Origin of the sequence: Laceyella tengchongensis, from assembly GCF_900182735.1 — a bacterium.
In the GTDB taxonomy this organism is placed as follows: Bacteria; Bacillota; Bacilli; order Thermoactinomycetales; family Thermoactinomycetaceae; genus Laceyella; species Laceyella tengchongensis.
The window spans coordinates 1-57,671 of record NZ_FXTU01000009.1; the positions used below are offsets into that span (position 1 = coordinate 1).

59 protein-coding genes, 1 rRNA gene, 1 other RNA gene and 1 pseudogene (1 of these 62 running past the window's edge) are annotated in these 57,671 nt (G+C 45.2%); 11 read left to right on the plus strand and 51 right to left on the minus strand.

The window, feature by feature from the left end; translation table 11 throughout:
- From QQZ12_RS14665 to QQZ12_RS14710, 10 genes are all read right to left on the minus strand, one after another.
- Positions 1-171, minus strand: a 16S ribosomal RNA gene (locus QQZ12_RS14665); the annotation flags it as partial.
- A 179-nt stretch (positions 172-350) separates the two neighbouring features.
- Positions 351-623 carry a pro-sigmaK processing inhibitor BofA family protein gene (locus tag QQZ12_RS14670; protein WP_102991228.1) on the minus strand — a complete coding sequence of 91 codons (273 nt, stop codon included), beginning with the start codon at positions 621-623 and terminating at the stop codon, positions 351-353.
- 54 nt (positions 624-677) lie between these two features.
- Positions 678-1,658, minus strand: a complete 981-nt coding sequence (locus tag QQZ12_RS14675; protein ID WP_284724617.1) for a CPBP family intramembrane glutamic endopeptidase — start codon at positions 1,656-1,658, stop codon at positions 678-680.
- Positions 1,659-1,756: 98 nt separating this feature from the next.
- Positions 1,757-2,353 (minus strand): recombination mediator RecR, encoded by a 597-nt coding sequence (recR, locus tag QQZ12_RS14680; RefSeq protein ID WP_022735706.1) that lies wholly within the window; start codon positions 2,351-2,353, stop codon positions 1,757-1,759.
- Between the two features lie 22 nt (positions 2,354-2,375).
- Entirely contained in the window at positions 2,376-2,690 is a 315-nt protein-coding gene (locus QQZ12_RS14685; protein WP_102993726.1) for a YbaB/EbfC family nucleoid-associated protein, read from the minus strand.
- A 22-nt stretch (positions 2,691-2,712) separates the two neighbouring features.
- A complete protein-coding gene (gene dnaX / locus QQZ12_RS14690) occupies positions 2,713-4,407 on the minus strand; it encodes a DNA polymerase III subunit gamma/tau (protein ID WP_284724592.1) in 1,695 nt (564 codons plus the stop codon).
- A 207-nt stretch (positions 4,408-4,614) separates the two neighbouring features.
- Positions 4,615-5,748 (minus strand): two-component system sensor histidine kinase NtrB, encoded by a 1,134-nt coding sequence (locus QQZ12_RS14695; protein WP_284724593.1) that lies wholly within the window; start codon positions 5,746-5,748, stop codon positions 4,615-4,617.
- 395 nt (positions 5,749-6,143) lie between these two features.
- An RNA gene (gene ffs, locus QQZ12_RS14700) (signal recognition particle sRNA large type) lies at positions 6,144-6,410 on the minus strand.
- A 182-nt stretch (positions 6,411-6,592) separates the two neighbouring features.
- A complete protein-coding gene (locus tag QQZ12_RS14705) occupies positions 6,593-6,880 on the minus strand; it encodes a hypothetical protein (protein WP_154986875.1) in 288 nt (95 codons plus the stop codon).
- 129 nt (positions 6,881-7,009) lie between these two features.
- Positions 7,010-8,317, minus strand: coding sequence for an ArsB/NhaD family transporter (locus QQZ12_RS14710; RefSeq protein WP_102991223.1), 1,308 nt, complete (start codon positions 8,315-8,317; stop codon positions 7,010-7,012).
- Between the two features lie 269 nt (positions 8,318-8,586).
- Here QQZ12_RS14710 and QQZ12_RS14715 point away from each other — a divergent pair, with 269 nt between their 5' ends.
- Positions 8,587-8,721 carry a hypothetical protein gene (locus QQZ12_RS14715; protein ID WP_262983045.1) on the plus strand — a complete coding sequence of 45 codons (135 nt, stop codon included), beginning with the start codon at positions 8,587-8,589 and terminating at the stop codon, positions 8,719-8,721.
- 21 nt (positions 8,722-8,742) lie between these two features.
- Here the strand turns inward: QQZ12_RS14715 and QQZ12_RS14720 are convergent, their stop codons facing one another.
- Both QQZ12_RS14720 and QQZ12_RS14725 read right to left on the minus strand, forming a co-directional pair.
- Positions 8,743-9,432 (minus strand): hypothetical protein, encoded by a 690-nt coding sequence (locus QQZ12_RS14720; protein ID WP_102991222.1) that lies wholly within the window; start codon positions 9,430-9,432, stop codon positions 8,743-8,745.
- Positions 9,433-9,443: 11 nt separating this feature from the next.
- Entirely contained in the window at positions 9,444-10,118 is a 675-nt protein-coding gene (locus tag QQZ12_RS14725; protein ID WP_102991221.1) for an HD domain-containing protein, read from the minus strand.
- Between the two features lie 498 nt (positions 10,119-10,616).
- On the opposite strand from QQZ12_RS14725, the gene thrC reads away from it, so the two are divergent.
- Together thrC and thrB are read left to right on the plus strand one after the other, a co-directional pair.
- On the plus strand, positions 10,617-11,684 hold the full coding sequence (thrC, locus tag QQZ12_RS14730; protein WP_102991220.1) for a threonine synthase: 1,068 nt from the start codon (positions 10,617-10,619) through the stop codon (positions 11,682-11,684).
- Positions 11,681-12,601, plus strand: a complete 921-nt coding sequence (gene thrB / locus QQZ12_RS14735) for a homoserine kinase (RefSeq protein WP_284724594.1) — start codon at positions 11,681-11,683, stop codon at positions 12,599-12,601. The genes thrC and thrB overlap by 4 nt, the downstream gene beginning before the upstream one ends.
- An 814-nt stretch (positions 12,602-13,415) precedes the next feature.
- Here thrB and QQZ12_RS14740 read toward each other — a convergent pair.
- A complete protein-coding gene (locus QQZ12_RS14740) occupies positions 13,416-15,278 on the minus strand; it encodes a clostripain-related cysteine peptidase (RefSeq protein ID WP_102991218.1) in 1,863 nt (620 codons plus the stop codon).
- 265 nt (positions 15,279-15,543) lie between these two features.
- On the opposite strand from QQZ12_RS14740, the gene QQZ12_RS14745 reads away from it, so the two are divergent.
- Together QQZ12_RS14745 and QQZ12_RS14750 are read left to right on the plus strand one after the other, a co-directional pair.
- Entirely contained in the window at positions 15,544-16,248 is a 705-nt protein-coding gene (locus tag QQZ12_RS14745) for a response regulator transcription factor (protein ID WP_102991217.1), read from the plus strand.
- A gap of 47 nt (positions 16,249-16,295) precedes the next feature.
- A complete protein-coding gene (locus QQZ12_RS14750) occupies positions 16,296-18,287 on the plus strand; it encodes a sensor histidine kinase (protein WP_189318940.1) in 1,992 nt (663 codons plus the stop codon).
- A gap of 204 nt (positions 18,288-18,491) precedes the next feature.
- Here the strand turns inward: QQZ12_RS14750 and QQZ12_RS14755 are convergent, their stop codons facing one another.
- From QQZ12_RS14755 to QQZ12_RS14775, 5 genes are all read right to left on the minus strand, one after another.
- On the minus strand, positions 18,492-20,027 hold the full coding sequence (locus QQZ12_RS14755) for a DHA2 family efflux MFS transporter permease subunit (protein ID WP_102991215.1): 1,536 nt from the start codon (positions 20,025-20,027) through the stop codon (positions 18,492-18,494).
- A 32-nt stretch (positions 20,028-20,059) separates the two neighbouring features.
- Positions 20,060-20,671 (minus strand): biotin/lipoyl-containing protein, encoded by a 612-nt coding sequence (locus tag QQZ12_RS14760; protein WP_284724595.1) that lies wholly within the window; start codon positions 20,669-20,671, stop codon positions 20,060-20,062.
- A gap of 49 nt (positions 20,672-20,720) precedes the next feature.
- Positions 20,721-21,350 carry an efflux RND transporter periplasmic adaptor subunit gene (locus QQZ12_RS14765; protein ID WP_102991213.1) on the minus strand — a complete coding sequence of 210 codons (630 nt, stop codon included), beginning with the start codon at positions 21,348-21,350 and terminating at the stop codon, positions 20,721-20,723.
- Positions 21,347-21,814, minus strand: a complete 468-nt coding sequence (locus tag QQZ12_RS14770) for a MarR family winged helix-turn-helix transcriptional regulator (RefSeq protein WP_189318939.1) — start codon at positions 21,812-21,814, stop codon at positions 21,347-21,349. The genes QQZ12_RS14765 and QQZ12_RS14770 overlap by 4 nt, the downstream gene beginning before the upstream one ends.
- Positions 21,815-22,057: 243 nt before the next feature.
- The gene (locus QQZ12_RS14775; RefSeq protein WP_102991211.1) at positions 22,058-22,963 is read right to left on the minus strand and encodes a glycerophosphodiester phosphodiesterase; all 906 of its coding nucleotides are present in this window, start codon (positions 22,961-22,963) and stop codon (positions 22,058-22,060) included.
- Between the two features lie 302 nt (positions 22,964-23,265).
- Here QQZ12_RS14775 and QQZ12_RS14780 point away from each other — a divergent pair, with 302 nt between their 5' ends.
- Positions 23,266-23,475: a cold-shock protein gene (locus QQZ12_RS14780; RefSeq protein WP_102991210.1), complete on the plus strand. Its 210-nt coding sequence runs from the start codon at positions 23,266-23,268 to the stop codon at positions 23,473-23,475.
- A 71-nt stretch (positions 23,476-23,546) separates the two neighbouring features.
- Here the strand turns inward: QQZ12_RS14780 and QQZ12_RS14785 are convergent, their stop codons facing one another.
- Complete coding sequence (locus QQZ12_RS14785; RefSeq protein ID WP_284724596.1) at positions 23,547-24,026, minus strand: CarD family transcriptional regulator; 480 nt, start codon at positions 24,024-24,026, stop codon at positions 23,547-23,549.
- A 268-nt stretch (positions 24,027-24,294) separates the two neighbouring features.
- Here QQZ12_RS14785 and QQZ12_RS14790 point away from each other — a divergent pair, with 268 nt between their 5' ends.
- Positions 24,295-24,885 carry a hypothetical protein gene (locus QQZ12_RS14790; protein ID WP_284724597.1) on the plus strand — a complete coding sequence of 197 codons (591 nt, stop codon included), beginning with the start codon at positions 24,295-24,297 and terminating at the stop codon, positions 24,883-24,885.
- Positions 24,886-24,986: 101 nt separating this feature from the next.
- Here the strand turns inward: QQZ12_RS14790 and QQZ12_RS14795 are convergent, their stop codons facing one another.
- Complete coding sequence (locus tag QQZ12_RS14795; RefSeq protein WP_284724598.1) at positions 24,987-26,222, minus strand: amidase domain-containing protein; 1,236 nt, start codon at positions 26,220-26,222, stop codon at positions 24,987-24,989.
- A gap of 297 nt (positions 26,223-26,519) precedes the next feature.
- The gene (locus QQZ12_RS14800) at positions 26,520-26,738 is read right to left on the minus strand and encodes a hypothetical protein (protein WP_102991206.1); all 219 of its coding nucleotides are present in this window, start codon (positions 26,736-26,738) and stop codon (positions 26,520-26,522) included.
- A gap of 108 nt (positions 26,739-26,846) precedes the next feature.
- On the opposite strand from QQZ12_RS14800, the gene QQZ12_RS14805 reads away from it, so the two are divergent.
- Both QQZ12_RS14805 and QQZ12_RS14810 read left to right on the plus strand, forming a co-directional pair.
- The gene (locus tag QQZ12_RS14805; protein WP_102991205.1) at positions 26,847-30,365 is read left to right on the plus strand and encodes an efflux RND transporter permease subunit; all 3,519 of its coding nucleotides are present in this window, start codon (positions 26,847-26,849) and stop codon (positions 30,363-30,365) included.
- A 242-nt stretch (positions 30,366-30,607) separates the two neighbouring features.
- Entirely contained in the window at positions 30,608-31,126 is a 519-nt protein-coding gene (locus QQZ12_RS14810; protein WP_284724599.1) for a DUF1036 domain-containing protein, read from the plus strand.
- Between the two features lie 275 nt (positions 31,127-31,401).
- Here the strand turns inward: QQZ12_RS14810 and QQZ12_RS14815 are convergent, their stop codons facing one another.
- From QQZ12_RS14815 to QQZ12_RS14845, 7 genes are all read right to left on the minus strand, one after another.
- Positions 31,402-31,800, minus strand: coding sequence for a DUF1259 domain-containing protein (locus QQZ12_RS14815; RefSeq protein ID WP_102991203.1), 399 nt, complete (start codon positions 31,798-31,800; stop codon positions 31,402-31,404).
- Between the two features lie 164 nt (positions 31,801-31,964).
- Positions 31,965-32,528 carry an imm11 family protein gene (locus QQZ12_RS14820; RefSeq protein WP_284724600.1) on the minus strand — a complete coding sequence of 188 codons (564 nt, stop codon included), beginning with the start codon at positions 32,526-32,528 and terminating at the stop codon, positions 31,965-31,967.
- 39 nt (positions 32,529-32,567) lie between these two features.
- Entirely contained in the window at positions 32,568-33,116 is a 549-nt protein-coding gene (locus QQZ12_RS14825) for an imm11 family protein (protein WP_102991201.1), read from the minus strand.
- Positions 33,117-33,363: 247 nt separating this feature from the next.
- A complete protein-coding gene (locus QQZ12_RS14830; protein WP_102991200.1) occupies positions 33,364-33,774 on the minus strand; it encodes a lasso peptide biosynthesis B2 protein in 411 nt (136 codons plus the stop codon).
- 150 nt (positions 33,775-33,924) lie between these two features.
- Positions 33,925-34,944 (minus strand): protein-L-isoaspartate O-methyltransferase family protein, encoded by a 1,020-nt coding sequence (locus tag QQZ12_RS14835; protein WP_321195625.1) that lies wholly within the window; start codon positions 34,942-34,944, stop codon positions 33,925-33,927.
- A gap of 51 nt (positions 34,945-34,995) precedes the next feature.
- Positions 34,996-35,280 carry a VVA0879 family protein gene (locus tag QQZ12_RS14840; protein WP_123827394.1) on the minus strand — a complete coding sequence of 95 codons (285 nt, stop codon included), beginning with the start codon at positions 35,278-35,280 and terminating at the stop codon, positions 34,996-34,998.
- A 307-nt stretch (positions 35,281-35,587) separates the two neighbouring features.
- The gene (locus QQZ12_RS14845) at positions 35,588-35,914 is read right to left on the minus strand and encodes a hypothetical protein (protein ID WP_102991198.1); all 327 of its coding nucleotides are present in this window, start codon (positions 35,912-35,914) and stop codon (positions 35,588-35,590) included.
- A gap of 262 nt (positions 35,915-36,176) precedes the next feature.
- Here QQZ12_RS14845 and QQZ12_RS14850 point away from each other — a divergent pair, with 262 nt between their 5' ends.
- Positions 36,177-37,574 (plus strand): helix-turn-helix domain-containing protein, encoded by a 1,398-nt coding sequence (locus QQZ12_RS14850; RefSeq protein WP_102991197.1) that lies wholly within the window; start codon positions 36,177-36,179, stop codon positions 37,572-37,574.
- 74 nt (positions 37,575-37,648) lie between these two features.
- Here the strand turns inward: QQZ12_RS14850 and QQZ12_RS14855 are convergent, their stop codons facing one another.
- The 17 genes and pseudogenes from QQZ12_RS14855 to QQZ12_RS14935 form a co-directional block, all read right to left on the minus strand.
- Entirely contained in the window at positions 37,649-37,804 is a 156-nt protein-coding gene (locus tag QQZ12_RS14855; RefSeq protein ID WP_189318937.1) for a hypothetical protein, read from the minus strand.
- Positions 37,786-38,118, minus strand: coding sequence for a phage holin family protein (locus QQZ12_RS14860; protein ID WP_189318936.1), 333 nt, complete (start codon positions 38,116-38,118; stop codon positions 37,786-37,788). Before QQZ12_RS14860 ends, QQZ12_RS14855 begins: the two co-directional genes overlap by 19 nt.
- A gap of 111 nt (positions 38,119-38,229) precedes the next feature.
- The gene (locus QQZ12_RS14865) at positions 38,230-38,460 is read right to left on the minus strand and encodes a hypothetical protein (RefSeq protein ID WP_284724601.1); all 231 of its coding nucleotides are present in this window, start codon (positions 38,458-38,460) and stop codon (positions 38,230-38,232) included.
- Between the two features lie 298 nt (positions 38,461-38,758).
- The gene (locus QQZ12_RS14870) at positions 38,759-39,319 is read right to left on the minus strand and encodes an imm11 family protein (protein ID WP_284724602.1); all 561 of its coding nucleotides are present in this window, start codon (positions 39,317-39,319) and stop codon (positions 38,759-38,761) included.
- Positions 39,320-39,371: 52 nt separating this feature from the next.
- Entirely contained in the window at positions 39,372-40,841 is a 1,470-nt protein-coding gene (locus QQZ12_RS14875) for an AHH domain-containing protein (RefSeq protein WP_284724603.1), read from the minus strand.
- Positions 40,842-41,179: 338 nt separating this feature from the next.
- On the minus strand, positions 41,180-42,601 hold the full coding sequence (locus QQZ12_RS14880) for a S8/S53 family peptidase (protein WP_284724604.1): 1,422 nt from the start codon (positions 42,599-42,601) through the stop codon (positions 41,180-41,182).
- A gap of 295 nt (positions 42,602-42,896) precedes the next feature.
- A complete protein-coding gene (locus QQZ12_RS14885) occupies positions 42,897-43,073 on the minus strand; it encodes an N-acetylmuramoyl-L-alanine amidase (RefSeq protein ID WP_284724605.1) in 177 nt (58 codons plus the stop codon).
- 2 nt (positions 43,074-43,075) lie between these two features.
- Positions 43,076-43,414: a phage holin family protein gene (locus QQZ12_RS14890; protein WP_284724606.1), complete on the minus strand. Its 339-nt coding sequence runs from the start codon at positions 43,412-43,414 to the stop codon at positions 43,076-43,078.
- Between the two features lie 627 nt (positions 43,415-44,041).
- Positions 44,042-44,224: pseudogene (locus tag QQZ12_RS14895) on the minus strand (hypothetical protein); the annotation flags it as partial.
- A gap of 498 nt (positions 44,225-44,722) precedes the next feature.
- The gene (locus QQZ12_RS14900; protein WP_284724607.1) at positions 44,723-45,547 is read right to left on the minus strand and encodes a hypothetical protein; all 825 of its coding nucleotides are present in this window, start codon (positions 45,545-45,547) and stop codon (positions 44,723-44,725) included.
- Between the two features lie 2 nt (positions 45,548-45,549).
- Entirely contained in the window at positions 45,550-46,287 is a 738-nt protein-coding gene (locus QQZ12_RS14905) for an AAA family ATPase (RefSeq protein ID WP_102991195.1), read from the minus strand.
- Positions 46,288-46,291: 4 nt separating this feature from the next.
- A complete protein-coding gene (locus QQZ12_RS14910) occupies positions 46,292-47,251 on the minus strand; it encodes a radical SAM/SPASM domain-containing protein (protein WP_102991194.1) in 960 nt (319 codons plus the stop codon).
- Between the two features lie 12 nt (positions 47,252-47,263).
- Positions 47,264-47,977: an arylamine N-acetyltransferase family protein gene (locus QQZ12_RS14915; RefSeq protein WP_102991193.1), complete on the minus strand. Its 714-nt coding sequence runs from the start codon at positions 47,975-47,977 to the stop codon at positions 47,264-47,266.
- Between the two features lie 81 nt (positions 47,978-48,058).
- Positions 48,059-48,340, minus strand: coding sequence for a hypothetical protein (locus QQZ12_RS14920; protein ID WP_102991192.1), 282 nt, complete (start codon positions 48,338-48,340; stop codon positions 48,059-48,061).
- Positions 48,341-48,381: 41 nt separating this feature from the next.
- Positions 48,382-48,876: a hypothetical protein gene (locus tag QQZ12_RS14925; protein ID WP_102991191.1), complete on the minus strand. Its 495-nt coding sequence runs from the start codon at positions 48,874-48,876 to the stop codon at positions 48,382-48,384.
- Between the two features lie 36 nt (positions 48,877-48,912).
- Positions 48,913-49,071, minus strand: a complete 159-nt coding sequence (locus QQZ12_RS14930) for a hypothetical protein (RefSeq protein WP_181352827.1) — start codon at positions 49,069-49,071, stop codon at positions 48,913-48,915.
- A gap of 328 nt (positions 49,072-49,399) precedes the next feature.
- Positions 49,400-49,684 carry a hypothetical protein gene (locus QQZ12_RS14935; protein ID WP_102991189.1) on the minus strand — a complete coding sequence of 95 codons (285 nt, stop codon included), beginning with the start codon at positions 49,682-49,684 and terminating at the stop codon, positions 49,400-49,402.
- 298 nt (positions 49,685-49,982) lie between these two features.
- On the opposite strand from QQZ12_RS14935, the gene QQZ12_RS14940 reads away from it, so the two are divergent.
- On the plus strand, positions 49,983-51,392 hold the full coding sequence (locus tag QQZ12_RS14940; protein ID WP_284724608.1) for a helix-turn-helix transcriptional regulator: 1,410 nt from the start codon (positions 49,983-49,985) through the stop codon (positions 51,390-51,392).
- A 74-nt stretch (positions 51,393-51,466) separates the two neighbouring features.
- Here QQZ12_RS14940 and QQZ12_RS14945 read toward each other — a convergent pair whose 3' ends face one another.
- From QQZ12_RS14945 to QQZ12_RS14970, 6 genes are all read right to left on the minus strand, one after another.
- Positions 51,467-51,910 carry an N-acetylmuramoyl-L-alanine amidase family protein gene (locus tag QQZ12_RS14945; protein WP_284724609.1) on the minus strand — a complete coding sequence of 148 codons (444 nt, stop codon included), beginning with the start codon at positions 51,908-51,910 and terminating at the stop codon, positions 51,467-51,469.
- A 127-nt stretch (positions 51,911-52,037) separates the two neighbouring features.
- A complete protein-coding gene (locus QQZ12_RS14950) occupies positions 52,038-53,636 on the minus strand; it encodes a phage portal protein (RefSeq protein WP_102991186.1) in 1,599 nt (532 codons plus the stop codon).
- Between the two features lie 18 nt (positions 53,637-53,654).
- A complete protein-coding gene (terL, locus tag QQZ12_RS14955) occupies positions 53,655-55,253 on the minus strand; it encodes a phage terminase large subunit (protein WP_284724610.1) in 1,599 nt (532 codons plus the stop codon).
- A complete protein-coding gene (locus tag QQZ12_RS14960; protein WP_102991185.1) occupies positions 55,240-55,518 on the minus strand; it encodes a hypothetical protein in 279 nt (92 codons plus the stop codon). Before QQZ12_RS14960 ends, terL begins: the two co-directional genes overlap by 14 nt.
- A gap of 201 nt (positions 55,519-55,719) precedes the next feature.
- Positions 55,720-56,619: an HNH endonuclease signature motif containing protein gene (locus QQZ12_RS14965; RefSeq protein WP_189318935.1), complete on the minus strand. Its 900-nt coding sequence runs from the start codon at positions 56,617-56,619 to the stop codon at positions 55,720-55,722.
- 87 nt (positions 56,620-56,706) lie between these two features.
- Positions 56,707-57,671, minus strand: partial view of a tyrosine-type recombinase/integrase gene (locus QQZ12_RS14970; protein WP_102991184.1) — the 3' portion only. The gene runs 85 nt beyond the window's last position; only the last 965 of its 1,050 coding nucleotides appear in the window; its start codon lies beyond the right edge, outside the window; it ends in the stop codon at positions 56,707-56,709.

Sequence of the window (57,671 nt, forward strand, 5' to 3'; positions counted from 1 at the left end):
GAGATTATCTGGTATTAGCACCGGTTTCCCGGAGTTATCCCAGTCTTACAGGCAGGTTGCCCACGTGTTACTCACCCGTTCGCCGCTAGGGTCCGAAGACCCCCGCACGACTTGCATGTATTAGGCATGCCGCCAGCGTTCATCCTGAGCCAGGATCAAACTCTCCGTTAAAGGTTTCACACCGAAGTGCGAAACTGAGGTTTGAGTCTATGCTCAATGAATTGACAGGTCACGTTGTCACTCTTTAGTTTTCAAGGAACGCTACTTTCATTGTTGTGCCGCCGTTCGTGGCGACAAATACGATACTAACATCATTTCAAATATGAGTCAACACTTTTTTTCATTTTTATTTAAGCTACAAAAATCAATTTAACCGCCACCAAATACAAAACCCCTGGCGCTCCTAACATTCCCGCCACAATGGCCGTCACCGGATTAATAGGAATGTGGAAATGAACGTACTGCCCAGCCAAATTGATTAAAAACAACACCAATCCCCCAATGGCAGAATATAAAAAGCCCTGCCATATCCAATACAAAGGCTGAGTGACCGACCGGTTAATCACCATGAACACCACCACGGCCCCAACCAACGCAAATACCCACCACTTGATTTCCATCATTCTCTTCCCTCCTTTTAAATGGACAAGCTACAATTCCAATCTATGCCCCAATCTTCAAAAATATCCCCAGCTTATGCTACCTGATATATCAACCCAGGTTGCAACAGCATTGTTGAGGCAGTGAAACATGATCGGCGCCCACAAGGTTTTTGTCCACACTCTGAGCCAACCCATGACCACACCCAACAAAAACAACGCCGGAAATAGTGGTACATCAATGTGGAACAGTGCAAACAACATCGCCGACGCCCCCACTCCCGCAACTGCACCGACATGTTTGGTCAGCCATCCCTGCAAATACCCGCGAAACAGGATTTCCTCCGCGATCGGCCCGATAAACCCGATCGTTATCCACTGCAAAAGCAGTAAGACGGGATGAGATTGACCCGCCTGTTCTATGCCACGGCTGATGCTCTCTTCACGCCACGAGGACAGTTCCAATGAGCAGAGATCAGCAAACCATTCTGTCAAATGGCGGTCAACCACCAACACAAAAAACAGATACAATCCGACAATGACCAACGGAACCTTTACCCAAAAGGCGGCATCCACGGAGACACAATCGATCTGTCGCCATTTACCCTGTAATAAAAATATTGATACCAAACATATCCACATGAATGGAAAATATGGCGCCAACAATGACAAAGCTTCCGTCTCTCCCTGTTCGGGCAACAAAGTAAGCAACAGGGGCAAGGCGAGCTGAAAGGTTTGAACCCACGCCGTGAAATAAACAATATCCCTCACTTCAAGCTCCGATCCCAACAACATCCGCTCCTGGGAAAAACGGAGCAAACAGCCGCATAACACAAACACAATGCTCCCAGCCATCAAAATGATCCCCCACACCGCAAGCACTGCCATCTGCCCAGCGGAAAGCTTCTCCACCGGTGCGATCAGCCATGTACCGTGCGGAGTCTGCTGCCAATCCAGCAGTGAAAATTCAAGAGGAACCATGAGAAAAAACGCAGCGCATAACAGCCAGGCCGCTCCTTGACGAAGTAGGTTTAATCGCCTCCAACCCGGTCTTATCATCTCACTCAATCACTATTCACCCGCTTTTTAACAAAATAAGAGCGACCCCCTTTTTTTGAAAAAGAGTGTCGCTCTACTATATGCACCGGCTTGTCAGATTAAACCTCACGCCGTCCTTCCAAAGCTTTAGTCAGAGTCACTTCATCTGCATACTCCAAATCGCCGCCAACCGGCAACCCATGCGCGATTCGCGTCACTTTCAAACCAAACGGCTTAATCAGTCGCGATAAGTACATAGCCGTGGCTTCCCCCTCGATATTGGGGTTGGTCGCCAAGATCAATTCCTGCACGTTGTCATCTTCCAAGCGCTTCAACAACTCAGGAATTTTCAATTCTTCGGGCCCGATTCCCTCAATTGGGGAAATCGCTCCATGCAACACATGGTACATCCCGTTGAACTCACGCGTGCGTTCCATCGCCATCAAATCTTTGGTGTCCTGAACCACGCAAATGACCGACCGATCCCGCTGTTTATCCGAACATATATAGCATGGGTCATGATCAGTAATATTTCCGCATACCGAACAAGTATGCAGATCGCGTTTGGCCCGAACCAAGGCTTTGGCCAAATCCAGCACATCGTCCTCTTCCATCGTCAATACGTAAAACGCCAATCTTTGCGCCGTTTTGGGACCAATCCCCGGCAACCGCATGAATCCTTCGATCAGTTTTGATATCGGTTCAGGCACATACAACGTTCGCCACCCCTAGCTTTTACTAAAACAGTCCGGGAATGTTCATTCCACCAGTAAACTTACCCAGGTCTTTCGCCAACAACTCGTCGGCTTGCTTCATCGCATCATTAAAAGCGGCCGTAATGAGATCTTGCAACATTTCCACGTCATCGGGATCAACCACTTCCGGCGCGATTTCAATCCCCCGCAACTGTTTGTGCCCGTTCATGGTCACTTTGACCACACCGCCGCCTGCAGTGCCGGTAACTTCTTTATGCTCCAGTTCCTGTTGCGCTTTGGCCATTTCCTGTTGCATTTTTTTTACTTGTTTCATCATTTGATTCATGTTGTTTCGCATCATAAGGACTGTTCCTCCCACACTAGTTTTGGTCAATCACCTTTACCAATCGCTCACCAAACAAGTCGATGGCCTTCTTAATAATATCATCATCTCCGCCAGATTCCGCGGGTTCATTCGGTTGCGTTTCCCGTTGTTTGCCATGGCGCGCCACAAATTCCTGCCATTCCGGCATCATGATGGTTTTTAACCGCATCGGCGCTCCCAACACTTGCGCCATTACCTGCTGAATCAAATCTTTGTGCTTGTTTTCCACCGTCTCGCAATGGATCTTGCTACGGAAAGCCAACACAACCGTGTCTTTTGTCGCCCCCACTACTTCGCCGTCAACCAGCCAGGCGTGCACCATGATCTTCTCTTCTTTGACCCGGTACAAAACTTCCGGCCAAGCGCGCTTGATTTCTTTCAGTTTCTCAGCGGACAGCAAAGTGAGCCACTGTTCGGTCAGAGAGGTCAACCGCGGTTGGCTTTTGACCGCGGCAGCCGGTTTCGGATGTGCTGCCGGAGCTGGCGTTGCCCGTTCAACGGGTGCGGGGGGAGCCGTCTGCAACGTGCGCAAGGCTTGCTCCAACTCACGAATCCGCTCTTCCAATTGGGCTAGTGGAGCCGAAGCAGCCGGTTTCTGCTCCTGCCCGCCTGTATCGCTGAGGCGAAGCATCGCCATTTCCAGCACAACCCGGGGATGGGCGACCCATTTCATCTGCTGCTGGTAATGGAGCAACAAATCCAACATCTGCGTCAAACGGTCTATGGACAACTGTTGGCCCAAGCGAGGAAGCAAATCACTGTATCCCAGGCTTGATTTGACAACATCCAACTGTGGTGCCGTTTTAAACAGCATGACATCCCGAACGGCCTGAATGAAATCCTGAATCAGCTTCTCCGGCTCCATCCCGCCCGTGACGGCTTCATCCAACGCCTTCAGCGCTTCAGAAACGGAGCCGTCTACAACTGCTTGAAGCATGCGCAACATGATTTCTTTGGATACCGCTCCGGTCACAGCCAAGACAGCTTGTTCGTCCAGCCGGTCTTCGGCAAAAGCCAGGGCCTGATCCAATAAGCTCAAGGCATCGCGCATGCCGCCGTCCGCCGCACGCGCCACTGCGTACAGGGCTGTGTCGTCATAGGATACTCCCATCGACTCGCAGATTACTTTCATATGGGCGACAATCAGCTCAAAAGAAATGCGGCGGAAAGAGAAACGCTGGCAACGGGATATGATCGTCGGAGGGAGTTTGTGCGGTTCCGTCGTGGCTAAAATGAAAATGACGTGCGCTGGAGGTTCTTCCAATGTCTTCAACAGGGCGTTGAACGCCTCTGTCGTCAACATATGAACCTCGTCGATGATGTACACCTTGTAACGAACTTCCGTTGGGGCATATTTCACTTTATCCCGCAATTCGCGGATTTCTTCTACTCCACGGTTGGAAGCGGCGTCAATCTCCACCACGTCCATCATCGCGCCCTCGGTGATCCGCTTGCACGCCTCGCACTCATTGCACGGTTCAGGTGCCGGGCCGTGCACACAGTTAACCGCTTTAGCCAAGATCCTAGCGGCACTGGTCTTCCCCGTCCCCCGTGGGCCATTGAAGAGGTAAGCATGCGAAAGATGCTGCTCCTTCAAAGCGTTTTTCAGCGTTTTTGTCACATGTTCTTGCCCAACCAAGTCTTCAAAACGTTGCGATCTCCATACCCGATATAATGCCCGATAGGACACACCCAACACTCCAGCCTTCCCCATGTGGGGCAAAATCTGATGATCCTTTTTATCATACTACACCGATTCTCTTTTTTCCAAAAGACAACGGGTCTTCGGAAAAACAAAAACCCACCGTCAAGTGGGTTCAGTTGATCAACGAAGCAGTGGAAAAGGAAGGGGTCACCAGCTCACCAACATTAGTTGCGCTTCTGACAGAGCCATAGGTCAAGCCAGAGGCAAATAAACGCGCATCGTCGTGCCTGTCTCGCTTGAATCTGGCTCGATCGTCCCACCCAACTCCATCAGGATTTGCCTACAAATGGGTAGCCCCAATCCCGTGCCATTCTCTTTCGTGGTAAAAAAAGGCTCAAATATCTTCTCTTGCACCTCTTCGGGAATCCCCGATCCCGAATCGATGATCTCCACCTGCAACTGCCGTTCCTCCGCCATCGTGGCCAAACGGATGCTTAGCTTTCCACCCCGTTTCATCGCTTCGATGGCGTTTTTGCTCAAATTAAGGAAAACCTGCTTTAGCATCTCTCCGTCAGCAATGACGACAGGAAGGGCGGAGACGCTTTTTTCAAAAGAAACATCTATATTATGCAATAAGGCCTCATTTTTAATGATGGGCAATATCTCCCTCAAAACTTTGATCACATTCACAGCCCGCAAATCAGTTTGGCGGGGTTTGCTCAAGAGCAGGATCTCACCGACGAGATTGCTGATCCGCCCGATCTCTTTCAACATTATATCAATATAGCCGCATTCTTTGCCTTGGCCGCTATCTTTTAACTTATGCCGGATCACTTGCAGGAATCCTTTAATGGCGGTCAAAGGATTGCGGATCTCGTGGGCCGTACCGGCCGCGATTTGGCCAATGGTGGCCAAACGGCTGTTGCGCCGAACTTGCAATTCCAACAAACGGAGTGCGGTAATATCTTCGATCACCAGCATATAGCCCGCCAACCGTTGCTCATAATTTTTGAGCGCTTGCATGCGCAACGTGAAGTACCGCTCCTCCCCTTCATCATGCCACACCCAGTCCATCTCCTGTCCGTCCCAGGCTGAGTACACGAATGAAGTCAATTGCTCCTTTTCTTGCGCCTGCAAGCCCAACTGGGCAACCAATTCCTCAAATGATCGATAAACCACCCGCGCCCGATCCAATCTCAACAGCTTGGCGGCCGCAGGATTGAGTTCCAACACTTGGCTGCATTCATCTAGCACAATCACCCCAAGATGAATGTTCGCCATCATCTGGGCGGCCATGCGCTCAACCGTTATCATCGGATAAAAAGTAAGGTACTGGCAAGATGGATCAGCATGGTCTGTTAAGGATTTCATGTTCATATTAATCATAATCGCACCGCCACATCGTCGCTTCCCTTCTTCTCTTGAACTTCTTCCTACGTGAACACGGTTCTCTCGAAAGATTTCGCCTCGGACCAACTACTCAGCATGGTCGCCGCCTATCCCAACGGATGCGCAACGTTCCGACAAGGGAAGGTTCCCCGCTCTCCATGAAAATCAGAAAAACAGGACGAGCCCCGATCGGCACGAGTCACCTCCATTTGGCTGACACTTTTTATGTTGGAACTTTTTTGTCTAAATTGTGATATTTTTTAATTCGCCATTTTCCACTTTCTTCCTTCAAAAAAATCAGTCTTTTTTGCTTTTTGCCGAGGAAAGGGTTGGAAAGCGCAAAAAAGCCCAAGCTCCAAAATGGAACTTGGACTTGTCGTCATCTTATGTAGCCGCGCACCTATCCTTGACGCACCTAGCCCGAGCGGGCACTGGATCATCAGCTCAAACCAGGCACCCCTACGGCACACGAGGATTCTCCCTTAGTGCTGCTTCCGTCAGGACCTGACACGGTTCGGAAGGCCTCGTTGCGTAGGACCCAATTATCAACACTGATCATCCAGACCAGACCTCGCACAAGATGCGCCTCAGATAGGAATTCAACCCCGTTAAGGCGGATTACGGGTTACAGGGCACCGCCAGCTCCCCATCTAGCGCGGTGTTTCTATCATAACACAAGGAGCCCTGCCATCGCAACGGGTGGATATATTTTACTGAAATACGATGAATATATAATCTAAGTATATAGAATCAAGCTGATTTGTCCTGTTTTTCTTTGCAATTAATATTAGAACGTTCTGATGTATCAAGTTGGTGGGTAGAAGCGGCGAAAAAACCTTTTTTAACCCCGGATGCTAATCCACTTGGTGGCCAACCGGATCGCCTCAAACTGGATCGCTTGATCGCTGTTGGAAAGGGTGAGACCCTCTCGGTCGACGCACGGCTGGCATGCCCAACGTTCTTTTTCTGACGCGGCCACAATCCGGATCTCCCACGGCTTTACATTTTTATCGCAAAACTCGCAGCGAGCTTGCGTATTTCCCGCATACTCTTCCATATCGAGTCGCCCTTTAAATTGAGCATGGTACTGCTTGGCCTGTTCCCGAACGCGCGCTTTGCGCTCTTCCATTGTTCATATCCTCCCTTGGGCCACCGGAGGACTGTGCCGGCGCCGAATTTTCCTGTATTCGTGCATTTTACCACAACTTGCCCAAGTACGGGATATTCTGCTTGCGCACGAATTGGAACCGGTTTTTGCTTACTGGAAATGGATTAGGTAACGCAAATAGATATACAGATGCGAAATGGCCAAGGAAAGCAACATGATAGGCATACCCATTTTCAAAAACTGCCAGAAGCTGAAGCCCTGTTTTTCCCTAGCGGCAAGACCAGCCACCACCACGTTGGCGGAAGCGCCGATAATCGTTCCGTTCCCACCAAGGCAGGCACCTAGGGACAAGGACCACCACAAGGCGTCAGCTTGCGGCCCGTCGATAGCAAATCCAAGACCAGCAATCATATCTTGAATGAGCGGAATCATCGTCGCCACAAAAGGAATGTTGTCGATAAAGGCAGAAGCGATTCCCGACACCCATAAGATTAACACCGAGGCTACCGACACATCTCCGCCAGTCACTCGCAAGAGTTCGGAAGCCAATAACTTGATCACGCCCACTTCTTGCAAGCTTCCCACCAGCACAAATAATCCAGCGAAGAAGAAGATAGTGGGCCATTCCACGTATTCAAACACCTTTTCCACATCTTCATCTTTCACACTGATCAGCAACAATAGCGTGGCGCCAGTCATGGCCACCACGGCCGCCTCGATGTGAATTACCGAGTGAAGCACAAACCCCAGAATGGTCAAGCCCAGCACGATTAGGGATTTGGTCAACAACTTCTGATCCGTAATGTAGGCCTTCTCATCCAATTTCATCAGCTCATTCACCATCGCTTGATCCACCTTCATCCGGCGACGATAAATCAGGTACACCAGAAACAGCACGACTGCCATGATCACAATCACGACCGGCGCCAAATTCAACAGAAAGTCATTGAAGGTCAGATGCTTGTTGGCAGAGCCGATAATGATGTTGGGCGGGTCGCCGATCAACGTGGCGGTGCCCCCGATATTGGACGCAACCGCTTCCATGATCAAAAAGGGAATCGCATCCACTTTCAGCATGCGGGTGATGGAGAACGTCACCGGAACAATCAACAGCACGGTGGTTACATTATCCAAAAAGGCTGACAATAGCGCCGTAAGTGCCGACAACATGACCAGGATGCGAACCGGATTGCCTCCAGACAGCTTAGCGGTTTTCACGGCGAGATATTGGAATATCCCCGTTTTATTGATAATCCCCACTAGGATCATCATCCCGATCAAAAGAATAATCGTCTCCCAATCGATGTACTCGTGAAACGCTTTTTCCGTGTCCAAAATTCCCAACACAATGACGGCAGAAGCACCAAGCAAGGCCACAACAGCCCGATTCAATTTTTCAGTGATAATGAAGGCATAAACAATTAAAAAGACCGTAACCGCTATCACCGTTGGGCTCATATCGTTTCTCTCCCCCTCTTGTTCATACTAATAGGGAGCCCAGGCCGAAGGGCTCCCTATTAGTATGGTTTCATTTCTTTTCCTATTATACTAAGATAGCCTAACGCCGTAAATTACAACCGTTCACTGGTAGCGTAATGCCAGTTAAAGATGAATTTATAGGCCGCCCGCTTCTTTTCGCTTATTTTTAAATATTCTCCTCTTCTCTCATCCTACTGATCGCCTATAATAGAAGTGTATCAAATTCCAAGGATGAAGGAGCCGACAAGATGAGCTTATTTGAACCGTTCGATGTTGATATTGAAGTGGATGAGAACGAGTTGGAAATTGAAATCGGCGGTATCGAAGTTGAGTTGGAACTGAATGAAGACGGCCTCGAACTCGAAGTAGAATTTGATGATTAAGGGCAAAAAGCGGCTTGGTTTTTATGAACCAGGCTGTTTTTTTGTCATCTGTTCAATCTCCTCGACCACTTCTGCAAAGGATCGGCCCGTTATCTCATCCTTGATCTGCACCTCTTCTTTTAACGTCACACGGGTGCCGTCTGAAAGCTCCACAGCGGACTGGTTGTTTTTGCCGATCATGAGCTTTGCCGCTCCCTGCCCATCCCGTGCAATCAAGAATGGTTGAAAAGCCGGTAGGTAAGTTCCGTCAGTATCGCGCTGGGACAAAAACAATACCATCGATTCGCCAGTCTTGGGTGCGATGTACTTCGGCCTTTTCAGCGCCACCTCCACTTTTTCCCCATCCACGCTCAATGTTTCGACATGGCGATAAGGCACGCGCACATGAATGTTATCCGGCGCATCTCCCTTCAATGTATCCCGTACCGCAAAAGAAAATACTTTGGTCTCCATAGAAGAACCAGTCGATGGCTGCTCCACCTCGCCTTGATGCACCGCCACCACGATCAGGGCAGCATCCTGAGTCATCTGTTTCAGAGTTTGCGCCACAATCGGTTCCGCCATGATGGTGATTCCTCTCTTCGAGGGGCGCGATGCTTCATTCCCCCACCACAGCAACAGCCCGACAGCGCAAATGCCTACACTCCAAAACAAAACCGCTTTTTTCACGGTGATCCCCTCCCGCTCGGCCGAACGTGCGGCCCGTTTCATCAAACCAAGCCCTATCCTTCGCTCTTCGGTTGAATAAAAGACACCCCGCATTCCCGTTGCAATTCTTCCAAAAACCGTTCCATAAACGCATGGCGCTCCTCAGCCAACTTCCTTCCCGCTTCTGTATTCATCCGGTCTTTCAACAGCAGGAGTTTCTCATAAAAATGATTGACCGACGTGCTTTGAGCCTGTTTGTATTCCGCAAACGAGGCATGGAGTGTCGGCTGGATCACCGGATCATATAGGGGTTGTCCCTTGTACCCCCCATAAGCGAAGGCGCGGGCGATCCCAATAGCCCCGATCGCATCTAGCCGATCCGCGTCTTGGACAACCATGCCCTCTTTCGTTTTCATCGCCGTTTGAACATGAGCACCTTTAAACGAGAGATCGGCAATGATCTGCGAAACGTGCCTTACCACTTCCTCATTCACACCCAATCCAGCCAGCCATTCTTCAGCCATACGGGGCCCCACTGTTTCATCTCCGCCGTGAAACTTATGGTCAGCAATATCATGCAACAGTGCCGCCAACTGAACCACCAACATGTCCGCCTGTTCCGCCCTTCCCAACTGGATAGCGTTTTTCCACACCCGTTCAATGTGAAACCAATCATGGCTTCCCTCTTGTTGCAGCAGTGTTTCCTTCACATAGTCAACCGTTTTTTCAATGATTGCTTCCGACTCCATGTCCCCTGCCTCCCAGCCGAAGGTTTTGATCCTGAAAGAATTAATTCATACACAAACAACATAACTTTATCCCCAGCTCAATCAACATATCCACATACTTATCCACATTATCCACAATATATTGTGCCCAGTTTACACCCTAATGTGGAATCACTCACTAAACCATCCCTATTTTCCCAGTAAAAAGCCTAATTCTGCCTTTTCGTTCACTACGTCTTATTCCATTTCTATTTCGCATACTTCCAATCACCAACAGATGTTTATCCCTTTCCTCATATGACTCCTTTTAACTGACCTAGGTTGCACCTCTTCCTCGCTTATTTGCGTCATGTCCCCAAACGCAACAACAACACAACAAATCTTTATCAAAAAACATCTTGAAGAAGTATTCCAGCAAAGGTAAAATGTTCGCAATGAATGAACATATGTATTTTTGAGGAGAACATTGTCACATCGCCCATGTCAACCAGACCACAATCTAAAAAGGGGATCGATGCAATGAGACAAGGAATCTTGGAAAAATACCGTCCGTTTTTGCCAATCACAGAGCAGACGCCCGCTTTGACTTTATATGAAGGGGAAACCCCGCTTTATCACGCGGCCCGACTCTCCCAGGAGCTCGGTGTTCAACTGTACCTCAAATTTGAAGGGGCCAACCCCACCGGTTCGTTTAAAGACCGCGGCATGGTTCTAGCCATCGCCAAGGCCAAGGAAGCGGGGAGCCAGGCAGTCATGTGCGCCTCTACCGGCAACACATCCGCTTCGGCCGCCGCCTACGCCGCCAAATTGGGGCTTGACTGTTACGTTGTGGTTCCCCATCGACATATCGCCCTGGGAAAACTCTCCCAGGCAGTTATGTACGGAGCCAAAGTGTTGGCGATGGAGGGGAATTTTGATCAGGCGTTGGCGCTGGTACGCGAAATTACTGATGAATATCCCATCACCTTGGTGAATTCCATCAACCCTTATCGAATCGAAGGGCAAAAAACAGCCGCGTTTGAAGTGTGCGACCAACTGGGACAAGCCCCGGACATCTTGGCCATCCCGGTTGGCAACGCCGGCAACATTACCGCATACTGGAAAGGCTTTAGCGAATACGCCCAAGCGCATCGCATCCAACATCTGCCTTGTATGTGGGGCTTCGAAGCCGAAGGTTCAGCTGCGATCGTGCGCGGAGAGCCGATTGAAGAGCCAGAAACCATCGCTACCGCCATCCGCATCGGCAATCCCGCCAGCTGGCAAACAGCCGTGGCCGCCGCGACAGAGTCCAAAGGCTTGATCGACAGTGTGACAGATGAGGAGATCTTGTCCGCCTACCGCATGATCGCCCGCATGGAAGGAGTTTTTTGCGAACCGGCTTCCGCCGCCTCCGTTGCCGGGGTGATCAAACAGCACCGTCAAGGTCGCTTGCCCGCCGGTTCTACCGTTGTGTGCGTCTTGACCGGAAATGGCTTAAAAGATCCTACCACCGCCTTGGAATCACTCGATGTCAAACCGGAAGTCATCCCCTGTAGCAAAGAAGCGATTCTTCAGCATGTCGTCACGGAGAGGGGTCTTACGCGATGATGTCGTTTGCCCCTTTTGAAGTATCTGTTCCTTGTAGCACCGCTAATCTAGGCCCCGGGTTCGACTCAGTCGGGTTGGCGTTTAATCGTTATCTGCGTTTGCGTTTTTCGCCTGCCACCCACTTACACATTCGTGTCGTCTCCGGAGCAGGAAAGGATATTCCCCTGGATGAGAACAACCTGATCATCAACGTGATGAAACAGGCATTTGCGGAAGCCCAGGCAACACTTCCCCCCTTCACATTGGAGATCGAAAATGAAATCCCTTTGGCACGGGGGCTCGGCAGTAGCGCGGCAGCCATCGTCGGCGCATACCTGGCCGCCAACCGGATGTTAGGTGAAAAGTGGTCCAAACAGGAGTTGTTACAACGCGCCACCCGATGGGAAGGGCATCCCGACAATGTGGGAGCCTCCCTTTACGGTGGAATGGTGGTCGGCACCTGGGACGAAGAACAGGCTCACATCCTCCCTTGCCCTCCCCCTGAGTTGCCGTTTTTAGCCGTCATCCCGCAACAAATGCTCTTCACCGAACAGGCTCGCCGTGTGTTGCCTAAGTCCTATTCCAAAGAAGATGCCATCCTGTCAAGTAGCCGGGCCAATCTACTGGTGGCCGCCTTGTTGCAAAAACGGTGGGAATTCCTTTCCGTAGCCATGGATGATCTGTTTCATCAGCCTTATCGGCTTCCGCTCGTGCCTGGATTGCAAGAAGCGATTGCAGAAGCACGGCATCACGGGGCGTATGGCGTGGCCTTGAGCGGTGCCGGGCCAACACTCTTGGCCGCCTGCGAAAACGTCCAACAAGCAGCATCCTACTTCCGGCGCTTATATGAAAAACTGGGCATTGCAATCGACCTCGTCGAACTGTCCCCGTGCCTTGCCGGTGCCCAGGCTCGGCAACTTGATCAGGCACCTTTTTAACCACATAGCGGCGTTGCCGACCAAAAAGGCCTCACTACAACATATCTGCATCATGATGCCACGGATATTTAAAATCCGTGGCTTTTTCAGCATCTAGCTTTAATAAGGAAAAATACACCCTTTAAGAAATGAACTTCCATCACTTCAACAAAACACCTGGATAAAATATACTATTATATAATGAAATTTATTTTTAATCACACATCAATCTTCTGCTGAATACCCACCCCGTGATGAACTCACCACCTGAAAGCAACCCATCTGAACCCTTCCTCTAAAAACCATATAGATTAAGAATGATTCCCACTTTAGATCACTCACGATGGGTTCGTCTTCAACTTCATCTCCCCATTATGATAACAAAACTGCCTACTTAAAATATTAAGGTTATATTATTTGATAAAACAACAAAATAATATGTATATTTGTATGATTGTCATTTGATGTTGTATTGCACTTATTAACCCTGAAAAACGAGCAAATGAGGATGAAAGAGACCGAAAATAACACATTACTACCTTAATTAGGTAAATTAAATAGGGAATATCCATCCATATTTTGGTCGGTAGAAATTGAGACAACACCCGGTTTCATCCCCTAAGTGGCAAGGGATAGATAGGGCAACGCGCCATGCGTGAGGGACAAATGGACCTTTCAGATGTAGCAGAAACATGATCTCCACGACCGATTGCTCAACGGTAAGCCGATTGGGCCACTTACCCAGTTGAGCAAAAAACATTAAACGCGATTGATCGCTTGTTAGCCATAAAATAAAGCTCCCTGGGTCATCAGGGAGCTTATCTCAATCGCTCATTTATTTGATTGGCGTCAGATCAGACAAAACCGATTGTTGCGTGTAATCAGTAAGATAAAACCCGTAGGCGTATTTCCCTTTGGCCAACGGCTTGGTCTCCACCTGCAAACCTTGCGGTACAACAAATGTTTTGCCTGCCACCATTTTGGTTTGGGATGTCTGCTTATCATATTCTGGATACATGAGAGTCAACTTGTCTCCTGGTTGGATGGGGGTCAAATTGCGGTCGGCCACGCCTGTTTCCGCATCAATGCCGTGCCATCCGCCCAACACTTCATATGATTGGCCCGATTGGTTAAACAGAACGATCAGCTCCATATCCTTATCGTTCAATTTGGCGGGAATCGCATAAGTGACATAGTTTCCTTGTTTATTCAACTCTTTCATGGGCACATACTCCCCGCCCAGCGTGGGCCAAGCATTTGCCCAGCGGCCACGGATGGTTCCTGATTTCGCATCCAACCCAACATGGTCTCCCTGTATCCCCAAAAGGCGCACTTTGTCTTTTGCACCTGACACCGCTTGGCTCAGCACACCCCGCACATCAACAATTGAAGTGGCTTGCTCTTGGTTCACTTTTACTTCCACTGTGGACCCATACCCGGCCGGAGCAACCTCTTTCTTAGCCCGCGGGGTGGCGTTGTTGAATTTAATGCCACTTTTCTTTTTCAACAAGTGGTTGATGTAAGAGCCTAAGAACGTCTCATAAGTGGGATTGATATCGTATCTGTCATAAATATTCAGATTGCGTTTAAAATTTTTCTTGTCTTTGGCCGGAAAATAGATGGAAATGCCTTGGGCTTTGGCATTGCCTGGACTATTGAGGTTATGCTTCACCGCATTCTTGATGGCCTTGGCCACTGCAGCCGATTGTTTCGGATACCGTGCCGACAAATTGGCCGCCAGATCGGCTAGGTCGGCCATATCAGAACTGCCCTCTCCTCCCATATCCCCATAGTCCTCTGTAATGTAACGTTGCTTTGCGATCCATTTCACTTGCTCCACTTTCCCTACATCTGCGCTCATCGCTTTTACCAAGTCTCTGAACACAGTGACCACCGGGTTTAGCTTGGCCAAATCCACCACTGACAAAGTGATATCTTCCGCCGTCTCTTCTGCTTGCGACTGCTTTTTAAAGCCATCCAAGATCACTTTCCCCAATCGGTCCCCAGTGATGGCGCCATTTTTCGCAATGGCATTTACAATGGGAGTATAGTTCCAACCGTGGCCCGGTTCCAACTCTTCAGAAGCAACCAAATATTTTCCATACGGTTGCAGCAATTGGCCGATTTCCAAACTGGCCATCAGGCAGGCATCAAATCCGATCAGGTCGAATTGGACGTTTGTTTTTTTGCGGGCGGTCTCAAATGCCTGTCGCAATTCGTTCAGCCTCAGCGCGTTGTAATTGTGCAATTCATCCGCGCCATATCCCTGCACCGCTCCTGAACCGTGGTTCCAGAAAACGATGGCGTACTTTTTGGATGGATAATTATTTACGGTCCATGTGATAAAATCGCTCAATGTGCTCGATTTCCCCATGTCCCGATTCTCCAATTTCTTTAAAAGCTTAAGTTTCCCTTTATTGACTAGCCAGCGTTGATTGTATTTATTGCTGATCCCCTTTTCGCTCCATTGGTTGGAACCTCCGGTTTCTACGATCACGTTGGTTTTTTGCGTCGATCCAACTTTCATCATTTCCCGCAGATCTTTGCTCGCAAAACCGCTGCCACTTTCCAAGTCAGACCCCACCATGTACACCATCAGAGTGTAGTCATCCTTTCCCGCCGCATCCACTTGTTGCGGCACGGGCGATAACGCGGTTGAAATCAAGATCAAGCTCAACGCCCAGCCTATAAACCGCACTAGGCTTCCCTCCCATATCTATCTAAATGCGGGCTGTTTGCCCTCCTTGCGTTACCAACCCATTGTATTCATTACTTATTACAAAACTTTTTCTAATGATTATAGAAACTGTTTCATAAAAAGGGAAACATACCATTAATGATTGAATATCCGATTCTGCTCCGGTACCATGAGGAAAGAAACAACCTTCAATGACTCGGCAATCCCCTTTGTCCAATTTTCTGAAATTAATTGACCAATCACGGTTTACAGGAGGTGGAAACAAATGGCGACCATATTGATTGTGGAAGACGAAAGCGATTTGTCCCATCTGATCGCCCGGCATTTGCATCTGGATATGCATGACACCCTCATTGCCTCCGATGGTCAAGCGGGAATGGAATTGTGGCAGAAGAAACAACCTGATTTAGTGATTTTGGATTGGAACCTTCCTGATATGGAAGGAGTGGAGCTCTGCCGGAAAATGCGTGAGTCTTCGGTCGTTCCCGTGATCATGCTCACAGCGCGAGGGCATGAGATGGAGCGAATTTGGGGGCTTGATGTCGGAGCGGATGATTATATGACAAAACCATTTAGCATGGGGGAATTGCGGGCGAGGGTGCGGTCTTTGTTGCGGCGGATGGCCATGATGCACCAACCGGGAACCTCTCCCATCCACACACTACAGAAATTGGACTATGGGTTCATCCAACTTGATCCGGAAAAAAGAGAAGTGTCCATCGATCAACGTCTGCTTGACCTCACTCCTAAAGAATACGAGCTCCTCTACCTTTTCCTCAAGCATCCGGGACGTGTGTTCAGCCGCAAGTACTTGTTGGAGAAAGTGTGGGACATTACATATGAGGGATTTGACCGCACCGTCGACACGCACATTTCTCGTTTGCGGAGCAAATTGAAACCTCACTCCGCTTCATTACAGACTGTATGGGGAACCGGGTATAAATTCGTCGCCGAAAAAACCGATTCTTGATCTAAGTGATGACCAGAGACGCAAACAGCCCGAAGGGAGGGAACCCTTTGCAGCCGAGAGGATTTAAAACAGCCACGGTCAGGCGCGCGCTGTCCGAAGCTTTTTGTCCTTTTATTTTGCTATATCTCATTTTAATCATATGGAATATCGATACGCTAAACGAGTTGGCAATTGTCTATGTACTGACGTTCATACCTGAATTATGGATGAGCTTGTGGCCTGCTTACCGCCTGCAGAGCGGGGGCGGAGGGATGAACGGCGCGCGGAGATGGTTGAACTTCCTCTTGCCCTACTTGGGGATGGTCATCGTCACCGAATGGATCATGGAACATCTGTTGGCCCGCTCCTCCATCTACCGGCAATATTCCGAGTTACTGTACCAACAACAGGAGCCGCTTGAAGATATCCTATTTGTGTTGTTTTTAGCATTTTCCATGTTTCTCACATTTCGTCTCTTATTCCTATTGCTCAATCGGCTGTGGCAATGGGCTTCCAACCGCTTAGTCAGACAGATGACATTGTCTCACATCTCGTTATTCTTGTTTCTGGTCATCCTGTTGATCTGCGTGGTTCTGTTCTACATCCTTTCTTTTTTCATTCCACAAGTGGTCCGCGGCGAGCAAGAAACGGAAAAAATGGCGGTCATGGCAGCACCCATGATGAGTTCAACCCGCTTAGTCGCCCAGCTTCCCGAGTGGATCGAACACGTTCCAGAAACCGCTTGGGATCAGGTGATCTTCAAGTACACCACGTACAAACTGGAACGGCACTGGCGAATTTACGACAGGCAAGGCCGATTATTGGCCTCAAACTGCCACCACAAGCCATCCAAAGAGCCGGCCATTCCGCCTGTTTCCGATGAAGAAAAGAAATTTGTGAAGCAAATTGTGCGCAAAGGGAAGATGGACAGCATTCCCATCAAAAGCGGAAGCATACATATGACCGGAGCACCCGTGCGCGGCGATAAAGGAACCGTCGTCGGCGTGGTGTGCCAAATCATTAAGTTTGATGATTTCTTTTATGTGGACACGGTAGTATTGGTCATGTCCCTCTTTTTATTGCTCTCCATTCCATTGATCCTGCTGACGATCGGCGTCGCTTTTCTGCTTGCGCTGCCCTTCGCCTATCTACGTGCCAAACCGCTTACACTCCGCATCGGCGAGGTTGCGTTGGCGGCACACGCTTGGTCTACTGGCAAGTTATCGGCCCGGATCAAAGACCAGCAACAAGATGAGTTAGGCGTGTTAAGCCAGCAACTTAATCAAGTGGCCGCCAGTCTGGAAGAAACAACGAACCATTTGGCAAAAGAAAAACGGCAAGTGGAAAGTCTATTGATGGGGAAACGGGAATTTGTAGCCGATGTTTCCCATGAATTGCGGAATCCCATTGCAATCCTGCTCGGTTACTTGGAGCTGCTTGATCAGCAACCAGAAGGGAATGAACCGGTGGACATCGCCCTGTTAAAACGGGAAACCATCCGCCTAAAACAATTAATCGATGAACTATTTTCTGCTGCGATTCAAGATGACAAACAATCACTGGAATCGACGTTGGAGATCCAAACATGCGAGATTCCTCCACTGTTAAAGCAATTGCACGCCGGATTCTCCCGCATCGCTTGGCAAAAAAAGAAAATCGCTATGGAATTGGATCTGGGACCAAATCTTCCGCCGATCCAAGCCGATGCCAAGATTCTGGAACAAATTCTGCAAAACCTGTTACGCAACGCTTTGCGCCACACCCCAGAAGGGGCGATGATCATGCTGTCCTGCCAGACAAACGGCTCCGAATTGACAATTGAAGTGATCGATACAGGAAGCGGCATCCCCAAGGAAGATCTCCCTTACATCTTTGAGCGGTATTACCGGGGGAAATCCGGGCGCCACTCACAAGGGGCCGGACTAGGCCTAGCATTGGTCAAAAACATGGTGGAAGCTATGGGCGGCCACGTGAAAGCGGAAAGCCGCGTGGGGGAGGGCACCGTGATCCGACTCATCTTTCCGTTGGAACCGGCAAATGACGAGGATTGCAACACGTAAGCTTCCATCCAATAAACGGGGGAGTTTCTTGATTTATGCACATTTTTATAAGCTTTTGTATAACATTTGTAACAAGTTTTATATAAAATTCGTTTGTCTAGAACAGATTCACCCAGACACCTCAGTCAGCCTCTCTTACTGAGACCGCATTTTGTAAATGCGGTCTTTCTCTTTTTGTCCACCCCTCAACTTCCTCCTATGTGACTACTGATCTTTCCGCACGTCCCTCATGAAAAAGCTCAAAATCATCCCAACCAGGGCAAATCCAGCTGCCCACCAAAAAGCGTCGTTGATTCCCATGACAGCCGCCATCTGGTTGGCTTGCCCGACCAAAAGCGAGGTGACCGTTTCCTGAGCTTTAGCGATCGGCAATCCCGTCGCACTAGCCACTTCACTCGCTTTGTCGTAAAAAGCCTGACTGAACGCCGGGTCCATCCCATTCATTTGCTCGCCCAACTTGCCCAAGTGGAAATTGGTACGCATCGTGAAAATGGTAGTCATCACACTGATTCCCATCGACCCAGCAATTTGCCGAAATGTATTGGACATCGCCGTTCCATGACTGTTCAACTGTTGCGGCAACTGATTCAATCCGGCAGTCATGATCGTCATCATTAACAATGACATCCCAAACGAACGCACCATGTTGAGAATCAAGATAAAGGTATAACTCGTCTGCAACGTCAAATGGGTAAATTCATAGGTGGTGACTGTGGTGATGAGCAATCCCACCACCGCCAGGGGCCGCGGCCCAATCTTATCAAACATCGAACCGGAGATGGGGGACATGACGCCCATGATGATCGCCCCCGGCAACATGAGCAGGCCGGATTCCAGCGGTGTGAAGCCGCGTAGATTCTGGAGATAGATCGGCAACAAAAACATCCCTGCGAACATCGCGATCGTCACAATCACACTGATCACCGTAGACAACGTGAACATATCGTATGTGAATACGCGAAAGTCAAGCATAGGTGTCGAGGATTTCAACTGAAACACCACAAACAAAAAGATCGAAAAAGCCCCCACCGCCAGCGATCCCACCACCAGCGGATGATCCCAATCCTTGGAACCGGCTTCGCTCAACCCATACAGCAACAAACCAAATCCGAGTGAAGAGGTAAGCGTCCCCCACAAATCGAAACGCGGTTTTTCCCGCTTGCGGGGATCACGCAACATGAAGGCCGCCAACACAATCACCAGCGTCCCCAAAGGCACCATGCCATTAAACAAAATGCGCCAACTGTAGTGTTCAATCACCCAACCTGACAGAGTGGGGCCCACCGCGGGGGCGAACATCATCCCCAGACCGAAAATCCCCATGCCTTTCCCCCGCGCTTCGGGAGGAAAGACAGACAAGATGATCACCATGACCAGCGGCATCAAAATCCCACCGCCCACAGCCTGGATCAAACGCCCTAGCAACATGGTCGAAAAGTTGGGGGCAATCCCGCACAACAGCGCACCTCCAGTGAAAAACACCATGGCTGCCAAAAACAGGACACGAACCCCAAAACGCTCAATCAAATACGCGGACAAGGGAACCAAAATCCCGTTGACCAACATATATCCGGTTAACAACCATTGCGCTGTCGTCGCTTCCACATGAAACTCATTAATCAAATGCGGAATCGCCACATTGAGCAGGGTTTGGTTCAACACCGCCAAAAACATTCCCAACATCAGCACCGACAACAAGGGAATATGTTGGGCAATACCAGATTTGCTTTTGTCTTCCATCGTTTCCCTCCTTTCTGCACCGCCTGACCGTATCACTTATGAATGCGAATCGTCGCACTCAGGCCTGGAACCAACGAATCCGGGTACCGCTCCATCTCGATCTTCACCGGAATCCGCTGCACCACTTTGGTGTAGTCACCGCTGGCCGATTGTTGCGGCATCAAAGAAAACAGTGAATTGGTCGCTTTCCCAATTTGCACGATTTTCCCATCGATCTCCGTTTCCTTTTCTGCATCGACCACAATATCTACTTCTTGCCCAATCTGTATATCATTGATCTCTGTTTCTTCAATATTGGCTTGAATATAAAGCTGACCTAAATCAACCACTTGGGCCATCACTTGACCCGGGGCTACCATTTGTCCATCAACCCCTTTACTTTGCACAATCGTGCCTGCAATCGGAGAAACAATCTCCGTCGCCCGATTCCCTACCATTACATTGCCTAGCACTTGCCCTTTCGTAACTTGCTCTCCTTCTTTCCCTTTCCAATTCGCAAGTACGCCACTGGTCGGAGCCGCTACCGACACGATATCCCCCGCTACCCGAGCGTCTTCAGTGTCAATGAAATGGGTGGCATTATAATAATAGTTGTATCCGCCAATGCCCAATGCCACGATCACAATGAAGATTACGGCATTCAACAATAATAATCTCCCGGTTTTCAAACTGTTCACCTTCCGTTTGTAATATTTAAGAGCGCTCCAGCTTGATGCTGGCATTCACACCTGGGATCAATTTCATTGCCACGGCTTGACCCACCGTGATTTTAACCGGCACGTATTGAACGGTTTTTCCATCGGCTCGCTCTGATCTGCTGGCCGAATCGTCGCCAGCCTTTTTGCCGATTTCTGCGACGCGGCCGGTCATTGTACGTCCTCTATCAGAGGCTAATTTGATCTCCACGGATTGCCCTAGGCGGATGTCAGTCACATCTCTTTCATCCACATAGGCCAACACATGGGTTTGGGACAAATCTGCCACCACTGCGAGGGGACGGCCAGCTGGCACCACTTGCCCCGGCACGGCGTGCGTCAGCAGCACCACACCAGAAATGGGTGAGGTGATAGGGGTGGCAGCAACGCCCGGTTGGGTCGCTTCTTGCATGCCCAGTTGGGCGCCGCGCTCCACCCGGTCCCCAGTGTGAACCGTCCACTCCGTCAGCTTACCAACCGCCGGCGGCACCACAGGAACGGTATCCGCCCACACTTGCGCATGATCGGTAATCACATACCGCGCTTGCTGTTGAAAGTAATACCCCCCGCCGCCAAACGCCGCAAGCACAAAAGCCCATATAACCAAATGGATAGTCAGGCGTTTCATCTCACTGTTACTCCCTTGTCTATGGTTTTGCTTAGTATCTTCACAAACCGGCTCAACTTCTCAGTCAACAGGAGGATATCATCCAACTCCGCATGAGGCCACATCTGACGCAACATTTGAACCTCCCTTTCCTCCAGCGCTTCTAAGCGCTTTAGGCATGCCGGGCTCAAATGAACCCGTACCACCCGCCGGTCTTTTTGATCCCGTTCGCGGCACAACAACCCCCTATCCTCCAACCGGTCAACAATTTCGCTAAGTGAGCTGTTGGGCATATCCAACCTTCGACTCACTTGGCCCAACGGCTGGGGACCATCCCGCTTCAACAGATGAATGATCTTCGCTTGCAACATGGTGAGGCCCATCTCTTTATATTGGCATTGCAATGTCTGATGATAAAGATAAAGGCCATCTCGATACAGTTGCACCAGTCTTAGCAGGTGCTCCCCGATCTTCCCATCGTCCATCGGTTTCCACCCTCTAAATATCATTAGGCTTATTAATACTTCGTCTCACGAATGATTTATATACTAAAATATGTTATTGCTGATTTCAAGAATAAAATGCGAACAAATTTTTACATTTGGGAATGAACCCTGCATCAAAAAAACCGCCATAACGGCGGTTAGTGCCCGGAAGCCGATTTTAGCCAAGAGGCATCGACGGCTTTGTTCTGCCAATTACAAAGGGAAAGAGGCTTTATTGGACTTTTAGTCTTTCTGCACTTCGCGTAACACCCGATGTAGGCGGTCTGGATAGTTGGTGAACATGCCCGTGACGCCCCAGCGGATCAACTTCTTCATTTCCGAAGGTTCATTTACTGTATATGGATGGATTTCCAAACCGGCCTGCCGCACCTTGCTTACGTAGGCTTGGTCAATTTTGTCGTAGTTTGGCCCCACGCCTACCGCGTACCGTTTGATGTTTTTAATCTCTTCATCCGTGATTTGCGCCATGCCCGCCGTTTCGTACCAGAGCAATTGAACCAGCGGAATTCGCGAATTGAGCTGATGCACTTTCAACAGGCTTTCCTGACTAAACGACTGGATGATCACCTTGTTCGTACGCCCGCGCCCGTTTATTAGTCCTGTCCGCTTGAGCACACGGAGCAACTCCTCTTCCATTCCTGGATATACTTCCGGCGCTTTTGTTTCAATATAATACCGTGCGTTGCGGCCAAACCGATGAATCACTTCCTCCAAAGTAGGCACTTTCAATCCAACATAAGCGGGATTAGCCAAGGCGGGGTATTTTTCATTAAACCAAGATCCCGCATCAAGCTTTTTAATTTCCGCCAGCGTCATATCCTTGACCCGGCCGGTGCCGTTGGTAGTGCGGTCCACCGTTTCATCATGCATCGCAATGAGATGGCCGTCCTTGGTCATCTGCAAGTCGATTTCAATATAATCGCCTTTCATTTTCTGGCCTAAGGCATATGCGGGAATCGTATGTTCCGGAGCATACCCAGACGCTCCCCGATGTGCAATGTTTAAGATTGAGGCCGAGAGATTGGGCTTCTTTGTCCCGGCTTGCCCCTCCAAGGGGAGTGCGCCGATCAGGCCCACCGTCAACACTACAATGACACCGCATTTCAGCCACCGTTTCACTTTGCTCATCTCCTTTTCGCATCCCGGGAAAACTCCCGTTCTCTCTTCCCATTGTCCATCATCCTGGCTTGCATCAGGAAAACTGCCTATATGATTTTTGTAAACATTTCATAGAAAAAGACCGAATATTTAGATTTATGCACCTACACCAATCGGTCAACCAAGGAAACGCTGTTGATTGGTAATAATTCTCGGGTTAATCGCTTAGTATCAGGAGATACTTATATTAAACATGCGATGATGGGAGGACCCTAAGACATGGAGATGCCCCCTTCATCATCCGCAGGATTGTTTTTGGGAGGGTTATTCATATGGGTAAAACAACTGGCACAGTAAAATGGTTTAATGCTGACAAGGGGTATGGGTTCATCGAGGTTCCCGGAAATGATGATGTTTTCGTGCATTATTCCGCAATCGAGGGAGAAGGGTTCAAAACCTTAGATGAAGGTCAACGCGTCAGCTTCGACATCGTCGAAAACGACCAAGGACGGATGCAAGCTGCCAACGTAGAAAAATTATAAAAATTCCCCCTTCGCATCCATGGTTCAAAGCTGTTGGCGCTTTAGCTAACAGCTTTTCCCATCAGCCTTGATCAACAGCTGACCATCTGTTCCAACAACGCATTGGCTTCATCTTCCGTGATCCCTTTCACCAACATCATCTCGCTGATGAAGATTTGCCTTGCTTGATCCAACACTGCTTTTTCACCGCGGCTCAATGTTTTGGTCAGGCTACGGGAAGCCAATTCGCAAATCACTTCCACCCCGTCATGGATATTGCCTGTTTTGATTTTATCCAAGAACACGCGGTGCCGATGATTCCACTGGGTCGATGGGTCGGGGTCCGTTTTTGCCGCATTGCGCAAAATATCATCCAGTTCGCATGCATCGACAACGGCTCGGATTCCCAAGTCTTCTGCTTTCTCCACCGGAATCATCACTTGCATGCTTCCTGTCGTGATCTTGAGCACGTAGTAATTTTGCTTCACACCCAAAATCTCCTTCTCTTCAATTGCTTCAATAACACCTGCGCCATGCATCGGATACATGATTTTGTCACCAACCTGAAACAATGCAACCACCCCCAATTCAACGCTATGATTAATCATAGCACATCTGAGGTTCATTTACAAATAAATATAATATTTTACTACGATGATTAGTTTCAAGTCAATAAGATGTGCCCGTTTGTTTGTTAATCGTCATTTAACAAAAGAACCGCTCTTGCCTGACCGCTCAATAAGATAACGATATTGTTAAACATAAGGAACAGGATTGGAATAGCAGTGCAATTATGCTACCATGTGATGGCGTAGAGACCATCTGAAGGAGCTTGTTCGCATGGACAATCACTCGAGAAAGCGCAGTCATTTGCTGTCGCCCCATCGCAAACCCATCAAGCACACCCTTTTGGAAAGCCATTACATAGAGAAACAAAAGGAAGACCCCGCCATAAAAAGGCAGAATCCTCGTATAACTCAGTTTGTTTTGGTAGCAGTCTGTTCCTTATCCCTCATCGGCACCGTTTGCTGGATCATGTTTCCCAAGGACAAACGGACTTCCGCCACTGCTTACCAACCGTCACCCTCTCCAACAGGGATGTTCACCTCTCGGAGCAAACCGAACATCTTAATAGAGCTTGACGAACAGCAATCATCCAAACCACATACGTTAGTAGCCATTGCTGGCAATGTCAACAACCAGCCTCAACCGAAGCAACAGGCGACAACGGCGGCCATCCCCCTTCCCTCTGCGGACAATACACCGGAACCGCCCTCGTCATCCACAACACCTGACACACCGGCGGAACCGCCCAAACCACAGGAACCAACCACGCCGACCACGCCCCAGCCAGATGATCCTCCACCTGCCGGAGACACTTCCCCTGCTTGCCGTCCTTCTATTTGGAATTTGTTCTGGTGCGGAGACTGACACACATCACAACCTAAAAACGATCGGCCCTGTTAATCAGGACCGATCGTCATATGGTTGAACATCTATGTTAAGACAGTCTTGCAACATCAATGTTGTCATTATTTCAAATTAGCTGTGCTCATTTTCCATGCATATACATCATACCCGGCTCTCAGCCAAGGAGACAGAGGGGCATCTTTTTTATCGCTGGTATGCTGGGTGACATAGACTTCCCACATTCCGACTTTGGTGACAATGGCCGAATGCTCGATGTCGCCGTCATGGTCAAAGTCGACATTGACCACATCCCCCACCGACAGGTCTTTCCAGCTCTTCACCTCTTGTGCTCTCTCCTTGAAGTGTTTGTAGAAACTGTTGGCTACTCCCCAAGCGTATGAAGGTTTTGTATCGCTGTAATACCAATAGGTGCCGTTTCTTCTCTCCTCAATGCCGCCTGCTTTGATCGCTTGTGACACAAAATTGGTGCAATCTGCCCAACAATTATAACAGCCGCCGCTCACCCGGGAATAATAATTGTATTGTTCATTGTTACGCTTGTTCCACCATTGGTAAGCATAATCCCTAGCCTTGATAGGATCGTACTGGTTACCGGGCTTGGGTTGTTGTGGCACTGGCTGATTAGGTTGCCCTGGTTTAGGCTCCTGCGGCACCGGATTGCCAGGTTGTTCTTCTTTGGGTTTTTGTGGCCCCGGATTTTCTAGGCCACCTTGTCCCGGCTTGACTTGCGGTGGAGGCCCTTGCAACTTTTGTCCCGGCTTGATAGGGGTCACAGCGTCCAACAGCGCCTTGTCCTCTTCGGTCAACGACACACCCATGTTAACCTTTTCCTTCATTTGCTTAATGATTTCATTCTTTTTGCTATTCTCATAGGCGTCCACTTTTTTAGCATAGTCGATCACCGCTTTCGCTTCGTCCGGGGTGAGAGACTGGATGTTCGTGGCTGCCGCAACGACCATCTCACGGAACTTGCTGTTGTTCACATCCGGTTTCACATTGACTTTATGCTGTTTAGCCACACGGTCGATGGCTGCCAACGCTTTTTGCTCAGCCGACGGCTTTTGTTTGATCGATTTCTGGTAATAGTTCACTTTCGCCAAATGTTTTAGGTCTTCCATGTTTGGTTTGGTCTTTTGGCTCACTGGTGGGCTTTTCTTGGCCACCTCTTGCGACGCTGTTTCTACTACATCTACTGGGCTCAACTCGGATTCATTCGACTGGGTGGTTTTGGCCACTGGCTGTTTTTTGGTCTCCTGGCCCTGCTGCACATCAGTCGATGAGCATCCGTTGGCTATCAAAGCAAGAATCATCATGGAAGAAATCATGATTCTGTTCACGGTGTTCCCTTCCTTCTAAGGTGTGATGAAATCATAACTTTAGAATATGATATGTTTCGCTATGATAGGGAGTCGTTTTCAAAATTGTTTTCGAATGTTTTTGTTTTTTTAGAAAAATATTTAAGAAATAGATATTGACAAACCGATTTCTCCAAGATGAGAAACTGTGGAGGTGGCGCCCCTTCGGCCCCCTACCCGAAAGCTTCCTTTCAAAAGTGTAAGATGACTGTAATATTAAACAATGGTTCTCCTGCTCTGTTCATGCTAATCTAAAATACGAAAGAAATAAAATCCTTTTTATAAAGCAAGCTTACCGAAACAACCCTCTTTCGGCAAGGTGGTATTTTTGTAAAATACAACAAAATGGGTAAATTTATAATTTGGACGGTTTGATTTGGTCTGATTGGTGGTATGAGAGTTTATACCTTTTGCCGTTATCCGCCGGTTTGGTCCACCCCACCGCAACTCAATCCACGGTGATACCCTCCCGCCGGTAGCAAAGCCCTTTTCCAACATAAAACATTTCCCTCCCAACAACGCAAATGGGCCGTGTGACCGTTTGCGCACATAACCTGCTTAATCTTAAAGAGGCTACTGGCCGTTCAACATAAAGGAGAGAATGATGTGCGTATTGTGGATGGACTGACCCAGTTTTCGTTACGCAACGCAGCCATGGTTTTTTTGCTGGTTGTTCTCATCACCGCCGGCGGCGTCTACACTGCGACCCAATTGAAAATGGAATCGATGCCCGACATTGACATCCCGGTCATCGCTGCTGTCACCGGCTATCCCGGCGCATCCCCACAAGAAGTGGACGAAAAGGTGACCAAGCCGATTGAGCAAGCTTTGCAGGAACTGGAAGGTGTCAAAAAAGTCACTTCTATGTCTTCTGACAGCGTGTCCATGGTTGCAGTCGAATACGGTTTTAACACCGATTTGAATCAAGCCAAACAAGAGATGCAGAACGCCATCGAACAGACGCGCCTGCCCAAAGAAACGACCCCAACCAGCTTCAATCGCTTCGGCTTTAACTCCAAACCGTTCATGATCTTGAGCGTCACCAGCAAGACCCAATCCATCACCGAATTGGAACAATGGGTCAAACAAACCATGACACCGGCCCTCAAAAGCATTAAAGAGGTTGGTAAAGCGGAAATCCAAGGGCAAAGCTCCAAAGCGGTCTACGTCCGCTTAAAGCAAGACCAGCTCAAAAAGTACAACTTGTCCGTGCAACAAGTGCAACAAGCATTGCAAGGAAACAACGTGACCATTCCCGTCGGCGATGTGCATGCGGAAGACGTCATCCGCCCTGTGCAAATCGACCAGAAAATCACTTCCGTGGAACAATTGAAAAACCTGCGCATCCCTCTATATCCCAACCCGCAGGAAAATCTCCAGAAATCAATGAAACAAATCGATCAGGGGTTTCAGGGATTGGGGCAATCGGTCGGACAATTGGGCCAAGGATTAGGGCAAGTGGGCCAAGGCCTTGGAATGCTTCAAGCGCAAATGCAACTGATGCAAGCCGCCCAACAGTTGCAAGCCAAATTATTGGCTGATCAACTGGCGTTAAACGCCGCCCAGCTCTGGCTTAAACAACATCCTGAAGACGAGAAGGCAAAAGCTACCGTCGCCACATTGAAGCCAAAAGTAGACGCGGAGACCAAAACGCTGAAAAAAATGAACGACAAGCTGAAGCAACTACAAAACCGCATGCCGAAACCCGAACAGAACGCGGGCAAACTTCAGCCGGGCAAAGGACAGGCCACTCCTGCTCAGACGGCCGTTCCTTCCCAATCACAAAGTCTCAAAACCATCAAACTTTCACAAATCGCCAGCGTGACGGAATCGATTGAAGATGCACCGCTGATCACGCGTGTCAACGGAAAACCCTCCGTCAACATCGAACTGCTTAAAAACCCTGATGGGAACATCGTCGATGCGGCTAACAAGGTGAAAGAAAAAACAGCCTCTCTCATGAAGCAACACCCCGGCTTGGCGATCTCCGTCTTACTCGACCAATCGGCGATGGTCAAGCTTTCAATTCACACCATTATTCGCGAGGGTCTCTTGGGAGCCTTGTTCGCCATGCTTGTGATTTTGCTGTTTCTACGCAACCTGCGTACTGTGGTGATCTCCATCGTCTCCATTCCGCTGTCCGTTATGGCGACATTGATTTTCCTGGATCAAGCGGATCTCACCCTAAACGTGATGACTCTGGGGGGACTCGCTGTCGCCATCGGCAGGATCGTGGATGATAGCCTGGTCGTCATCGAAAACATTCACCGCCATCTATTGCGGTCAAATGAAGAAACAGTCTCTCTCATCCAAACGGCAACCAAAGAAGTGGCCTCAGCCATCACCTCGTCGACATTCACCACTGTCGTCGTCTTTATTCCGCTGGGGTTCATCGACGGCGTGGTCGGCAAGCTGTTCACCCCCTTCGCTTTGACCATTGTCTTCTCTCTCTTGTGTTCGTTGGTGGTTTCCATCACGGTTGTGCCGCTGATGGCCAAATATCTGCTCAAAGGGGAGAAGCGATCGCGCCGACGCCGAAAAAAAAGCCAAGTGGTGCTGTTTTACCAAGCGAGCCTGGATTGGGCCTTCCAGCATAAAGCCGTCATCCTCATCTCCGCTGCTGCTTTGCTTGCGGCCAGCTTGTGCTTGATCCCCGTTGTGGGCACCAGCTTCATTCCGGCAGATCAAAACCGAACCTTGCAAGTGACGCTGACATTGCCTCCTGGCACATCCCTGTCCGCGACCAACCAGAAGGCCAAAGAGATTGAAAGCCAGCTAAAGTCTCATTCCGAAGTACAAGTGGTGTCAGCTTCGATTGGCAATCTAAACAGTCCGATGGCGGGAGATACCAATCACATCTCCCTGCTCGTCAGCCTTCGCCCTGACACAGACACAAACGCTATGGTCGAACGCATCCGGCAAGGGCTCCAGCGGCACAAAGGAAATGCCGAGCTTCAAGTGCTAGAACTTAAAAGCCTTGGCCCCTCCACCAATCAGATCACCAGTGTGGTGAAGGGGGAGCGGATCTCTGACATCCAAGCCGTGGCAGCTGAATTAACCCAGCGTATGAAACAGATGAAAGGGTTAACCAATGTTTCCAACAATCTGAGCGAACAAAAAAAATTGTTGAACGTGGATATCGACCAACAAAAGGCTTCCAGCGAGGGCTTGACCGCCAGTCAAGTAGCGATGTCTGTGCGCGCCTTGCTAAAAGCGGACAAAGTGAACGAAATCACACAAGGCAACCAGTCGTTGGAGATTCGGTTGGGCTTAGAAAAACCACAAATCAATCTCGTGCAGAAGTTGAAAGATCTACAACTGTTGAGCCCATCCGGCAGAATGGTTAAGCTCGGTTCCATCGCCACGGTCAAAGAAATCAATGGGCCTCTCAAAATCCAAAAAGAAAACGGCCAACAGTTCGCCACCATCTCTGGGGACGCCATCACGCAAGACACTGGTGCCCTCTCCGCAGAGTTGCGCAACATCATCAGCGGAATGAAATTGCCGCCCGGAGTGGAAGTAACCATCGGCGGCGACGCCCAGCAAATGAGTGATAGTTTCCAACAGATCGGCATCGCCATCGCTGGCGCAACCCTCCTTGTTTATTTGGTCATGCTGGCCACCTTTAAGGAAGCGACAACCCCGTTCACTATCCTTTTCTCCCTTCCGTTCGCGGTGATCGGCGGGCTGGTCGGCTTATGGATCGCCGGTTTGCCCATCAGTGTCGCCGCTCTGATCGGTGCCTTGATGCTAATCGGGATTGTCGTTACCAATGCCATCGTGTTGCTTGATCGGGTTCATCAACAGATGGCAGACGGCTTGGAGCTGGAAGACGCGTTGCTGGAAGCCGCAGGCACTCGCTTGCGCCCAATCATGATGACGGCTTGCGCCACCGTATTTGCCTTGATTCCGGCCGGATTGGGGATTGGCGAAGGAAATGCGATCACCCAAGGCTTGTCCGTTGTGGTCATTGGAGGGCTGATTTCCTCCACTCTGCTCACGCTGTACATCGTCCCTATCATGTACCTGCTGCTTTCAAAGATCGGACGGCGCAACCTAGCCAAGCAAAACCCATCGCAAAACTCAAGCCTGCCGAGTGCGCAGCCGATGAACACAACCTCATAATGTGCAGGCAGATCAAAACTGCAAAGCAAAAGGAGCTTCCGACAACGGACAGCTCCTTTTTTCATGCAAGCTGACACATATGAAAGAAAACATCTTTCTACGATGAGTGCTACTGGAGGAGAACCGGTCACCTGCCATTTCTTTTATTAATCAAGCCTCTCGCGGGTGAGCCGTCCAATACCCCTTTTCATCTTGTTCATATAATGATCTGAGTGCTGAAATCAAGACAAGGGAGTGAGACGATGGGTCTTTTATTTCGCAACAGCACCAACTCAACCGTGTATGTGGCCTACGCCTATCAAAATTCAGACTGCCGGCCTATCACCTATGCGAAGATTGGCTGGTTTCGATTGGACCCGGGACAACTCAGAGAAGTGTGGAGCGGATTCGCCGGGGGCCGCACCTTCTTTTACTACGCTGAGAGTGACAGACTGGTGTGGACTGGTCCATACTTCACCCAAGTCCCCTTTCAAGCTTTCCATTGGTGTTGGAACGTAGGGTGCACCACCTGCAGAAATGTAGGGATGAACCGGGTCGATGTCGGCAATTTTGTCTTCAACCACACAGTAAACCTGATCGGAATCGGCAGTAGCCAACGTAAATCATCGGAAAATGTAACGATCGCCTTGCCCACAAACCCAACAAACAAAAAGCCCGTACCGCGGCAAATGCCCACAACCATGCCCAAGAAACTGAGAAAGGGTTGCCCAGTATTAAAAAACCGCGTCAATTTTCCGCTGAAGGTCCGCAGACAAACCTGATGTCGGATCAGAATGATTGCAAAAAAAGGGTTCCGCAGTCGCGGAACCCTTTTTACATCGTTCCATTCATCCAACACATCACGCCCCCCACTCCCCAAGGGCATTTCTTATCACATAAAACAGCCATTCAAACAGCTACTATCAAATAAAAATAAAAGCGCTATAAAGATTGCGACATGCGCTTCTTACTGCGCTTTTTGGAGATAAAACATCTTATGCTAACAATCATGTACACAGGAGATAACGGCTGTGAATCACGTGAAAATGCCGCATTCCTATTTTTCCAGCACTCGGAACGCTTCTCTCACCTTTCTCGCGAAATCGAGCGGGCGATCAACCGATTCCCAATGGATATACATCAAGCGCGGATCGTCAAATAACCAATGGTTGTGCACTGCTGTCACGATGAGGCCCCGCTTGCGCAGCTCGGTAATGAACGGGTTGATCTCTCTCTGCAAGATAACCGTCTCCCCCAAGTTTAGCGCCCTTCCTCTACTGTCCAGCCCTTCAAAGGAAAAGAGCGCCGCAATGGCCAATGGGGAACGCGTCCGACGCCCCAAAATCGTGGGTGACAGATTGCGCAAACGGGTGACCACGCAAACCCCGTTTACAATCTCCCCCGTCCCTCCCAGAATTTTAGCAAACCGATCACATAACGTTTTACTGCGTGCCATAACGATTCCTCCTTTCAATCTAAATCCATCTCACTGTATGCCAGCGAAAACCAGGAGGAAACGGCAAGAAACCAAACGTCACCCGATTTCGGTAAAATAAAAAAGGGCTCCGAATTGCGGAACCCTTTCAGCTCGCCCCAACTTATTGGACAACATTTAAAAAACTATTTTTCTGAATCCCACACTTCTATAAACTCAAATCCAACCAGGCGATTGGCTTCAACGACATGTTTAAATTCGTCAGATACAAACACAACTGGATGAACTTGATCACCTAGATATACTTGAAAAATATGTTCCCCTTTTACTTTTTCCTTGCTAAAGGCATATTTCTCAAAGTCAATTAGTCGACCTGATTCTGTGGTTTCGACGATAGCTTTCTCATAATCAACGGCATCAATTGCATGTAGTATATGAATCAACCAATAATTATCTTCAGGATGAACCAAAGGTAATGCTTCTACTTTCTCTTTTACTAAGTCCTCTAAAACACCTAACGCCCTTTCGCTAAATACAAGTGCAAAACTGCATCCCCAAAATGGTGGACAATCACTTTTCCTTTTTCCTTCCTCAATAATATATACTTCGACAGGCTGCCAAAATTCAAACATCGGCTCCACTTCAAAAAATCTTTTATCAAAATACTTATTATAATCTTGCTCAAAATGAACTAGTTGAAGAGATTGGAAATCCTCATTTAATAAGCTCTGTAATTGCCAAATCTTCATGATAACCCTTAACCAAATTAATTTTCGAATATTAAAAAACTAACTCTCTGAATCCCAAACTTCGATAAACTTAAGTCCACTCAGGTTATTAGATTCTACTACTTTTTTAAATGCATCAGATACGAATACCATCCATACTAAACTCTCATCCAGATATACACGAAAGATATTCTCTCTTTCCACTTTTTCTTTTACAAATGCATATTTTTCAAATACCAAGCGTAATCCTGTAGATAATTTTTTAATAACTGCTCGATCATAATCAATAGCATCGATTGCATTTGTAACATGGATAGCAAAAAAATTTCTTTCAGGATGAGCCAATGGCAATGCTTCTGCTTTATCCTGTAAAAAGTGTTGTGTAACATATAATGCCCTTTCACTAAAAACAGGAATAGACCAGTCCCAGAAATGAGGACAATCACTCTTTTTTCCTTCCTCTATTGTGCAAATTTCAACTTCTTTCCAGTTATTTGCTATAGGTGTTACTTGGATTAACATATCATCAATTTTATGATCCCTATCAAAATCAAGTAGCCCTAGCGTCTCAAACCCATTAAAAGTACTTTTCAATTGCCAAATTTTCATAGTACTTCCCCATCAATTTAACTGTAAAGACCCATTCAACAGTTTTGCTCGGATTTCATTCAACACTTCAACTGCCTCTATCTAGAGTCACATAAAAATAGGAAGAGGAAATAGCCCCCTTCCGAACTTTGTTTCTTACTTATTATCATTCCCAGGACTTTTATATAAAGGACATTTCTTTTTGTCCTTAGTTTGTCCCGAACCTCCGCACCTTTCACATCTCACCATTAATAAACCCTCTCTTGTTTTAAATTTTCATTACTTTTTGGTACTCATTCGCCTCATTATCAAGTGGTTTTCCTTCTACCTCAATCCAAGCATGTGAAGAAAAGGGGCCAAGTTTTACACCCAAATACCATTGCACTGACCTTTGCTTTAGTAAAGCCAGCAAAAAAATTGATAACGAGGTTTCTAAACAAGCAACACGTCCCCAAAAAATCTTCCTTGCAGAATAAACACAGCTCGCTATCACTTTTGCTTCCCTTAATGTCATATCCTGCTTGCAGCGTTTCTTGAGTTTCCTCAATAAAGAATAGATGTACTCTATTTTCACTAGTCGAATCCCAATCCATGTAGCAATGATTATGCACCATGCCAAAATCTTATCTCTAGAATGAACTGGTATATCCTGTTCTACCAATGTCATTTCTTTGCTCATGCTTCTACGACCAACCCTTGGTTTATTAGCTCCTTCAAAAATTCCTCCACGTCTGAACGAACTGAACTACTTAGATACCTAGCCTCGTGGTTCATACCCTTTTCTTCCTTGTTCTTGATCCTTTTGATTTTTTTCCATTGGAATTCCTCCTTATGAATTCTTCAATTCCAAGCGCACCCAAGACTTGTCTCCATTTGTTCTTATTACTGGCCGCATCGACTCATAACTTGGTTTCCCTGTATTAACCCACTGGATAGTTAGATTTTCCATTCGATTTGCTATTTCTTTGCTTCCCTCTTCTAAATACATTTGCCCATCGAGATCTATTAGTGCAAATCCAGATGGATCACTAATTCCAATAAAGAAAGTACGATGTAAGTAGGCAGTGGTTAATCCGTCGGGAAGCATAGCCAATAAGAAAGCACGAAACTGATTCGCTTCATCACCTCCTTCAATTAAGGGGGCTTTGGGTCTTGCCTTCCTTAACATTTCAACCCATTCTTTCGTTTCTTCCCCTTTTCGTAACCACTCTGTGCTCACCCAAGTAACAACCTCATCTCCTTCTTTTAAAACAAAATCTGCGTCCATTTCAGGCCCAAAAGTCTCATAATGCGGAGTATCATTCATCAGAATGTACCCTCCTGGAACAACCATATCACCTTGCATACTTTCGCCATTTTTCATAAAACGAGCAATTACTGTGGTATCTGCGACCGGTGAGACCTTAAATGGAGCAACAATCATTCCCCGATCTTTAATTTGCTCTACCCACTCGCTAGGTAAGTACTGAGCCGTTGCCCAAGCAACAATTCGGTCATAAGGCATTCCTTGCTTATAACCTTGTCTTCCATCTTTGGTGACAAAGGAGAGATGGGATCTTCCCTGGAATAGTCTCTTTGCCCGTTCAGTCATTTCTGGCTCAATATCGATGGAGACAATCGTTCCCCCATTACCGACTAAATATTCCAATAGCGCTGTGCTATATCCAGAGCCTGTTCCAATTTCAAGTACATTCATGCCTAATTCAACGTCCAAAAGCTCGAGTGATTTTACAATTCCTCTAGTTGCAGTTGTCTGTGTAATCTGTGTTCCGTCCGGTCTCAATACATAAGCATCACGATTCACCGCTACCACTGCTTCCCCAACTCGACTCATATCCATAACCTCCAAACTTATAAGAGTGCAAAATTGATTCTTCTTTTATTTTCGTCTCCCTTCTGGCTAGATAAAATTAAATACCTTACATTCGCTTCCATCTTTCAAAACAATAATCCGTACATTATCAAACGAACAATCACCATCATCAACTGAAAATTGGCAATCTAAATTATCAACGTACCGCCCCAAACAATCTCTATAAGCTCTTGTTGCATCAAGTCCAAGCGTTACAAAGTCTTCAATGGACTGAAGGTGACCGCAATTAGGACATTCAAATGTTACCTTCTTCAAATTACGATACCTATCTAGCATCTCCCTGTACCATTCTTCATCAGTTTGTCTAATCATAAAACCACACCGCTTACTCGATAATTATTGATTACTTCGTCGTCTCCGTGTTGGAAACGATCACTCCCTCTTCTTACCCTCTTGTAATCGTTCGTGTAATTTGGTATGCCTGTAAAAAAGCCATTTACTTTTTCCTTAACTTTAAGTATCTTTGTTTTTTCGCTCGAATATGAATCAAATGTATCTGATCTGTTGATTCATTATGCCAGTAGCGTCCTTCTACTTTCTCCGTTAATTAGAAACCCCTTTCTGGCAATTCCATTTATGCTATTAATGGAAATAATCTATTTACTTGTATGGGCCATTTTTATATGGCTCTTTTTTTCTTGTCCGCAAATATGTCATAGGATCTCCCTGTTATCAGCCGAATCCCATTCGTCATATCCGCTTCGATAACATCGAGTAGCGGAATCTGAATTTCCACTCCATCCCGGCAAAGCAGTTGGGCAATTCGCATTCGCCGCCGTGGATTTGGACTCCGGTTAACGTAGCAGGTTACTGAGATTTTGTCTTCGGGCTGAAGCCCTTGGATAAAATTTTCGTGTTTTTTTACAATAAGGTCTGGGCGACGATCCAAATCCATTAGAAACAGTTGAACCTGATTCGCGTTGCCTTCAACTTGGAGTTTTAACACTTAAAATCACCTCATTGGAGTTATTTTGTTGTTGTATACGCAGTATAAAACAAGATAAAAAATCATGCAAATCAATAAATTTTAACTATTTTAATCGTTTGCTTAGGTTAATTCTTCCCTTAAAATTCAGTCGAAACCAAATAATTCAGTTGAATTAAACTTAAATCAAGAATAGTTATACCGAAAAAAGGCGGCTTCTCCAGTAAGGCGAGTTGATAAATTCAGAAAAATAAATTATCATTTCGCTAATAGGAGGGTTGCTATGTGGTATTTAGATGATCGAAAGCAACTTGGTAAAATCCTTCGAGAACGAAGAATTAAGCTTGGACTTAAACAAAAAGACTTAGTTGACAATCTTTTAACATCTGCGACAATTAGCAATATCGAGCTAGGAAAGAAAAAAGTAGGGATACAAAAAATTTCCTACTACTGCCAAAAGCTCAACTGGAAACTAGAAAAAATCCCACAATACCTTGAAGAAACTAAAAAGAAAGAACTTGACTATATTTCCAAGCTAAAGTTAAGCCTGAAGTCAATTGAAAGTGACATTTTTTGTGTAAGCCCCGACTTTGCAATAAAAAGACTCAAAGAATTAGACCTTCCAAACGATCCATATATCCAAGCAACCGTCGAATATTTGAAGGGAAAATGCTTTTATAAAAAAGGGAGATGGGATAAGTCTAAAGAACATTACAATGAGTGTATTCGCCTCTTTGATGAACATAAGGAGCTTTCCAAGTCTAATCTGAAGTCAGCCTGCTTTTATGGACTAGCGAGAGTTTACTATCGCAAAAACAATCTTGAACAAGCGTTAAAACTGCTTCAAAAAGGGCTAACTGTTTTTAAAGAAGAAGGAGAAAGAAATTACTACAAACATTACCTTCTTATAAGTGAAGCAATATATTTAAGTAAATTGGGCTTTACAAATGCAGCTATGAAAGCATTAGAAAGAATGTGGAATTACTTATCTGAGATGGACACTGAAACCCAATTAACTATGTATAGTCTTCAAGCGATTCTTCACAATGAACTTAAGAATCATGATGAAGCAATATCATGTATCAATAAAGCTATTGATATGGCTCAACGCTCTAAACACTTCGACCATTGTTTTGAGCTTTGGACGACACTTGGCGTTTCTTATAAGAACTTAGGCGACTTTGATTCAGCAAAAACCTGCTTCAACACAGCATACCGATTTAAAAATAAGCTTCGAGACAAGTATTTACTACCAGCATATAACTACACGGAATTGGGGAAACTCTACAAACAGATAAACAATTTGGAACTTGCTGAAAAATACCTAATCTCAGCAGTTAAATTAAGTAAAAAAGTAAATAATGGACTTAAACAATTGGAAGCCCAATTTGCTTTAGGTGAATGTTTCTTTCAGCAAAACAAAATAACTGAGGCTATTCAACAATTTGATGAAGCTGGTAAAATAGCCGAAAGGCATTTTACTAATAAAGAAAAAAATATTATGCTAAAATTAGCACAATGCTATGAGAAAAGGGACACAGTAAAATACAACAAATATCTTTCCCGTTTCTATGAGCTCAGTATAAAATCCCAGAATGGAGGTGAATTAACTATGCACCAAAGCTATTCCCAGAATCCACATGCTGAAAAGGAGTTCCAGCCAGAACCACCCGATGACTAAATGCTATACACAATTATTTATGTAATGAAGAACCCATCTAAAAATAAATGGGTTCTTCTTTTTTGGGAAAGTTGTTAAATCCGTTTGATGCTAACTTCTTTTCTGTTGTTTTTAACCGCCTTTTCAACCACATCACAAATCTTCGCCACATAAGCCGTATCCACAATCTCCTTCCCATCCACCATCACTCTGTACCTCGGTTTCGGCTTGTCTACTTTTTCCTTTTCCATAAGATCTCAATTCCTTTCTGAAGCTGTGGAGGGATAGGCAGCCCCATTCGGCCCACATTCTCCAGAATGGAAAGCACCTCATTAACCAAATAAAAAAGCACCGTTCCATCTCGGAACAAGTGCTGATTCCCCAATGAGGTATCGATAAGATGGACCACTGCAATAAGCGCGAATACCATCACTTTTTTGGTGATTCCCATCATCCCCACCTGACTGGATAACTTCCCTTCTTTACAGGCCGCGAAAAAGCCACTCACATAGTCAATCACTACAAAAATCAACAGAGCCTTTAATGAATTTGACCACCCCCCCATACAGTTAGGCCACCAATCCACCTACGGCCCCAACAGAAAATTTAAAAATAAACTCACTCCAGTTTTCAATGATCTGCATCGTACAACCTCTGTAAAACATGAAAAAGCGACTTACTGATAAAAATCCAGTAAAGCCGCCTTCAGCTCGCTTAATATTGATTTCAATTCTTCCAATGAAGAAGACTGATCAAAGTTCATAGAAGAGACCTTCTCACAAAACACCTCTTTCGGATCAGGAGGCTGAGGGGTAGGAGGAGCAGGAACATGTCGCTGAACGATATCGGTTGCCACTTGAATTAATTCCGACAGATTATCATCGGCAAAATGAAAAGGGCTCCGCAATCGCGGAACCCTTTATGTTTGGCGGAGAGAGTGGGATTCGAACCCACGGTACGGGTAATTCCCGCACAACGGTTTTCGAGTTATGCGTACTGCAAAAATAGCGGATAATAAGAGCCAAAAAACCCAAACAAACCGCCAACTCAGCCAATCTCGGTTATCCCGAATAACCCCCGAACAATGCCGCACGTTAGAAGGTTTGTTAGAAGGTCTGTTAGAAGCCTCATTCCCCTCGAAAATGGCCCTCATTTTCGCTCATCTCGCCAATTTTTATTGAACATTGTTCGAACAAGATTAGGGATTAATTTTCTGAATCCCAAACTTCATTAAACTGAAATCCAACCAACCCATTAGACTCAACAGCTTCTTTAAACTCATTAGAAACAAACACCATCGAGCGAATCCGGTCATCTAAGAAAATGCGAAAAATGTGTTCACCTTTAACCTTTTCCTTAATAAACGCATACTTTTCAAATCCTACTCTAAGCCCAGAACTCAATTGTCTGATAACTGCGCGATTGTAATCAATTGCATCAATTGCATTCATAACATGAATAGCAAAATAATTTTTTTCTGGATGGGCAAGTGACAATACCTCTACTTTATCCTTCAAAAAATCTTGGGTTACATCAAGGGCTCTCTCACTGAAAACAGGTGTAGCTGAATGACCCCAAAACTGTGGGCAATCGCTAGACTCCCCTTCTTCCAATGTATATACTTTAACTTCTTCCCAGACATCTGCTAAAGGAGTAATGGAATTAAACCTTTCCTTAAAATATTTTTCATAATCTTGATCGAAATTCACTAGCTGTATTGTTTCAAAACGTTCATCCAAAGACGCCTTTAACTCCCATATTTTCACGTTCGTTCCTCCATTACTAATGTTAAAAACAGTATAACACTTTTTTTGAGCATCAATTCAATGACAATGATCCATTTAAAAGCTTAGCCCGTATGTCATTCAACTCATCTACAGCATCAGCAGTTGTCCCACCAGCATCTCTTACTTCTCTCAAACGATTAGTGACATATTCAATATATGCGCGAGAGTGATTTCCTCGATGCAATGACTCGCTCCCAACATACTTTCCTTGTGGATGCTTACTGTCAACGTAAGGCAAAAACACTCCATTCGCTGCAGAGTTTTCGTTTATGCCAAATTCCCTCATCAGCTGTTGAGCTTCTCGCGCTCTCGGATCATTCCAAGGGATAATATGATGCGCGGCATTAGGATAAGGAGGAGTTTCGACACCTGCCTTCTTGAGCTCTTCACGCAATATAGCGGATGCCTGTGTACCTTCCTTATAATCACCTGCTAACTGAGTACGATTACTAACTAAGGTAGAATATCCCTGAGCTGAATTTACTTTTGCTCCACTACTACTATTTGTTTTACTGCTCCCGCCACCCCGATCCGCTTGAGCATACAAACACTCAATAAAATTCCCATTACCGAATTTAATCAGCGCAAAATATCGTGGGGTCTGCTGGTAACCAAAGCATTTATCAACGTTTTGAACAGTAGGCTTTATCTTTGCCACAACTGGGCCTGCATGCTTTTCAATCGCAGCCGTCGCTTTGTTGATAAGCGGTTGTACCAATGGGTACGTACCAGAAGCAAAACCAACTAAAGTGGCTCCAGCCAAACCAGAGAGAACAGCCCGTTTCCAGTTCAGCTCTTTCCCTCTTAACCAGTCATCCACGCCACTGGTGATGGCCCCTTCTGTTGCCACCATGGCTCCCATTTTGCTAAAGAGACCGCCTGCCATGCGTTGAACAAAAGCTGGCGCTTTACCAAGGATCTGCTTACCACCACTGATGATTGGGCCTAGGAAACGTGATCCTGTGATAGCAGCACCAAGTCCTGGCGCAAACTTCGTCAAGCCAGAAAAGAACGCACTCGCTACTCCACCGCCAATGGCACCAGCCGCGCCACCAATAGCCGCTCCCAACATCACCGTCTTGTCCACTTTGCCGCCATTAAGTAATGCGCCGAAACCAAGTGAAAGACCCCAGTTCGCCAACAGCATGAGTCCCAATGGTTCCATCCCAGGAATAAGTAGAAGACCCACTCCAGCAATAATCATCCCAGCTGAAGCAACAGCTTCTTTATTCTCCTTCACCCATTGCCATGCGCTGTCAAAAGCGTTGGTTGTATTATTCCATAGTGATTGAGTGACTTCCCCCAAATCTTTGTTTTTTACGTTTTCCCATGCTTCAGATAATCCTTTTTTGAATTTGCTTTTTAATGATTGATAACCTGATGTTAGATCGTTTACCCACTGTGGTCGTCCAAAAAGATCGTCCTTTCGTTCCTCAAGTGATTGTTCTTTAGGACTTTCATCCACTGAGGCAACCATGTTTTGTCCTGTGAGCACTTGCATGATCTTATCCTTTAGTGATCCTTGCACTTCTCATCACTTGGTTTAACAATAAAGCCAGTGCAACACCACAGGCGATTACGATGATATATTCCATCGTTGGCGACCCTTTACGACTCTGTAGAACCTTGGCCATTCTACCTAAGAATCTTTTCAATAGGCGTTCACCTTCCGATTGATGTTTTGTGTACAATCCTATTTTATGTCAACCGGAAATGTCAGGAAATAGATTAAGTTATAAACTTTTTATATTAGCAAAAATAAATAAAAAGACAAAAGCAACGGAATCTCCGTTGCTTGCAATAAACCAACATTGAAACGATACACTTGAAAATGATTTTTCATACCGATGAGTTAATACTGTGTTTATACCAATCCAATACGGGTGCAACAATAGATGTCATGATTTTCGGATCGGGATCAGGTGAAATTTCCATCTCAGGTGCATCTGGATAAAATTTTCTCAAAAACAGATTGATACATATCCAAATATCAATTGTTCTATACTCTATAAGAGACATCCACTTATCCAACTCTTCCTTTGTTGTTGTACTTAGTAGTGCATATGCCCACACTTCCCTTACACCGCATTCACTTGATTCTTTGTGTACCTTACTCCAATATTTTTCTCTCTCTAACTGGTCAACGGGGTCTCCTAAACCCTGTATAGCCACTTTTTTTACCATCGGAGACTCATCATTTGTATGTCTCCATATTTCATCCCTTGTTAGCTTTTCTTTTTTGATCAACATTGTTAAGGCCAAAGCTCTCTCCAATGGATTTTTGGATAGAATAGATTGATTTTCATCGGTTACCTTTACTAACGGCTCTGTAGATGGCGGTTTACTATTCCGGTAGCCCTCTTTTAATAATTGAATGGCCTTATCTCCATTTACAATTGGAGCTGGAAAATCCTCTATAACGTCCCCTACCTCTGTTAACGAATTTCGTATATCATTTGGAGTAAACTCTGGCATGATGGACATAAGGTATGCACACAAACCAGCAACCACGGTGGAAGCACCACAAGTGCCTCCAAAGTAATTCAATCCTTCTCCCGTTAAACTAGGTAAAGGTAAGTATGTATAGGGGGCGAGTAGATCAGGCCTCCAATAACCATCGCCGTTTAAACCATACGATGCTGAAGGATGTTGTTCATACCTGCTTTTTTCATTCACTCCTTTATCGTTAAATCCACCAACTACAAAAAACGAATTAGGATGTAAATTGTTAAGGGCTTTGGAATTTCCCCCAGCCGCAACAACTAACAGCCCAGCATCTAAAGCTGGTTGCATAGCCTGCACATCTATATCTTGATTCGTTGGAGACATCCAACCAAATGGTTGTGGAACCCACAAATTTAATAAAATTCTAGCATTCCAGTCTTGATCCAATATCCATTCTAAACCTGCCTTTATTCGATCTGGTTTGCTTGTAGGAAGGAAAATAAAGTTTGCCGATGGTGCTAAGCCTGAATACAAATTCCCTTTGAATTCCAATGATTGATGGGCTAAAAGGCTAAGAACCATTAATCCATGTTCAGTATCTCTCGTTACTTTTTCTGTTAATGGCTCCTCAAACACATCCGAACAGGTAATGGTAAGATCTTTATGGACTTTGACCTGCTTTACCCTACCTTTTAAATGGTGTAAGGAAATATGGGGAACAATATAATCCAAAATAATAATACCAATTACCTGACCTGAATTTTCTTCAAGCGGTTCCTTAAGTCCGATTCTTTTCCAAGTGGGTTCAACGATCATCGTTTGATCCACTCCCATAGTAAATTTTAATAACCATGATGTCTAAGCCAAAGTTCTAAGCCGAAAGTTTTCAATATTATTCCAAGTCCGTTATTAAAACCATATTTAAATCGTTCAACAGCATCTTGCAACACGTCTTTCTTAATCCGAAGTCAGCTGCACGAGATGTTTGAATGATTTCATTTACAAACCGAGCCTCTTGGTAAAATCCCTTACGAAAGATTTCTGTGAAGAAACTATTATCCGGCTTCATTATAATCTCTCTAGGTATTGTATTTCGAAGCCCTTCTCTGATTCACCTTTTTTTATGGCTCATCTCTAGCTTTGCAAAAGACGGTAATGAAAATACAAACTCGATCAGCCGTGCTTCCACCAACTCTGCCAATTGCAACGCAACATCTGCCTCCCTAAGTCCAAAACCAACTGCACCCGTGTCTGGGCCACCATGCCCAGGATCAATGACTACTTTCATCTTTATCCTTCTCCTTTCCTTTTCCGTAAGATCTCAATTCCTTTCTGAAGCTGTGGAGGGATAGGCAGCCCCATTCGGCCCGCATTCTCCAGAATGGAAAGCACCTCATTAACCAAATAAAAAAGCACCGTTCCATCTAGGAACAAGTGCTGATTCCCCAATGAGGTATCGATAAGATGGGCCACCGCAATAAGCGCGAATACCATCACTTTTTTGGTGATTCCCATCATCCCCACCTGACTGGATAACTTCCCTTCTTTACAGGCCGCGAAAAAGCCACTCACATAGTCAATCACTACAAAAATCAACAGAGCCTTTAATGAATTTGACCACCCCCCCATACAGTTAGGCCACCAATCCACCTACGGCCCCAACAGAAAATTTAAAAATAAACTCACTCCAGTTTTCAATGATCTGCATCGTACAACCTCTGTAAAACATGAAAAAGCGACTTACTGATAAAAATCCAGTAAAGCCGCCTTCAGCTCGCTTAATATTGATTTCAATTCTTCCAATGAAGAAGACTGATCAAAGTTCATAGAAGAGACCTTCTCACAAAACACCTCTTTCGGATCAGGAGGCTGAGGGGTAGGAGGAGCAGGAACATGTCGCTGAACAATATCGGTTGCCAACTAAATTAATTCCGACAGATTATCATCGGCAAAATGAAAAGGGCTCCGCAATCGAGGAACCCTTTATGTTTGGCGGAGAGAGAGGGATTCGAACCCTCGGTACGGGTTACCCCGCACAACGGTTTTCGAGTTCGATTTCATACCCTCCTCTTAGGTTTACGGGGGTTTAATACACCTTAATTTAAAGGGTTTATTCATCTCTAAGTTTACCTATGTTCAGGTCAAAATAAGTCGCGTGGTAGAACGTTTGGTAGAACAAATGGTAGAAGGTTCTTCCTCACCATTTCCTTAATGGATATACAACCCGACCTTTTAAAAAGTCGGGCCATTTCAAATTTATTCTTTCACTTTTAGTAATCGCAATCCGTTTAACGTAACAATCAATGTTGCGCCCATATCCGCGAAGATTGCCATCCAGAGAGTCCGCCAACCCGGAATGATGAGTAACAGAGCTAATGTCTTGATTACTAAGGAGAAAGTAATATTTTGTTAAATGATTCGTAAGGCTTGTCGGCTTAATTATCCACAGCATTGTGGGTAAATCAACCATACTTATCAACATTTTATACACACGAATGACTCTTACTTATTACTAGTCCAAATAATGTTATACACATTATCCACAGACCCTACTACTATTACTACTGTTTTGTTATAAACATATAAGATAATAGAAAGAGTTAACTTCAACAGAACACTGGAAACGGTACAAAAAAATAAAGCCTCAGTTGGGCTTATTCATACACTCGCTTTTTTCTCTTTAATGAGTTCAAGTTTCCGTTGCTTCACTTGATCCAACTCGTCAAAGTCATACGGTTGGACTTCATAATACTTCACAACGTCTCCCTCAATCATTCCTATTTTAAACGGTTCATCCTTGATGTAGTACCGTTCCCACACTTGCCAGTATTGTTAGAGTGGATAGCTAAAGTAGAGATAGTTATAGGCGCACTAAGGTGCAACCTATGATTGACATTAACGAAAATGCCACAAACCGCTTTTTATGGTTCAGTCAATTCACCTATATTTAGCGAGAAGGTTTCTTGCATGGCGATGTAAAGGCCCTGCAAGAGCAATGTAATCACCTTTATCAATTCGGCGGAGCATCCGAGTGATAACATAAAGTTGGGCTTGGATTCCTTCTGGAGTATTAAGAATATCGGCAAAGATTTCATATACCCGTTTCGCTATTTTGGGAACTAGTAAACTATAACAATATAAAGTGGCAGCATCATATCCGGCAGGTGCCAAGCCCCAACCTTCCCAATCAAGAATAGTCAGCTCTGGAGCCATTAAGTTAGCCCAATGTAAATCCCTATGGGCTGTAGTCCATTTAGTCACTTTAGAGTTAACATCATCACCATAAAAAACTAAAAATTGATGGGTGACGTCTTCTTGATTCGTTAAAATACGATCTGTTTCCCAACAAGAAAGCTTTAAAAGAGAATTACGTAATGCAAACCACCAATTTTCCGGGAGATCAATATAAGCTCTAATTTCCTGTGTGGAAGAACAGACAAGACCTTTAACAAAAGACATTAACTCTGCCCGCAATTGAATTTTCCCATCTTCCCACTCGTAAATATCAATCACATAAGGTTTTGGGATTCCTTTAATGTTATTAGCGGCAAAATTACCTTCCCACCAAACTTCTTGTATCCACTTTTTCCTTTCGGAAACTACACGGAGCCAAAACTCATCCTGATTCCGAATGGCTTTGGAGCCAATGGATCGATCATGCCATCCGAAAGTTGGTTTCCCCTGTAAGACTACATTAAAATAGGAGGTAGCGTTCAATATAGCTTTAGACATATATGTTCGATAATCTTCCAACCCATCCACTGTTACTCCTCCTCATTCAAAATATAACGCAAATAAAAATCCGGGTCTTCCAAATAACGGCGCCAGTGGTTAACTAAAGAAGTCTCCTTCCAAGGAACCCTTTCAATCCCATGAGGCCCTAGTTCGATAATTTCTGAGCCAGGGAGTGCTGTCAACAGTGGAGAATGAGTGGCACAGATCACCTGTCCTCCTATGGTAGCCAGACGATGAATGAGAGCAATGAGACGCAAACAGGAAGAAAAGGAAAGCGCCGCCTCTGGCTCATCCATTAGATATAAGCCAGGATCAGAAAACATTGTATTAAGCACGGTGAGGAATCCCTCACCGTGGCTCATTTCCATCACATTTTCCTCCCAATATCCCGGTAAACCTGTAACAAAAGACATAAATCCAAAAGCAGTCTCTGCCCGTAAAAAGTAACCTTTCCTACTCCTTGGAGATGCAAAACGTTTTGCCCAAATAGGAGTATAGTGTAATTCTACAACTTCTCCCAACGGTGTTTTGGGACGGTCGTTCACAAACTTACGCCCTGCACGGCCTCCATGCGCATCCAATCCATAAGCTTCGGCAATCGCTTCAACAATCGTCGACTTTCCTGACCCATTTTCACCTACCAAAAAGGTGACGGGTTTTGTAAACTTAAACCCCTTCTCTATAATCTGCCTAACTGCTGGAACATTAAATGGCCATTGATTTTGGTTTGCTGAATCGATTTGGCAAGAAACTTTATTTATAATCAACTATTTACCACCCTTTATTATCTCCTCCATAATAATCTGGCCAGCAAATTCTACCCGGATGACATGGGTTACAAGCTGGGGAACACTTTGGTGGACACTGTGGCTCACAGAGGTCTTTTGGTCTACACTTTGTTTCCGGCCAACATTCATCATCGTCATCATCAGAACCCATATATATAAAATATTCCTTAAGTTGTTCGCGTGCATTTACTACTTCCTGACTCGATAACAACTCAATTAGCGATTGTTTCAACACATTCCCCAAAGTCATCCACCGGGAAAATACACACGGCCAAACATCACCTGACGGGGAAATCGCCAAAACTCCATCCGCGCAACCTCCACACAACTGATCTAGTCCAGGTTGAGCATCCCGGACGCCTCTGCCAACTTGACGTAAATTATCATAACCAATTTTATTTTCGTCCACACCCAAGTCAATTAGTAACTGTTTCGCCTGCTCTACCCGCTGATCCTCTTGTACCCCAATAATCCCTGCCCGTATAGGAATTTTACGTCGAACAGCCTCTTTAATCCCTGCTTTCGTTGATTCAAAGCTTTTTCGATTTGTAATGGACGCATGTTCATTTGCATCATCAGAGTACCAACTAGTTGCTAATGATACACCCATTTCAGAAAACAAATCCCATTGAGATGGGGTAATATAAACCAAGTTTGAAAAAACCTCTACCTCAATCCCTCGTTCAACAGCCAACCTCAACAGTTCCGAAAAATTAGGATGTAGTGTTGGTTCTCCCCCAATGAATTGCAATGAATTTACACCAAGGTCTGCTGCATCCTCAATAACCCGTGCCCAACTATCCTTAGTCATATGCCCGTGTGTTCCATTAGGTCCACTAGCGGCATAGCAGTGTGTGCATTCTAACTGACACTTTCCAGTGATTTCAAGCCACAAGAAATTTAGTGATTTCTTTCCGTTTGATTCAATATGATGATTAAACATTATTTTCCCCCCTCAATCAATAAGACTGCGGTACCAAGGAATCTGCATCCTTCGTATGGCATTACCTTCAATGATCGTTAACCTATCGTTATGGAGACCCAAATAACCTTTTTTCAATTGCTTTCTAAACATGACATTTGTGGTATAGGCATTTGGATTACTTATAAGCCATTGGTATATGCCTTCAAAATCTTTTAATTGTCTGGGATTCAGATTGAAACTATATCTAGTTTTCCATCTCTTCTTTTTTCTTTGTTGTAATAGGAATCTTCCAGTTTCCTTGCTCATTTTAACTCTGTAATAACCACTGATTTCTTCTACAACATTTCCATCTAACGGAATCGGATTTCTAAAAAAGAATTCTCCAAACCCTACATCAACGAGATATTGCTGATCCAGAGATACAATTACTGCCATATGATCTAGATCAAATCTGGATAAATAACAAGATATTAAAATACAATTGAATCCGAGTTCCTGAAGCAACCAATAAAGCGAATAGTTTAAATGGTAGCAAATACCCCCGGATAATCTGGAAATTGTTTTGCTGACTAGTAATTCAGGGTCATCAAAAGTAATCCAATCATCCCCTCTTTTGAAATAACTGATATTTTGATAAGGTAGTGTAAGTAAGTGTTGATTCTGAATTGTGACAAGCCCAAGATAGTCTAAAGAGAGGTCAGAATAATCAATATCAACAGTCTGTAAATATTGATTTAATAGAATCTATCTTCACCTCCCTTCATCAATCCCAACATATAGAGTGAACATGATCTCCTATTCAAGAACATGTCCACTCCATTTGGATTACTGAACGTACTGCCAAACCCCGTTAATACATGACATTTCCAACACCGTGTTCGCAGGCACTTGATTCTTCTTTATCGCTGTATAATCCGCTTGAAGCGGCATGTACAACGCGCCACTTGCACCGAACCCGACAACCGCCGCAACATTTCCGTTTTTACCGTACATATAGAACACTTCGTTTTTTTGTTTATTCTGAATCGAACTTAAACGCATCACTACAAATTTCAGCCATTTGCCGCATACCAACCGGAAAGCAAATCCTGTTCTAAACAACCCCATCCGATCAACATCCCACCGAACTTTTTTACACGTTCCAAAATCTAATTTCCATCTTCCTTCACTTCAACCGTACAAATAAGATGGTTCTGATACCGTTGGATTTCACTTAGAAGTTGTACAACATTCGCTACATTAGCTACCAACTGGTTCACATCAGTTACCATCCACGCTTGGCGCATTAAACTTTCACAATTCGCCAAGTCCTTACACATCATGCGCATAGCTACCACTTCTTCATCGCTCATAACCCGGTCTTTGTCGACGTATTCCGTCACATCGTCCACTAACTCTATTAACTCGTCATAAGCATCGTCTAGGTGACTTTCACGGATAAAAACCCTTACAATCTCTTTGATAATGTGGTTAACATCAAAGCCCCATGTTTCTATTCGGGCTTCTTCCAACGAACGGTCTAGCACATGTGCATCCCTCAACACCCGATTTATTTTCTTTTGATTGGTTCGGATGTGTTGCAAAGACTTTTGTATATCACGAATAATCATTGTTAACTTCGCGGAAAAATCGGAAATTGACATACTGTTTCCTTCCTAGGCAGTTTCATCCTCAATGTACTACTGAAGAAACTTCCAAACCCCATTGTCATAAGTCAAATCAATAACCTGCTTTGGTGGCTCGATTGGCACAATAGCTGCACTCTCAAACCCAAACGAAATCCAATCCATTTCACCGACACTCTCATGATTGATGTTGAAAAAGCCATTTCTGCTCATACAAAGTACCTCCTATTTTTGAATAAGAAGAATTTCCTTTTAAACAATCCCATCCGATCCACATCACGTCTGACCTTCTTGCATTGCTCCAATGTAACTCCATGTGTATTTAAAAACCGTTGTATTTTTTTCTGAGATTTGATGACCTTTCTTTTTCCAGTAGAAACATGAACAACATTGAGCTTTTTTTCTAGATCATCAAAATAGAAACGTATTTCCTCCACGCATTTGGCTCCTTTCTACTACTCCACTCACTATCCAAATGCTATAATAGAGGCAACGTTATATTTTTGAATCTTGGGCCAATTTTGTTTGGCTCTCTTTTTTGTTAAAAAATATCGAATGTTCTGCCATAGATTGAGATAGTTTTACCTATCTTTACCTCCATAAAATGCACCAAAGGAATTTCTAAATCTCCACTTACTGTACTCAAGACACACTTTATAAAGCGTTGTTTCTCGTCACCAAGATAACAAGTCATTTTCACTCGATCTTGTTTTTGAACTTCTCCGCAATTGAAGGCGCCATCAAACAAGTCAACATATGGTTGACATTCGATTTTTTCAATGAAAGGTTTTATTTCTTCAGAAGTTCCTTCCATATTTAATATCATTTATTTTTCCACCCCCTTATTTACCCCTTTTTTAAATCGGCCCCAGAAATCAATTGAAATCAACTACTTTTGTTCTTATATAACCAAATTATAAGCCAATTCCAAAAACAAGTTCAATAATTTTCCTGTTTAAAATTGACTTTAAACATTTTCGATTTCTATCTGTATAGTAGGACGAAACAACGCTTCCCAAAACAGATTTGTTCATTTTGTTCATCGATCATAATGAACAGGAATTTGACTTTTCCGAATTTGCGTATAATATATAGATACAAAGACTTTCAGGCGGGGTGATCAAATGCAAATCAATGTAGAGGAAAACCAGATTCGATTAGAAGACAATACTATTCGATATGTCATAAGGAAAAGAAGAATCGAGGAATTAAAAAAAACAATGGACGATTTAACAGACCATACAATATCAAAAGGTTCAATTAGCAACATAGAAAAAGCAAAAGGGAATATCAGTCCGAAAACACTTGAAATCTATTTAAACAAACTCGATTTAGATGAAGATCGCGTTTTAGAACTAGCGAAAGAAGCAGAAGCGGAAATGGAAGAAATTTACCAACAACTAGAGGCTATCGAAACAATCATTGATAATGAAGATGATCACCTTGGAGCGGCAAAAGAACTATTATCAAAAATGGAATTTGAAGATTATCATCCCTTAACACCGTTCATCTCTTATCTTCAGGGACTTATCTTTTATGAAGAAAAAGAATGGGAAAAGGCTGAAAAAATGTTTAAATATGCAATCAAGCTATGTAAGGAGAAGTATAACCATAAACCAAAGGATAATATCATAGCCGCGTGTTATTGCGAAATCGCTAAGTGTTATTATGTACAACATGACATAGATCAGGCTCTTGTCTATGTCAACTTAGGTTTGTCGGAATATGATGAAAGTAAAGAGCGCAAAGGAGTTAAATACAAACTACTGGGAAACAAAGTCCTTTACTTGTTAAAAACATCACAGAACGACGAAGCATCGAGGTTACTGTACAACGTATGGCCGGAAGTAGCAAAATTAGATCATAGTTATGATGATTACCCAATACTCAACATTTATAAATTCAGATCAATATTCTTACGTAACCAAAAGCGATATGATGATGCCATTAAGTGTTGTGATATGGGTCTAAAAATTGCCCGAAGCCGTTGGAAAAACAGAAAAACTCCTTATCTCGATTTTCTGATCATCTTTGGAAGCATTTATTTGCAACTTCAAGAGTATGAAAAGGCATTTGACCGCTTTCAATTAGCACTATACTCTGATAAAAAGCAAAAGGCTCCACGAAGACACGTTGAAGCACACACATATCTCGGAATATTCTTTATAGCCAAAAAGGACTGGCATCAAGCAACTCATCATTTAGAGGAAGCCCTTAGAATTGGGCGTGAAAACCCGGATGCATTTAGAATGACAAAGGCCCTAACTGTCAGGGGTAATGTCCACTATTTTCAAAATCAGTTTTCAGAAGCCTTACCTTATTACAAAGAAGCGGCTGAACTTGCAGAAAAGTATGGCTACAAACAGAGGAAATATACGGCCTTATTGAAAACGGCGGACTGTTTTGATAAGATGAACGATAAGAAACAGTTCCGTAATTACTGTGAAAAGTTATATTACCTGCAAAAAGAACTCAATATTAAAAGCGAGGATGAGATTTATGAAATTGCTCCGCTTGACCGTGCTACGCGGTGAGGATGACGACCAAGAATAGTTTTTATTAAGGAATTAGCGCCCTCCATAAGATAAATGGAGGGCGTTTATTTCATTTAATCTAGTTTTTTTATACTGATTTGGTTTACTTTCTTTTCAAGACCATTTAATACTTCATCTAAAATTTTACTATGATAGGCTGTATCCATGACTTCCTTATCATCTACAACCACCCTATACATCGGTTTTGGTTTTGTCACTTTCTTCTTTAATCCCAAAGCAACAGCCAGCCCTTTAACAATAGACTTTGCCAATCCATCCAAGAACTTTTGGTCACGCAGCAGCTCATTTTCCTTGGCATTGTCAATAAACAGACATTCCAGCAGTACCGCAGGCATCCGAGTATCACGCAAAACAGCTATTCGAGAACGCGCCGCCTGACTATCATTTTTAGCCGGGTTCCCATGTGCCCCAATTCCGTAACCCTTCAAATAAGACAACACCTGATCATTAATGGCCTTTAGGATTTGTTTGGTTCGAGCCGGTGCATTTTGGGCCACATAAGGCGCTATCTTGCACGTTTTCAAACTGTTTGTTGTCTTCCATTTACTAAACACTCCTTCTTACGAAGTTTTGTTAATCCGAAAGTTTAACGCCATTCCGTAAGGCAAAAGAAAAAAGCACTGGTTAAAGTGCATGTGGTTCGTTGTCTTCGGTTGATTCTTCATCTTCCGGCGTTTCAGGTTCGCCGTTACCTTCGTTATATGGGTCGAACATTTTCATACGTGATTTCTTCTCGTTGTCAATCTCCTGTTGCTTACTCTTCACGTTTTCAACGCCCAAACGGCGCATAGCGCCGGCGATAGATTCAAATCCGCTAGCCGTTTCAACCGTCAACAAATCAACTAGTTCTTTCCGGTTATCCGGCAACGGCAACGCAAATTTAATTTCGTTATCGTAGTCATTACCAATTAACCGTACAACTTCTTTGTTATAAGCGAAGTTAGGCTCATTTAAACGTGCTTGCAAATACTTAACGGTTTTTTCGTGCAGTTCCTGTAAGCGTTCCTGCCAGATTAACCAATGTTCTTCCGTCTCACTGATAATGGAATGGAACAACAGGTGTAACGCTTCTCCGTTTAATCCGCCAAAATTCAACTCATCCGGTACGATATTTGGAATACCGGTAATCTCATGCAAGGCGCCCTTAATTCGGTTGTAGGTGTCTTTGTACGCATCTTTCCACCTAAACCCGCCTTCTACCTTTTTAATTTCCGGTGTTTGACCATCAGTTAACCCGCCTGCTAGCTCTAGTACCGAGCCGGGCGCAATTTGCAGTTTATTAGAAGTACCTTCCGGCACGTTAATTAACGCCGTCATGCTAAACATTTCAAATTTCAAACTATCTATTGCGTCTTCGTTTAGTTGGTTCAGTACGTCGGTTTGCTGTTTAATGTCTTCTGCTTCGGTGCTTAACCCTTCGCTACCGCTCAAATCAGACATAGGGAACAGCACAACTGGGATAAAGTCGGTACCTAACGGTGATTTCGAGGTAATCACCTGTTCCAGTTTCAAATCTTCCGTATAGTCAGCTTCCTCAATAAAGCACTCACCGTTTTCTAGTGAAAACGTTTGTTTTCGGTAGAATACTTTGTTAGCACGTTCGAAAGCGTGGACAAAGTGGACGGCAATTAGTTCCTCAAAATCATCATCGGAATATACCGGAAATATTTCATAATCCGGGCGGAACACCCAATGAATTTTACCGGTACGCGGGTTGAATACAATTTTACAACCGACGCGCCCCGCAATCAGTCGGTCACGCGCCGCCTGTAGCAACTTTTCCCGCATTTTGTTTTCTTTCCACAGTTGGCGCAAAAGTTGTTCGTAACCTTCGGCACGTTTGTTTTCCTTCTCCTGTTCCGGCAATGGGGTATAATCCGGTGCCGCCTGTTCTTCCGGTGGGTCAATCATTTTAGCTGTTACGTTTACGGTGTGCTTACCGCCCATTTGCCACCGGCTTTTACGTTGAATGAACGTTTTAAAATAGTTCGTAGTATACCTGGTGGGGTCGTAGTCCAAACCGGTTGGGCGTGGCAAGTCTTCCGCCTTTACGAGTTGCCCGGTATGTGGGTGAACGTGCTGTTTACCGTTGTAATACTCGTAGTACCTAATTTGCTGTTGAATTCGTTCCCACTCCGCTTTACCTATCGCTTGCTGGAACGGAGAGAAAAGAAATTCATCCAGTTCCTGCGCTCCCAACGTCAAGTAGTTCCAGGCTCCCACGCTTTCACCTCCTGCACGTTAGCGCAATCGTTTTTTACTTGTCCTTACAGTGACATGCGAACCTTTCGCGCAAGTAAACGCCATTTGTATAGCGTCCGGCGCGTCATCATGCTTGTGCATCGGGTACATGTAAAACTGCTCGAGTACGTCTTTCATATCCCGTTTAAATCGTATTCTTCCGGCTTGAATATCCGGTAATAATGCTTCAATCCTTAGTTCCTTACGTGTCCGTTGTTTAATTTGTTTGAGTCGTGTATAGGCTGGGTATCCGTGTTCCTGCAATTTCTCCGCTAACTTATCGGCAAACCACTCTTGCGCGTGCTGTGCTTCAACAGCCAATGCCTTGTACTGGAAACGTAACGCCCTTTGCACTGCTTCCGACAATAAGACGTCAGGATGTACCCTTTCCATAAACACGTCTACAACGTAACAAACATTACTTTGTTTGCTTTTCGCTAGTGTCGCAATTACTGAATAGTCTCCTTTTTCCTTACCCATAGCAAAGTCAATTGCCCCAATGTAATCAAAATCCCTACCGGCTATCTCTTCTTCCGTGAAATAATGGAAATAATCCTGTTTAAAAATTTGGCGCTCTTCGTCGGTGGGTTCACCTAAGTATTCTTGGTTGAATGCTTTAATACCGTTGTTTTCTCTCTTCTTCATCAAATCTAAATAACTAAATCGCGCTTCCCATAGTACCTGTGTTCCGCACAACATTTCTTCCTTGTTATCATTAAAAAACTCGTCGGATTTCTCCAACGCTTCCGGGTCATCGCTGTTATAAATTTTACGCCATTCGTCCCACAAATCGGGTCGCTCACTCCAACTAAGAATAGCCGGAAATTTACGGCTTTTAAAATCCTTGCGTTTCTTGATTACCCAATCTAACAAGGAATCGTAAGCAACAATCGTACCCATGTAAATGCACATGCCGGAAACATCTAACGCTTCTAGTAACTCTTCACAAAACCACGCCTTATTCTTTGCAATAGCTTCCGGTGTGTTCGTGTTATCCTTACTTTCCAAATCGTCCAGTAGAAACAAATCCGGTCGGGTTTCGTTATTCCTTAGTCCGCGCACCTGCGTACCGATTCCGCGTGCCTCTACCTTCTGGTTTTCGTACGTTATAAACTCTTCGTTGTTGTCAGCGATGTTTTTTGTCTTTTGCGCGCTCAGCAGTTCCCCGAAGTCTTCCCGCAATTTCCGGTTGTGCTTTAACTGGTTCCGTGTCCAACCGATGAAATCCCCAGCAACGCCGGTTGTCTCTGATACAAGAACAATATATTTTTTATGACGGTATACCAGTTGGTGGCATAAGTACCCGTTAGAAAGGTATGCCGTTTTAGCGTGTCCCCGCCCTACGCACCATGCTACGTTTGATTTGACTTTACCCATCGTAATTTCATCAAGCAATCGGCATAACTCTTTGTGGAAAAGCGCGCTATTATCGTAGTTAATACCCGTTGGAATAAGGTTACCGGGATTGCCGGGGTTCCCGTCTTCACTAAAGTATTCCAACATAAAATACAACAAATCGTATTCGGCGCGGTGTACCCGTTTTAACTTCTTCAATTCTTTTAACGTGTCGAGTAAATAACGTTGCTCATACGTCGGCAACGGAGTTAATTTTTCTTTTTCTTCTAGTAGATTGGCTATGTTTTCTAGTTTCTTTATTCGTTCTTCGCGTTCCTGTCGGCTCCGGGTCTTGACGCCATCTCCACCACGTCATTTCCGTAATACCGAATTCTTCCGCCAATTCTTTATGGCTTTTACGCTGTCCTTTCGGTTTGCTCATTTCCTCGTAATATCGTAAGCATGCTTGTAATTTATCCGGGCGTATAATTTGTTCTAACTCCCTCATCCGTTTATAATCGGTTCTCATCGTTAGCACCTCCTTTGTTTTAGCGTTAGGAACGCTATGTACGTCGTGGGGAAGGGGAGGAACCCGCGCGGCTATAAAGGGGAAATGAACTATGATATAAAACATGCCCAACCGCTACGCCACACGTGGCAACGGAAAGGCATGTCATATAAAAAGGCGCTACCGGAAATTAACCGATAAGCGCCATTAGATTATAAGTATTTATGATACGTCGATTTCCCGGACTATTTCGCGGATTTCTTTATGGTTTGGTAGGTGCTTCCACGATTTATTGTATAATAAAGCGCTAATATACGCTTGCCGTAAACCAAACCACTCCGCTACTTCTTCTTGCTTTAAACCCGCTTTCTGATTTTCTTTTGTATTAATCAACGGTGAAATTATGCGGATAAAAATAGCTTGTAGCTCCGTTAATTTTGACATACCGTGCGTGCTTCCTTTTAATTGTCTACCTGATTTTACTTTATCTTCTACATTGTCTTTAGGCGTACCTATCACTAAATGATGCGGCGCTACACAAGCCCTATTGTGGCACTTATGCCTTACTACGTAACCTTTAGGTATGTCGCCGTGAAATTTTTTATACATAAAGCGGTGAGCAAAACCGTCCGCTACTCTAAAGTATCCGTCGGGCGTAGGCACGCGGTTAACTACTTCCCAACAGCGTGTTACTTCGTTTATTTTAACATCAATTGTCATGTGTTTATGAAATGGACTATCGTTATTTACTTTAAAAGAAAAATCAGGTTGTATTTTTTCAAATGAATTAACTTTTCCGCGCGTTCTACCGCTTTTAATCATGTCTTGCACATTATCCTTTTGTGTACCTAATTCCATGTGTTCAATATTAATACAACCACCAAAATCGCAAAGGTGTCTTATAACAAACCCTTTCGGTATTTCTCCGTAATAGTGTTCGTAAACTGCGCGGTGGATATATGTTTCTTTGCCGTTTATACAAATCCGCCCGCGCCCGTCTTTTCTTAATTTGCGCCCGACAACTTTATAACACCCATTAGGTAAAATTTCGTATTTCAATGGCTTTTTGTTAGAATTACCTTTTAACCAAATCTCTCCGTAATTATTTGTCGTTTCGAACAATGTAACATTCCCCCTCCCGTTCGTAAATCTCCGGGTTTAAACCCCTCGATATACATTACCGATGGGAACGCTGTTTCGCACACTTATCTAAAGAAATTTATTTACCGGGCTGAACTTCATGTGTTGCGCTTTTATGTCCTCCGTATCTAACTGTATATACCTTCTGGTGGTAGCGATGTCCGAGTGAGATAGAATCCTTTGCAAAGTAAAGACATCTCCGCCATTCAAAAGGAAATTTCTAGCAAAACAATGACGGAACATATGCGGTGTTGCCCGTTCTACTCCCGCTTCCTCTGCGTACTTCCACAGTCGACGGCGGAAAGTATCCGGTATCATAGGCTCGCCGTAAGCGGTAAGAAAGACGTAATCTTGCTCGTCAAAATACTGTTTGTTTTCCTCGTGTAACTCCGTAATCATTTTCATTACCTTGCGGCTAACCGGTATATCGCGGCTTTTCCGGTTCTTCGCTACCTCTGCCGGGATAGTAAGCGTTAGCCGTTTCGTATCTAAATGCTCAATACGGATATTAACTAACTCATTAATGCGTATTCCAGTATCGAGCAATAAGAGCATGATAATCTTATCTCTAAAACCGCTGTATTGCCGCGTGTCTACCGCTCCCAACAGCTTCTTTATCTCCGTATCAGTAAATCCGGTTAAATCGTCAACGCTATCCGATTTAAGTAGCTTTATTTTCTCCATCGGATTAGCGGATAAATAACCTTCACTATACCAAAAACGGCACATCACACGAAGCGTCCGTAAACGGATATTTATCGTATTCACCGATAACCCCTTTATGGCTTTTTCCCGCCGCTCGTCCCCTTCGTACGGGCTACGCTCATCCTTCATATACGTAATATAACTACGGATGACTTCCGGTGTTAACTGTTGTATTGTAGTAACATCCGGGTAGAATTCCGAAAGGAACCGCCGGAACCATTCCATATGCTTGTAGTAGTCGTGTATGGTGCGCGGGCGCATGCCCTCCGCTTTCTTCGCGGTTACAAACAGTTCTAGCGCTTCATCAAAGGTTAGTTCCTGCACCATAC

Excerpts from the sequence above, each read along its gene's own strand:
- QQZ12_RS14670 (WP_102991228.1), bottom strand. The coding sequence starts at position 623 with ATGATGGAAATCAAGTGGTGGGTATTTGCGTTGGTTGGGGCCGTGGTG.
- QQZ12_RS14675 (WP_284724617.1), bottom strand. The coding sequence starts at position 1,658 with ATGATAAGACCGGGTTGGAGGCGATTAAACCTACTTCGTCAAGGAGCG.
- QQZ12_RS14685 (WP_102993726.1), bottom strand. The coding sequence starts at position 2,690 with ATGCGAAACAACATGAATCAAATGATGAAACAAGTAAAAAAAATGCAA.
- QQZ12_RS14695 (WP_284724593.1), bottom strand. The coding sequence starts at position 5,748 with ATGATTAATATGAACATGAAATCCTTAACAGACCATGCTGATCCATCT.
- QQZ12_RS14705 (WP_154986875.1), bottom strand. The coding sequence starts at position 6,880 with ATGGAAGAGCGCAAAGCGCGCGTTCGGGAACAGGCCAAGCAGTACCAT.
- QQZ12_RS14710 (WP_102991223.1), bottom strand. The coding sequence starts at position 8,317 with ATGAGCCCAACGGTGATAGCGGTTACGGTCTTTTTAATTGTTTATGCC.
- QQZ12_RS14715 (WP_262983045.1), top strand. The coding sequence starts at position 8,587 with ATGAGCTTATTTGAACCGTTCGATGTTGATATTGAAGTGGATGAGAAC.
- QQZ12_RS14720 (WP_102991222.1), bottom strand. The coding sequence starts at position 9,432 with ATGAAACGGGCCGCACGTTCGGCCGAGCGGGAGGGGATCACCGTGAAA.
- QQZ12_RS14725 (WP_102991221.1), bottom strand. The coding sequence starts at position 10,118 with ATGGAGTCGGAAGCAATCATTGAAAAAACGGTTGACTATGTGAAGGAA.
- thrC (WP_102991220.1), top strand. The coding sequence starts at position 10,617 with ATGAGACAAGGAATCTTGGAAAAATACCGTCCGTTTTTGCCAATCACA.
- thrB (WP_284724594.1), top strand. The coding sequence starts at position 11,681 with ATGATGTCGTTTGCCCCTTTTGAAGTATCTGTTCCTTGTAGCACCGCT.
- QQZ12_RS14745 (WP_102991217.1), top strand. The coding sequence starts at position 15,544 with ATGGCGACCATATTGATTGTGGAAGACGAAAGCGATTTGTCCCATCTG.
- QQZ12_RS14755 (WP_102991215.1), bottom strand. The coding sequence starts at position 20,027 with ATGGAAGACAAAAGCAAATCTGGTATTGCCCAACATATTCCCTTGTTG.
- QQZ12_RS14765 (WP_102991213.1), bottom strand. The coding sequence starts at position 21,350 with ATGAAACGCCTGACTATCCATTTGGTTATATGGGCTTTTGTGCTTGCG.
- QQZ12_RS14770 (WP_189318939.1), bottom strand. The coding sequence starts at position 21,814 with ATGGACGATGGGAAGATCGGGGAGCACCTGCTAAGACTGGTGCAACTG.
- QQZ12_RS14775 (WP_102991211.1), bottom strand. The coding sequence starts at position 22,963 with ATGAGCAAAGTGAAACGGTGGCTGAAATGCGGTGTCATTGTAGTGTTG.
- QQZ12_RS14780 (WP_102991210.1), top strand. The coding sequence starts at position 23,266 with ATGGGTAAAACAACTGGCACAGTAAAATGGTTTAATGCTGACAAGGGG.
- QQZ12_RS14790 (WP_284724597.1), top strand. The coding sequence starts at position 24,295 with ATGGACAATCACTCGAGAAAGCGCAGTCATTTGCTGTCGCCCCATCGC.
- QQZ12_RS14800 (WP_102991206.1), bottom strand. The coding sequence starts at position 26,738 with ATGTTGGAAAAGGGCTTTGCTACCGGCGGGAGGGTATCACCGTGGATT.
- QQZ12_RS14810 (WP_284724599.1), top strand. The coding sequence starts at position 30,608 with ATGGGTCTTTTATTTCGCAACAGCACCAACTCAACCGTGTATGTGGCC.
- QQZ12_RS14815 (WP_102991203.1), bottom strand. The coding sequence starts at position 31,800 with ATGGCACGCAGTAAAACGTTATGTGATCGGTTTGCTAAAATTCTGGGA.
- QQZ12_RS14820 (WP_284724600.1), bottom strand. The coding sequence starts at position 32,528 with ATGAAGATTTGGCAATTACAGAGCTTATTAAATGAGGATTTCCAATCT.
- QQZ12_RS14825 (WP_102991201.1), bottom strand. The coding sequence starts at position 33,116 with ATGAAAATTTGGCAATTGAAAAGTACTTTTAATGGGTTTGAGACGCTA.
- QQZ12_RS14830 (WP_102991200.1), bottom strand. The coding sequence starts at position 33,774 with ATGAGCAAAGAAATGACATTGGTAGAACAGGATATACCAGTTCATTCT.
- QQZ12_RS14840 (WP_123827394.1), bottom strand. The coding sequence starts at position 35,280 with ATGATTAGACAAACTGATGAAGAATGGTACAGGGAGATGCTAGATAGG.
- QQZ12_RS14850 (WP_102991197.1), top strand. The coding sequence starts at position 36,177 with ATGTGGTATTTAGATGATCGAAAGCAACTTGGTAAAATCCTTCGAGAA.
- QQZ12_RS14855 (WP_189318937.1), bottom strand. The coding sequence starts at position 37,804 with ATGGAAAAGGAAAAAGTAGACAAGCCGAAACCGAGGTACAGAGTGATG.
- QQZ12_RS14860 (WP_189318936.1), bottom strand. The coding sequence starts at position 38,118 with ATGGGGGGGTGGTCAAATTCATTAAAGGCTCTGTTGATTTTTGTAGTG.
- QQZ12_RS14875 (WP_284724603.1), bottom strand. The coding sequence starts at position 40,841 with ATGCAAGTGCTCACAGGACAAAACATGGTTGCCTCAGTGGATGAAAGT.
- QQZ12_RS14880 (WP_284724604.1), bottom strand. The coding sequence starts at position 42,601 with ATGATCGTTGAACCCACTTGGAAAAGAATCGGACTTAAGGAACCGCTT.
- QQZ12_RS14885 (WP_284724605.1), bottom strand. The coding sequence starts at position 43,073 with ATGAAAGTAGTCATTGATCCTGGGCATGGTGGCCCAGACACGGGTGCA.
- QQZ12_RS14890 (WP_284724606.1), bottom strand. The coding sequence starts at position 43,414 with ATGGGGGGGTGGTCAAATTCATTAAAGGCTCTGTTGATTTTTGTAGTG.
- QQZ12_RS14910 (WP_102991194.1), bottom strand. The coding sequence starts at position 47,251 with ATGTTTAATCATCATATTGAATCAAACGGAAAGAAATCACTAAATTTC.
- QQZ12_RS14920 (WP_102991192.1), bottom strand. The coding sequence starts at position 48,340 with ATGGGGTTGTTTAGAACAGGATTTGCTTTCCGGTTGGTATGCGGCAAA.
- QQZ12_RS14925 (WP_102991191.1), bottom strand. The coding sequence starts at position 48,876 with ATGTCAATTTCCGATTTTTCCGCGAAGTTAACAATGATTATTCGTGAT.
- QQZ12_RS14930 (WP_181352827.1), bottom strand. The coding sequence starts at position 49,071 with ATGAGCAGAAATGGCTTTTTCAACATCAATCATGAGAGTGTCGGTGAA.
- QQZ12_RS14935 (WP_102991189.1), bottom strand. The coding sequence starts at position 49,684 with ATGATATTAAATATGGAAGGAACTTCTGAAGAAATAAAACCTTTCATT.
- QQZ12_RS14940 (WP_284724608.1), top strand. The coding sequence starts at position 49,983 with ATGCAAATCAATGTAGAGGAAAACCAGATTCGATTAGAAGACAATACT.
- QQZ12_RS14960 (WP_102991185.1), bottom strand. The coding sequence starts at position 55,518 with ATGAGAACCGATTATAAACGGATGAGGGAGTTAGAACAAATTATACGC.